The 56,809-nt window shown below is 56.8% G+C and carries 55 protein-coding genes and 1 tRNA gene (2 of these 56 only partly in view); 29 read left to right on the top strand and 27 right to left on the bottom strand.

The genetic code is table 11. The annotated features are described in order from the left end of the window. Positions 1–492 carry the 5' portion of a hypothetical protein gene (locus AACV31_RS06335; protein ID WP_105538262.1) on the bottom strand. Its footprint begins 219 nt before the window's first position, so the window shows 492 of its 711 coding nt (coding positions 1–492); it begins with the start codon at positions 490–492; the stop codon falls past the left edge of the window. Positions 493–796: 304 nt separating this feature from the next. Then, positions 797–1,774, bottom strand: a complete 978-nt coding sequence (epmA, locus tag AACV31_RS06330; protein ID WP_075198902.1) for an elongation factor P--(R)-beta-lysine ligase — start codon at positions 1,772–1,774, stop codon at positions 797–799. Between the two features lie 302 nt (positions 1,775–2,076). On the opposite strand from epmA, the gene frdA reads away from it, so the two are divergent. The 5 genes from frdA to AACV31_RS06305 all read left to right on the top strand — a co-directional run bounded on the left by frdA (position 2,077) and on the right by AACV31_RS06305 (position 6,026). Continuing rightward, on the top strand, positions 2,077–3,867 hold the full coding sequence (gene frdA, locus AACV31_RS06325) for a fumarate reductase (quinol) flavoprotein subunit (protein WP_105538261.1): 1,791 nt from the start codon (positions 2,077–2,079) through the stop codon (positions 3,865–3,867). Further along, complete coding sequence (locus AACV31_RS06320) at positions 3,860–4,606, top strand: succinate dehydrogenase/fumarate reductase iron-sulfur subunit (RefSeq protein WP_165156581.1); 747 nt, start codon at positions 3,860–3,862, stop codon at positions 4,604–4,606. Before frdA ends, AACV31_RS06320 begins: the two co-directional genes overlap by 8 nt. Then, positions 4,606–5,001: a fumarate reductase subunit FrdC gene (gene frdC, locus AACV31_RS06315; RefSeq protein WP_161589528.1), complete on the top strand. Its 396-nt coding sequence runs from the start codon at positions 4,606–4,608 to the stop codon at positions 4,999–5,001. Before AACV31_RS06320 ends, frdC begins: the two co-directional genes overlap by 1 nt. 10 nt (positions 5,002–5,011) lie before the next feature. After that, the gene (frdD, locus tag AACV31_RS06310; RefSeq protein WP_075198906.1) at positions 5,012–5,371 is read left to right on the top strand and encodes a fumarate reductase subunit FrdD; all 360 of its coding nucleotides are present in this window, start codon (positions 5,012–5,014) and stop codon (positions 5,369–5,371) included. A gap of 121 nt (positions 5,372–5,492) precedes the next feature. Next, positions 5,493–6,026 (top strand): lipocalin family protein, encoded by a 534-nt coding sequence (locus AACV31_RS06305; RefSeq protein WP_032805693.1) that lies wholly within the window; start codon positions 5,493–5,495, stop codon positions 6,024–6,026. Here the strand turns inward: AACV31_RS06305 and sugE are convergent. Then, positions 6,023–6,340: a quaternary ammonium compound efflux SMR transporter SugE gene (sugE, locus tag AACV31_RS06300; RefSeq protein ID WP_007702160.1), complete on the bottom strand. Its 318-nt coding sequence runs from the start codon at positions 6,338–6,340 to the stop codon at positions 6,023–6,025. The two genes, AACV31_RS06305 and sugE, sit on opposite strands and share 4 nt — an antisense overlap. A 276-nt stretch (positions 6,341–6,616) precedes the next feature. On the opposite strand from sugE, the gene AACV31_RS06295 reads away from it, so the two are divergent. Next, on the top strand, positions 6,617–7,222 hold the full coding sequence (locus AACV31_RS06295) for a response regulator transcription factor (RefSeq protein WP_007764504.1): 606 nt from the start codon (positions 6,617–6,619) through the stop codon (positions 7,220–7,222). A gap of 40 nt (positions 7,223–7,262) precedes the next feature. Here the strand turns inward: AACV31_RS06295 and ecnB are convergent, their stop codons facing one another. From ecnB to efp, 3 genes are all read right to left on the bottom strand, one after another. Then, complete coding sequence (gene ecnB, locus AACV31_RS06290) at positions 7,263–7,409, bottom strand: lipoprotein toxin entericidin B (RefSeq protein WP_007678873.1); 147 nt, start codon at positions 7,407–7,409, stop codon at positions 7,263–7,265. Between the two features lie 102 nt (positions 7,410–7,511). Next, on the bottom strand, positions 7,512–7,643 hold the full coding sequence (locus AACV31_RS06285; RefSeq protein ID WP_007764507.1) for an entericidin A/B family lipoprotein: 132 nt from the start codon (positions 7,641–7,643) through the stop codon (positions 7,512–7,514). A 58-nt stretch (positions 7,644–7,701) separates the two neighbouring features. Beyond that, entirely contained in the window at positions 7,702–8,268 is a 567-nt protein-coding gene (gene efp / locus AACV31_RS06280; protein ID WP_004386068.1) for an elongation factor P, read from the bottom strand. 40 nt (positions 8,269–8,308) lie between these two features. On the opposite strand from efp, the gene epmB reads away from it, so the two are divergent. Further along, positions 8,309–9,337 (top strand): EF-P beta-lysylation protein EpmB, encoded by a 1,029-nt coding sequence (epmB, locus tag AACV31_RS06275; RefSeq protein WP_165156579.1) that lies wholly within the window; start codon positions 8,309–8,311, stop codon positions 9,335–9,337. A 150-nt stretch (positions 9,338–9,487) separates the two neighbouring features. On the opposite strand, the gene AACV31_RS06270 is transcribed toward epmB, so the two are convergent. The 4 genes from AACV31_RS06270 to AACV31_RS06255 form a co-directional block, all read right to left on the bottom strand. Next, positions 9,488–9,841, bottom strand: coding sequence for a DUF4156 domain-containing protein (locus AACV31_RS06270; RefSeq protein WP_007702174.1), 354 nt, complete (start codon positions 9,839–9,841; stop codon positions 9,488–9,490). 241 nt (positions 9,842–10,082) lie between these two features. After that, complete coding sequence (gene groL / locus AACV31_RS06265) at positions 10,083–11,726, bottom strand: chaperonin GroEL (protein WP_007764515.1); 1,644 nt, start codon at positions 11,724–11,726, stop codon at positions 10,083–10,085. 49 nt (positions 11,727–11,775) lie between these two features. Then, the gene (locus AACV31_RS06260; protein WP_004387018.1) at positions 11,776–12,069 is read right to left on the bottom strand and encodes a co-chaperone GroES; all 294 of its coding nucleotides are present in this window, start codon (positions 12,067–12,069) and stop codon (positions 11,776–11,778) included. 135 nt (positions 12,070–12,204) lie between these two features. Continuing rightward, positions 12,205–12,681: an FxsA family protein gene (locus tag AACV31_RS06255; protein ID WP_075198909.1), complete on the bottom strand. Its 477-nt coding sequence runs from the start codon at positions 12,679–12,681 to the stop codon at positions 12,205–12,207. Between the two features lie 337 nt (positions 12,682–13,018). On the opposite strand from AACV31_RS06255, the gene aspA reads away from it, so the two are divergent. From aspA to yghU, 8 genes are all read left to right on the top strand, one after another. After that, positions 13,019–14,455: an aspartate ammonia-lyase gene (gene aspA / locus AACV31_RS06250; RefSeq protein WP_075198910.1), complete on the top strand. Its 1,437-nt coding sequence runs from the start codon at positions 13,019–13,021 to the stop codon at positions 14,453–14,455. A gap of 112 nt (positions 14,456–14,567) precedes the next feature. After that, positions 14,568–15,869 carry an anaerobic C4-dicarboxylate transporter gene (locus AACV31_RS06245; protein WP_075198911.1) on the top strand — a complete coding sequence of 434 codons (1,302 nt, stop codon included), beginning with the start codon at positions 14,568–14,570 and terminating at the stop codon, positions 15,867–15,869. A 123-nt stretch (positions 15,870–15,992) separates the two neighbouring features. Next, positions 15,993–16,340 (top strand): divalent cation tolerance protein CutA, encoded by a 348-nt coding sequence (gene cutA, locus AACV31_RS06240; protein WP_007764525.1) that lies wholly within the window; start codon positions 15,993–15,995, stop codon positions 16,338–16,340. After that, positions 16,316–18,040 carry a protein-disulfide reductase DsbD gene (locus AACV31_RS06235; protein WP_165156577.1) on the top strand — a complete coding sequence of 575 codons (1,725 nt, stop codon included), beginning with the start codon at positions 16,316–16,318 and terminating at the stop codon, positions 18,038–18,040. The genes cutA and AACV31_RS06235 overlap by 25 nt, the downstream gene beginning before the upstream one ends. A gap of 50 nt (positions 18,041–18,090) precedes the next feature. Further along, complete coding sequence (locus tag AACV31_RS06230; RefSeq protein WP_165156575.1) at positions 18,091–18,666, top strand: transcriptional regulator; 576 nt, start codon at positions 18,091–18,093, stop codon at positions 18,664–18,666. A 116-nt stretch (positions 18,667–18,782) separates the two neighbouring features. Next, positions 18,783–18,858 (top strand) — tRNA-Phe (locus AACV31_RS06225). 499 nt (positions 18,859–19,357) lie between these two features. Beyond that, positions 19,358–20,320 carry a nickel/cobalt transporter gene (locus tag AACV31_RS06220; RefSeq protein WP_165156573.1) on the top strand — a complete coding sequence of 321 codons (963 nt, stop codon included), beginning with the start codon at positions 19,358–19,360 and terminating at the stop codon, positions 20,318–20,320. A 110-nt stretch (positions 20,321–20,430) separates the two neighbouring features. Further along, positions 20,431–21,297 (top strand): glutathione-dependent disulfide-bond oxidoreductase, encoded by an 867-nt coding sequence (gene yghU / locus AACV31_RS06215; RefSeq protein ID WP_105582425.1) that lies wholly within the window; start codon positions 20,431–20,433, stop codon positions 21,295–21,297. 50 nt (positions 21,298–21,347) lie between these two features. On the opposite strand, the gene kduI is transcribed toward yghU, so the two are convergent. After that, on the bottom strand, positions 21,348–22,184 hold the full coding sequence (gene kduI / locus AACV31_RS06210) for a 5-dehydro-4-deoxy-D-glucuronate isomerase (protein WP_075198916.1): 837 nt from the start codon (positions 22,182–22,184) through the stop codon (positions 21,348–21,350). A 394-nt stretch (positions 22,185–22,578) separates the two neighbouring features. On the opposite strand from kduI, the gene kdgT reads away from it, so the two are divergent. Continuing rightward, a complete protein-coding gene (gene kdgT, locus AACV31_RS06205; RefSeq protein ID WP_165156571.1) occupies positions 22,579–23,580 on the top strand; it encodes a 2-keto-3-deoxygluconate transporter in 1,002 nt (333 codons plus the stop codon). Between the two features lie 50 nt (positions 23,581–23,630). On the opposite strand, the gene AACV31_RS06200 is transcribed toward kdgT, so the two are convergent. Next, positions 23,631–24,482, bottom strand: a complete 852-nt coding sequence (locus AACV31_RS06200) for a diguanylate cyclase regulator RdcB family protein (RefSeq protein ID WP_165156569.1) — start codon at positions 24,480–24,482, stop codon at positions 23,631–23,633. 5 nt (positions 24,483–24,487) lie between these two features. Then, on the bottom strand, positions 24,488–26,851 hold the full coding sequence (gene crfC, locus AACV31_RS06195; protein ID WP_165156567.1) for a clamp-binding protein CrfC: 2,364 nt from the start codon (positions 26,849–26,851) through the stop codon (positions 24,488–24,490). A gap of 564 nt (positions 26,852–27,415) precedes the next feature. On the opposite strand from crfC, the gene AACV31_RS06190 reads away from it, so the two are divergent. Next, a complete protein-coding gene (locus AACV31_RS06190; RefSeq protein WP_007764533.1) occupies positions 27,416–27,751 on the top strand; it encodes a zinc ribbon domain-containing protein YjdM in 336 nt (111 codons plus the stop codon). Between the two features lie 710 nt (positions 27,752–28,461). Further along, positions 28,462–29,058, top strand: coding sequence for a phosphonate C-P lyase system protein PhnH (gene phnH, locus AACV31_RS06185; RefSeq protein ID WP_165156565.1), 597 nt, complete (start codon positions 28,462–28,464; stop codon positions 29,056–29,058). On the opposite strand, the gene yjdP is transcribed toward phnH, so the two are convergent. The 3 genes from yjdP to AACV31_RS06170 all read right to left on the bottom strand — a co-directional run bounded on the left by yjdP (position 29,055) and on the right by AACV31_RS06170 (position 33,668). Further along, complete coding sequence (gene yjdP / locus AACV31_RS06180; RefSeq protein ID WP_165156563.1) at positions 29,055–29,381, bottom strand: DDRRRQL repeat protein YjdP; 327 nt, start codon at positions 29,379–29,381, stop codon at positions 29,055–29,057. The two genes, phnH and yjdP, sit on opposite strands and share 4 nt — an antisense overlap. A 115-nt stretch (positions 29,382–29,496) precedes the next feature. Beyond that, the gene (locus tag AACV31_RS06175; protein ID WP_165156561.1) at positions 29,497–31,812 is read right to left on the bottom strand and encodes a hypothetical protein; all 2,316 of its coding nucleotides are present in this window, start codon (positions 31,810–31,812) and stop codon (positions 29,497–29,499) included. Continuing rightward, positions 31,812–33,668 (bottom strand): ATP-binding protein, encoded by a 1,857-nt coding sequence (locus AACV31_RS06170; protein WP_165156559.1) that lies wholly within the window; start codon positions 33,666–33,668, stop codon positions 31,812–31,814. The genes AACV31_RS06175 and AACV31_RS06170 overlap by 1 nt, the downstream gene beginning before the upstream one ends. 536 nt (positions 33,669–34,204) lie before the next feature. On the opposite strand from AACV31_RS06170, the gene AACV31_RS06165 reads away from it, so the two are divergent. Continuing rightward, a complete protein-coding gene (locus tag AACV31_RS06165) occupies positions 34,205–34,357 on the top strand; it encodes a Hok/Gef family protein (RefSeq protein ID WP_015742630.1) in 153 nt (50 codons plus the stop codon). Positions 34,358–34,728: 371 nt separating this feature from the next. Further along, the gene (locus AACV31_RS06160) at positions 34,729–34,881 is read left to right on the top strand and encodes a Hok/Gef family protein (RefSeq protein WP_015742631.1); all 153 of its coding nucleotides are present in this window, start codon (positions 34,729–34,731) and stop codon (positions 34,879–34,881) included. A 151-nt stretch (positions 34,882–35,032) separates the two neighbouring features. Here AACV31_RS06160 and gltP read toward each other — a convergent pair whose 3' ends face one another. Then, positions 35,033–36,346 (bottom strand): glutamate/aspartate:proton symporter GltP, encoded by a 1,314-nt coding sequence (gene gltP, locus AACV31_RS06155; protein ID WP_165156557.1) that lies wholly within the window; start codon positions 36,344–36,346, stop codon positions 35,033–35,035. Between the two features lie 424 nt (positions 36,347–36,770). Here gltP and acs point away from each other — a divergent pair, with 424 nt between their 5' ends. From acs to AACV31_RS06135, 4 genes are all read left to right on the top strand, one after another. Beyond that, positions 36,771–38,729 carry an acetate--CoA ligase gene (gene acs / locus AACV31_RS06150; RefSeq protein ID WP_165156555.1) on the top strand — a complete coding sequence of 653 codons (1,959 nt, stop codon included), beginning with the start codon at positions 36,771–36,773 and terminating at the stop codon, positions 38,727–38,729. Between the two features lie 92 nt (positions 38,730–38,821). Beyond that, positions 38,822–39,136 (top strand): DUF485 domain-containing protein, encoded by a 315-nt coding sequence (locus AACV31_RS06145; RefSeq protein WP_032807540.1) that lies wholly within the window; start codon positions 38,822–38,824, stop codon positions 39,134–39,136. Further along, positions 39,133–40,779 (top strand): cation/acetate symporter ActP, encoded by a 1,647-nt coding sequence (gene actP / locus AACV31_RS06140; RefSeq protein WP_007764555.1) that lies wholly within the window; start codon positions 39,133–39,135, stop codon positions 40,777–40,779. The genes AACV31_RS06145 and actP overlap by 4 nt, the downstream gene beginning before the upstream one ends. A gap of 147 nt (positions 40,780–40,926) precedes the next feature. Further along, entirely contained in the window at positions 40,927–42,222 is a 1,296-nt protein-coding gene (locus tag AACV31_RS06135) for a Gfo/Idh/MocA family protein (protein ID WP_041923971.1), read from the top strand. A gap of 32 nt (positions 42,223–42,254) precedes the next feature. On the opposite strand, the gene AACV31_RS06130 is transcribed toward AACV31_RS06135, so the two are convergent. The 4 genes from AACV31_RS06130 to soxR all read right to left on the bottom strand — a co-directional run bounded on the left by AACV31_RS06130 (position 42,255) and on the right by soxR (position 46,908). Next, positions 42,255–43,901: a Na+/H+ antiporter gene (locus AACV31_RS06130; RefSeq protein ID WP_075198925.1), complete on the bottom strand. Its 1,647-nt coding sequence runs from the start codon at positions 43,899–43,901 to the stop codon at positions 42,255–42,257. A 139-nt stretch (positions 43,902–44,040) separates the two neighbouring features. Then, positions 44,041–45,390 carry a guanine/hypoxanthine transporter GhxP gene (ghxP, locus tag AACV31_RS06125; protein WP_165156553.1) on the bottom strand — a complete coding sequence of 450 codons (1,350 nt, stop codon included), beginning with the start codon at positions 45,388–45,390 and terminating at the stop codon, positions 44,041–44,043. Between the two features lie 313 nt (positions 45,391–45,703). After that, the gene (locus AACV31_RS06120) at positions 45,704–46,372 is read right to left on the bottom strand and encodes a glutathione S-transferase family protein (protein WP_105538246.1); all 669 of its coding nucleotides are present in this window, start codon (positions 46,370–46,372) and stop codon (positions 45,704–45,706) included. A 77-nt stretch (positions 46,373–46,449) separates the two neighbouring features. Then, a complete protein-coding gene (gene soxR / locus AACV31_RS06115) occupies positions 46,450–46,908 on the bottom strand; it encodes a redox-sensitive transcriptional activator SoxR (RefSeq protein WP_004386207.1) in 459 nt (152 codons plus the stop codon). A gap of 86 nt (positions 46,909–46,994) precedes the next feature. On the opposite strand from soxR, the gene soxS reads away from it, so the two are divergent. Further along, positions 46,995–47,318 carry a superoxide response transcriptional regulator SoxS gene (soxS, locus tag AACV31_RS06110; RefSeq protein ID WP_004386206.1) on the top strand — a complete coding sequence of 108 codons (324 nt, stop codon included), beginning with the start codon at positions 46,995–46,997 and terminating at the stop codon, positions 47,316–47,318. Here the strand turns inward: soxS and AACV31_RS06105 are convergent. Further along, positions 47,306–48,913 carry an EAL domain-containing protein gene (locus AACV31_RS06105; RefSeq protein ID WP_152412356.1) on the bottom strand — a complete coding sequence of 536 codons (1,608 nt, stop codon included), beginning with the start codon at positions 48,911–48,913 and terminating at the stop codon, positions 47,306–47,308. The genes soxS and AACV31_RS06105 overlap by 13 nt on opposite strands. A gap of 589 nt (positions 48,914–49,502) precedes the next feature. Between AACV31_RS06105 and AACV31_RS06100 the strand changes: the two genes are divergently transcribed. Next, positions 49,503–49,781: a YjcB family protein gene (locus AACV31_RS06100; RefSeq protein ID WP_007764568.1), complete on the top strand. Its 279-nt coding sequence runs from the start codon at positions 49,503–49,505 to the stop codon at positions 49,779–49,781. A 62-nt stretch (positions 49,782–49,843) separates the two neighbouring features. Here the strand turns inward: AACV31_RS06100 and AACV31_RS06095 are convergent, their stop codons facing one another. The 3 genes from AACV31_RS06095 to ssb1 form a co-directional block, all read right to left on the bottom strand. Beyond that, positions 49,844–50,188 carry a hypothetical protein gene (locus tag AACV31_RS06095; RefSeq protein WP_015742641.1) on the bottom strand — a complete coding sequence of 115 codons (345 nt, stop codon included), beginning with the start codon at positions 50,186–50,188 and terminating at the stop codon, positions 49,844–49,846. Positions 50,189–50,363: 175 nt separating this feature from the next. Further along, positions 50,364–51,410: a GGDEF domain-containing protein gene (locus tag AACV31_RS06090; RefSeq protein ID WP_007764574.1), complete on the bottom strand. Its 1,047-nt coding sequence runs from the start codon at positions 51,408–51,410 to the stop codon at positions 50,364–50,366. Between the two features lie 352 nt (positions 51,411–51,762). Beyond that, positions 51,763–52,305: a single-stranded DNA-binding protein SSB1 gene (gene ssb1, locus AACV31_RS06085; RefSeq protein ID WP_007764581.1), complete on the bottom strand. Its 543-nt coding sequence runs from the start codon at positions 52,303–52,305 to the stop codon at positions 51,763–51,765. Positions 52,306–52,535: 230 nt separating this feature from the next. Here ssb1 and uvrA point away from each other — a divergent pair, with 230 nt between their 5' ends. From uvrA to AACV31_RS06070, 3 genes are all read left to right on the top strand, one after another. Further along, on the top strand, positions 52,536–55,361 hold the full coding sequence (gene uvrA / locus AACV31_RS06080; protein ID WP_032807547.1) for an excinuclease ABC subunit UvrA: 2,826 nt from the start codon (positions 52,536–52,538) through the stop codon (positions 55,359–55,361). 91 nt (positions 55,362–55,452) lie between these two features. Further along, the gene (locus AACV31_RS06075; RefSeq protein ID WP_165156551.1) at positions 55,453–55,965 is read left to right on the top strand and encodes a hypothetical protein; all 513 of its coding nucleotides are present in this window, start codon (positions 55,453–55,455) and stop codon (positions 55,963–55,965) included. A gap of 12 nt (positions 55,966–55,977) precedes the next feature. After that, on the top strand, positions 55,978–56,325 hold the full coding sequence (locus tag AACV31_RS06070) for a hypothetical protein (protein ID WP_165156549.1): 348 nt from the start codon (positions 55,978–55,980) through the stop codon (positions 56,323–56,325). Between the two features lie 34 nt (positions 56,326–56,359). Here AACV31_RS06070 and AACV31_RS06065 read toward each other — a convergent pair whose 3' ends face one another. Both AACV31_RS06065 and AACV31_RS06060 read right to left on the bottom strand, forming a co-directional pair. Further along, complete coding sequence (locus AACV31_RS06065; RefSeq protein WP_007764587.1) at positions 56,360–56,713, bottom strand: MmcQ/YjbR family DNA-binding protein; 354 nt, start codon at positions 56,711–56,713, stop codon at positions 56,360–56,362. After that, positions 56,710–56,809, bottom strand: partial view of a secondary thiamine-phosphate synthase enzyme YjbQ gene (locus tag AACV31_RS06060; RefSeq protein ID WP_007764589.1) — the end only. 323 nt of this gene lie beyond the right edge of the window; the window shows 100 of its 423 coding nt (coding positions 324–423); its start codon lies beyond the right edge, outside the window; it ends in the stop codon at positions 56,710–56,712. Before AACV31_RS06060 ends, AACV31_RS06065 begins: the two co-directional genes overlap by 4 nt.

The following is a 56,809-nucleotide window of genomic DNA, read 5'->3' as shown; positions in this document are numbered from 1 at the left end:
CAAATCATGCAAATGAAAAGCAACGACACGGATATTAAATTCATTATTTAATAAACACTGAGCAAGCCTGAATTGTTGAAAATGATCTAATTCATTAGGGTCAATACCTAACGTTTCAGCGGCAACGCCTAACTGAATGGCGATAGAGCCTACCGATGTTTGATTAGAGTATTTGTTTTTTTGTTGGGTGATTTCATCGAATACTTGCTTAGCCTGTAGTACACCTATTCCCTTAAATACCTCAGGCGTTCCTCCGACCTCAGCCACGGCCACTCCAGCCAATAACAACTCAGGAACTTCCGCTTCTTTTGCATATTTCTTAATAAGCTCGCGATAATATACTAGCCAGGATGTTTTATAGAGCCATAGATATGCGTTGCCTGTCATGTAATGCCAGTTTGTAGGCATTGCATACCACCGAAAAAGGTCGAGACCGTTCCAGTGAGGAAAGCCATATTCATCAACCTCACAAAATAACAGTAAATCATTCATTATAAAAATAACCTCCTTGTTAATTCAGCACAGTTCATACCATCTTAAGCAAAGAGGAACAAATAAACATGTTTTACGCAATAAATGTTGAAGAGTTTGAGATTTATATAAATATGAAGCCGTACAGAAGTACGTAAGAGGTGGGTGTGCTTCGCTTACCCACCCTACAAAGGCGAATTAAGCCTTATCGAACACCGTAGGGCGGGTAAGCGCAGCGCACCCACCCTACAAGGGGAATTAAGCTTTATCTAACATCGTAGGGCGGGTAAGCGCAGCGCACCCGCCACAGGTAAGTATTCAGCCGTTACGCCCGATCAACCGTAAAGGCGATCACGTCCGCCAGGCTCTCCGCGCCCAGCGCCAGCATAATCAGGCGATCCACGCCCAGCGCCACGCCGGAACAATCCGGCAGGCCCGCTTTTAGCGCTTCCAGCAAGTTGTAGTCCACCGGTTGCTGCGGCAGACCGCGCTGGAGGCGCTTGCGATTATCCTGCTCGAAACGCTGCTGCTGTTCGCGCGCGTCGGTCAGCTCATGGAAACCATTCGCCAGCTCAATGCCTTTGTAATAGACCTCGAAACGCTCCGCCACACGGTGATCTTCGGTGCTGATTTGCGCGAGCGCCGCCTGGCTTGCCGGGAAATGATAAACAAACACCGGGCGATCTTTACCGATATGCGGCTCAACGCCCATGGAGAACAGCAGTTGCAGCAACGTATCGCGATCTTCTTCGGTATCCGCGATATTGCTCAGATCAAGCTTCGCCGCCACCTCACGCAACTGGGTTTTATCCGCCGACAGCGGATCTATCTCCAGATGACGCTGGAAGGCCTGCTGGTAGGAGATCGTCTCGGCGGGCTGGCAGTCCAGCACCTGTTGCAGGAGATCGTCCACCTCGTTCATCAGGCGGTACATATCATAATGCGGGCGATACCACTCCAGCATGGTGAATTCCGGGTTGTGGTGACGTCCCATCTCTTCATTGCGAAAACTGCGGCACAGTTGGTACACCGGCCCACACCCTGCCGCCAGCAGGCGCTTCATATGGTATTCCGGGCTGGTCATCAGATAGAGATTGATCCCCTGGGAATGGCCGGGGCCGACGAAACGCGTTTCGAACGGGAACAGGTGAATATCGGTTACCGTCGCCTGGCTCATGCAGGGGGTTTCCACCTCCAGAACGCCGCGGTCCGCGAAAAAGCGGCGGATTTCCGCCATGATGGCGGCGCGTTTTAACAGGTTGGGGATGGATGCGCTCGGCTGCCAGGTGGCCGTCTCGCTCATGGTACTTTCTCCGTCGTCAAACAAGGGCACGAAGTCTACTCGTATCCCGTTCGCCAGACAAATTTTGCGCACATTCTCCCTCCCGCGCACCGGCTTTGCATTTTGTGAGCCACTTCAATTAACCCACAGGGTAAAAGGCGCCGTAACGCCCCAAAAAATCGAACACATCAAATTTCCCCTTTGGGGCTAAGGTTATACTCAGCTACCCAAAAAGGAGCAGGGGAACGCTTTACCCCCGCGCAGCCCCGAGTTTTCACCTTTGTTACCGCGCGGTGGGAATAACTAAAACCCGGAGGAATGTCGTGCATACTTTTCAAGCCGATCTCGCCATTATCGGTGCCGGCGGCGCGGGACTGCGGGCAGCCATTGCGGCGGCCGAGCGTAATCCCAACGCTAAAATCGCACTGATTTCAAAAGTCTATCCCATGCGCAGCCATACCGTCGCCGCTGAAGGCGGTTCGGCGGCCGTCGCGCAGGATCATGACAGTTTTGAGTATCACTTCCACGACACCGTCGCCGGCGGCGACTGGCTGTGCGAGCAAGACGTGGTGGACTATTTCGTTAAGCACTGCCCGCGCGAAATGACTCAGCTTGAGCAGTGGGGTTGCCCGTGGAGCCGCCGCCCGGACGGCTCGGTTAACGTCAGACGCTTTGGCGGCATGAAAATCGAGCGCACCTGGTTTGCCGCCGATAAAACCGGCTTCCATATGCTCCACACCCTGTTCCAGACCTCCCTGCAATTCCCGCAAATCCAGCGCTTCGACGAACATTTTGTTCTCGATATTCTGGTGGACGACGGCCAGGCCCGCGGCCTGGTGGCGATGAACATGATGGAAGGCACGCTCGTGCAGATCCGCGCGAACGCGGTGGTGATGGCGACCGGCGGCGCGGGGCGCGTCTATCGCTACAACACCAACGGCGGCATCGTCACCGGCGACGGTATGGGCATGGCGCTGGCGCACGGCGTGCCGCTGCGCGATATGGAATTCGTGCAGTACCACCCGACCGGCCTGCCGGGCTCCGGCATCCTGATGACGGAAGGCTGTCGCGGCGAAGGCGGCATCCTGGTGAATAAAAACGGCTACCGCTACCTGCAGGATTACGGCATGGGGCCGGAAACGCCGCTCGGCGAGCCGAAGAACAAATATATGGAGCTTGGGCCGCGCGATAAAGTGTCGCAGGCCTTCTGGCACGAGTGGCGCAAAGGCAACACCATCTCCACGCCACGCGGCGATGTGGTGTATCTCGATCTGCGCCACCTCGGCGAGAAAAAACTGCTGGAACGGTTGCCGTTCATTTGCGAGCTGGCGAAAGCCTACGTGGGCGTCGACCCGGTAAAAGAGCCGATCCCGGTACGCCCGACGGCGCATTACACCATGGGTGGCATCGAAACCAATCAGCAGTGCGAAACCCGCATCAAAGGGCTGTTTGCCGTCGGTGAATGCTCATCCGTGGGGCTGCATGGCGCTAACCGCCTCGGCTCGAACTCGCTGGCGGAGCTGGTAGTGTTTGGTCAACTGGCGGGTACGCAGGCGATGGATCGCGCAATGGAAACGACATCCGCCCGCGACGACGCGCTGAACGCGCAGGCCGCGGATGTCGAAGCGCGCCTGCATACGCTGGTTCACCAGGAAGGCAATGAAAGCTGGGCGAAAATCCGCGACGAAATGGGCCTGTCGATGGAAGAAGGCTGCGGCATTTACCGCACGCCGGAGCTGATGCAGAAAACCATCGATAAGCTGGCGGAGCTGCAGGAGCGCTTTAAGCGCGTGCGCATCAGCGATACCTCCAGCGTCTTCAATACCGATTTGCTCTACACCATTGAGCTTGGTCACGGCCTGAATGTCGCTGAATGTATGGCGCACTCCGCGATGGCGCGTAAAGAGTCGCGCGGCGCGCATCAGCGCCTTGATGACGGCTGCACCGAGCGCGACGACGTTAACTTTTTGCGTCATACCCTCGCCTTCCGCGACGCTGACGGTACGACTCGCCTCGATTACAGCGACGTGAAGATTACCACCCTGCCTCCGGCGAAACGCGTGTATGGCGCGGAATCGGAAGCGGCCGATAAAAAGGAGACGGCGAATGGCTGAGATGAACACGCTACGCATTGAAGTGGTGCGTTATAACCCGGAAACCGATAACGCGCCGCACAGCGCGTTTTACGACGTGCCCTGGGATGAACAGACGTCGCTGCTGGACGCGCTCGGCTATATCAAAGACAACCTGGCGCCGGATTTAAGCTATCGCTGGTCATGCCGCATGGCTATCTGCGGCTCCTGCGGGATGATGGTCAACCGCGTGCCGAAACTCGCCTGCAAAACCTTCCTGCGCGACTACACCGCCGGCATGAAAGTCGAGGCGCTGGCGAATTTCCCGATCGAGCGTGATTTAGTGGTCGATATGACCCACTTTATCGAGAGCCTTGAGGCCATTAAACCCTATATCATCGGCAACCCGCGCACGCCGGACCAGGGGCCGAACACCCAGACGCCGGCGCAGATGGCGAAATACCATCAGTTCTCCGGCTGCATCAACTGCGGCCTGTGCTATGCCGCCTGCCCGCAGTTCGGCCTGAACCCGGAGTTTATCGGCCCGGCGGCGATTACGCTCGCGCACCGCTATAACCTCGACAATCGCGATAAGGGCCAGAAAGCGCGCATGCCGCAGCTCAACAGCCAGAACGGCGTCTGGACCTGTACGTTCGTCGGCTTCTGCTCGGAAGTCTGCCCGAAACATGTCGACCCGGCCGCGGCTATCCAGCAGAGCAAAGTGGAGAGCTCGAAGGATTTCTTAATCGCCATGCTGAAACCCGGCGCAAGGAGTGAATAATGACCTCGAAACGTAAGCCTTATGTACGGACGATGGAATCAGGCTGGTGGAAACAGCTGCCCTTCTACCGCTTTTACATGCTGCGCGAAGGCACCTCGGTGCCCGCCGTCTGGTTCAGCATGGTGCTGATTTACGGCCTGTTCGCGCTCAAGCATGGCCCGGAGAGCTGGGCCGGTTTTGTCGGTTTCCTGCAAAACCCTGTCGTGGTGTTACTGAACATCATCACGTTGCTGGCGGCGCTGCTGCATACCAAAACCTGGTTTGAACTGGCGCCGAAAGCCGCCATCGTCGTGGTGAAAGACGAAAAAATGGGGCCAGAGCCGGTGATCCGCGGGCTGTGGGGCGTGACGGCTATCGTCACGATTGTCGTGCTGTTTATCGCCCTGGCCTGGTAAGGAGGATATCGTGATTAATCAACACCCGAAACGTTCCGACGAACCGGTATTCTGGGGCCTGTTTGGCGCAGGCGGCATGTGGTGCGCGATTGTCGCGCCGGTAATCATCCTGCTGGTGGGGATTCTGCTGCCGCTCGGCATGGGGCCGGAAGGCGCGTTCAGCTATGAACGTGTGCTGGCTTTCGCCCAGAGCTGGGTGGGCCGGCTGTTTCTGTTCCTGATGATTGTGCTGCCGCTGTGGTGCGGATTGCACCGTATTCACCACGGCATGCACGACCTGAAAATCCATGTCCCGGCCGGGAAATGGGTTTTCTACGGCCTGGCGGCTATCCTGACGGTCGTGACGCTGATTGGCGTGATAACGCTCTGACATTTCTCGCCGCTTCTTCGGGAGCGGCGCTTTCCCGTCTCACTATTTCTTTTCCCTGCTATTACAAAAGCGCAACGGGCATCTACACTTAGCTGTAAAACAGAAGGATCCCGCCATGCGTATTCGACTACTCCCTGTTGTAGCTACCGTCGCGACCGCGGCACTGCTGGTCGCCTGCAGCACCCCTACTCCGCCGAGCGGTGTGAGGGTCGTGGAAGATTTTAACGTTAACCGCTATCTCGGTACGTGGTATGAAATCGCGCGCTTTGACCACCGCTTTGAGCGCGGCCTGGAGCAGGTCACCGCGACTTACAGCCTGCGTGGCGACGGCGGCCTGAACGTCATCAATCGCGGCTTTAACCCGGATCGCAATAAATGGCAGCAGAGCGAAGGTAAAGCGTACTTCACCGGCAATACCCGTCGCGCCGCGCTGAAGGTTTCGTTCTTCGGCCCGTTCTACGGCGGGTATAACATTATTGCGCTGGATAAAGATTACCAGCACGCGCTGATCTGCGGGCCGGATCGCAGCTATCTGTGGATCCTCTCCCGCACGCCGACGATCAGTAAGCAAGTGAAAGAGGATCTGCTGGATTCCGCCACCCGTCAGGGCTTCCCGGTGGAAAAACTGATTTGGGTAAACCAGCGCGCCCGCTAGTGGGTGCTGAGCTTCAGGCCAATTATCCCCGCGACGATAAGCCCCAGGCTTATCAGCCTCGCGGGGCTTGCCGATTCACCTAATAGCAGAATGCCGGTGATGGCAGCGCCCACCGCCCCGATCCCCGTCCAGACGGCGTAGGCCGTGCCGGTTGGCAGGCTTTTCATCGCCCATGAGAGCAGCACAATGCTGACGATCATCGCCGAAACGGTGATGAGGCTTGGCACAACACGTGTAAACCCGTGGGTGTATTTCAGGCCGACGGCCCAGACCACTTCCAGAAGACCGGCGATAAACAGAACGAACCAGGACATATTCAGCTCCAGGTTTTTGGGGCCGTCCCCGTTCAACATGACGCGCTTGCAGGTCGTCCCGCAAGGCCAGGTGATTAAACAGCGCGATCATCCCTTCTCTCTGCGCGTTTTGCAACCGTGTTTTGTCTAAACCAACGGATTCTCGTGAGTTAAGCCAGGAAATAGCCGCGATTGTGCGCGTACATCACGGGTTCAGTTAGCAATAAATCTCCCTATGATGAAACACTTTCCTGCTGGCTTCAGCAGGGCCTTCTTCTCTCCATAATGAATCCGAGCATGTATAAAATTTTACTGGTTGACCGCTGTCATTTCAGCCGTACCGGGCTCGAAAGCTGGCTCAATCACGCTGAAGATTTCGCTGCGCCGTTCCATGTGACGGCAACCGATCATTTGCTGCGCGCGCGCGAACTTCTTATTCAGTGGCAGCCCAATATGGTGATTGCCGATCTTCACGGATTTATGGGAGATGTTCACCACGTAAATCAGTTCTCCTCGATTTTTGCCGCTTGCGGCAACACCACGCGTCTTATTCTGCTGCAAAGCGGCCACTCAGACGTGCTGGATGATTATTGCTCGCAACAAATTACCTGGCGCATTGTGAATAAAAATATTCCGCTGCGTGAGCTGGGCCAGATGATTGGCAAAGCGCTGATGTCCCGCCCGCCATTCGGTGAGCCTAAAACGGTGACGCCGCTGCTGACGCTGCGTGAAGAGCGCATTCTGGAGTGGTGGAGCGTAGGAATGAGTAATGAGGAGATTGCGCGCAAAATGGGGATCGCCGTAAAAACGGTTTACACTTATAAACGCAATATTCGTATGAAACTGGGCGCCGATAACCGCTTTTCGCTGTTCGTGCCGCTGCCGGAGATGTGCGCGCGATAACGGTACGACGCCTGAAGGAGCCGTACCGTCGTCGCAAAGATTACTGCGATGCGCGCGTTGCGGCGCCAGAAATCGCGTTGCCGCCGTCCTGAATGTCTTCGCCCACGCCACGAGTGGTGTTACAGGCCGTCAACAGTGAAGAAAGGACCAGTGCTGAAAAGAGCGCCGCAATTGTTTTCTTAACCATAATCTCTTCCTTTTATTGCCTAAGTTATTTGTGTATAGCTATTTAAGCATAGACAAAAACTGACACGCTGGCGGAAGGAAACGATTTTTAGGAACAGAAGAACTATTTTGCCGCGCGCTCAATCGCGCCGCCGAGATGCTGAATATCTTCGCCAAAGCCGCGGGCCGTATTACAGGCGCTCGTAAGCGAACAAAGCAGCAGAATTAAAAGGGAACGTAACAGCGGGGTTTTCATGGGGCGGTCTCTGCAAATATGCGGCGTGGCGACACCACGCCGCAGATAACAGTCGAAATTATTTTACGCGGGAAACGTATTCACCAGAGCGGGTATCCACTTTGATGACTTCGCCGATCTGTACGAACAGCGGTACTTTTACCACAGCGCCGGTAGACAGGGTCGCCGGTTTGCCGCCGGTGCCCGCGGTATCGCCTTTCAGGCCCGGATCGGTATCAACGATTTCCAGCTCTACGAAGTTCGGCGGAGTCACGGAGATCGGCTGGCCGTTCCACAGGGTCACGATGCACTCAGCCTGGTCCAGCAGCCATTTAGCGTTGTCGCCAACCGCTTTCGCGTCCGCGGCCAGCTGTTCGAAGGTTTCGTTGTTCATGAAGTGCCAGAACTCACCGTCGTTGTAGAGGTAAGTCAGGTTCATATCCACAACGTCAGCGCCTTCGGCGGAGTCGGTGGATTTAAAGGTTTTCTCAACGCGGGAACCGGTCAGCAGACGGCGCAGCTTAACGCGCGCAAACGCCTGACCTTTACCCGGCTTAACGAATTCGCTGGATTCAACGGCGTACGGTTCGCCGTCCATCATGATTTTAAGACCGGCACGAAAATCGTTGCTAGAATAAGTCGCCATAAGGCCCTCTGAAATTGTTAACTGGTAGCTAAGCCACAAAATGGCGCATATTGTAACCCTAAAAACCCCATCCCGAGAAGATTGGTTATCGCAACTTGCCGATGTTATCACCGATCCCGACGAGCTCCTGCACCTTCTCAATATAGACGCCAGTGAAGAATTGCTGGCAGGCCGCGACGCGCGCCGGTTATTTGCGCTGCGCGTACCGCGGGCATTCGCCGCGCGGATGGAAAAAGGCAACCCGCAGGATCCGCTGCTGCGCCAGGTATTGACCTCGCGCGAGGAGTTTGTCGCGGCGCCCGGTTTTACCACCGATCCGCTTGAAGAGCAAAACAGTGTGGTGCCTGGCCTTTTGCATAAATACCACAACCGCGCGCTGCTGCTGGTGAAAGGCGGCTGCGCGGTGAACTGCCGCTACTGCTTCCGCCGTCATTTTCCGTATGCGGATAACCAGGGGAATAAGCGCAACTGGCAGGCCGCGCTGGATTACATTGCCACGCACCCGGAGCTGGATGAAATTATTTTCTCCGGCGGCGACCCGCTGATGGCGAAAGATCACGAGCTGGAATGGCTGGTGGCGAATATTGAGTCGATCCCTCACATTAAGCGCCTGCGTATCCACAGCCGTCTGCCGATCGTGATCCCGGCGCGTATTACCGATGCGCTGGTCCGGCTGCTCGGCGAGACGCGGTTACAGGTGCTCCTAGTGAACCATATCAACCATGCGCAGGAAATTGACGACGCGTTTCGCGCGGGAATGACGAAACTGCGCGCGGCAGGCGTTACGCTGCTCAACCAGAGCGTGCTGCTGAAAGGCGTAAACGATAACGCCGCGACGCTGGCGGCGCTGAGTAATGCGTTATTTGATGCAGGCGTGATGCCTTATTACCTGCATGTGCTGGATAAAGTGCAAGGCGCAGCGCATTTTATGGTGAGCGACGACGAAGCCCGGGCAATTATGCGCGAGCTGTTGTCGCAGGTATCGGGTTATCTGGTGCCGAAGCTCGCGCGTGAAATCGGCGGCGAGCCGAGCAAAACACCGCTGGATTTGCAGTTGCGGCAACGTTGATGTTTTTACCTTCGATGACGGCTGGCGGGTGCGCTGACGCTTACCCACCCTACAAAGAAAAAGCGACAGCGATAATATCTGTAGGGCGGGTAAGCGAAGCGCACCCGCCTTTTTTATCCTGAAATACCCGTTAACGCGTAAAAGTCACCCTCAGTTCGGGCACTTATACACCTGGCCGACCATTTTGCTGGACGTCGGGACAAAGCTTGAAAGCAGGTTCTGGGTCGGGCTGCTTACGCCATAAAGCACGTTGCCGCCCATGGCTGCGGCCTGGTTACGCAAATCATTTGCCGCGCCGCGCATAGAGCCGCCCTCTTCGCCGTGCTGTCCGGAAAGCCAGTTGCTCTGCTCGCCGGTCGCGGTGCCCAGTAAGCGGCACTCTTTACCTGGCTGCTCTTCAACAAAACGCACGCTCTGACCCGCGGTCGAGAGTGAGTTACCGTTGCTGCATCCTGCCAGCAGCAGCGCTGCGACAACCATTCCTGTAGTGACTTTCAAGCGCATGTTGTTCCCCATTATGAATAGCTGGTGATAGCCTGGGCTGCGTATGCCCGCTAAGACCTTATACTAAAAGAAGACCAAAAGAAAAACCCCGGCCATTTCTGACCGGGGTTTTCTGTTTTTAATCGAATAATTCAAGTTGCAGGCAGACGGCAAGTTCATGAATCCCGGTCGCTTACATCAGTAAATGACTGGGGTGAATGCATGCAGCAGGGCCCCTGCGGCTTGAAGTATGAAGATTAAATTACATCATACCGCCCATGCCGCCCATGCCGCCCATACCTGCAGCGCCTAAGTCGGCTTTATCTTCTTTCGGCAGATCGGTAACCATGCACTCGGTGGTGATCATCAGGCCAGCCACAGAAGATGCGTACTGCAGCGCAGAACGGGTTACTTTGGTCGGATCCAGGATACCCATGTCGATCATGTTGCCGTATTCTTCGGTCGCCGCGTTGTAACCGTAGTTACCGTCGCCCGATTTAACGGTGTTCGCAACTACTGACGGCTCTTCGCCGCAGTTCAGCACGATCTGACGCAGCGGCGCTTCCATTGCACGCAGTGCAACTTTGATACCGACGTTCTGATCTTCGTTCGCGCCACGCAGGTCGCTCAGTTTGCTTGCTGCGCGGATCAGCGCAACACCACCGCCAGCAACCACGCCTTCTTCCACCGCAGCACGGGTCGCGTGCAGGGCGTCTTCAACGCGTGCTTTCTTCTCTTTCATTTCCACTTCGGTGGCTGCGCCAACTTTGATAACCGCAACGCCGCCAGCCAGTTTAGCTACGCGCTCCTGCAGTTTTTCGCGGTCGTAGTCAGAGGTCGCTTCTTCGATCTGCTGACGGATCTGACCAACACGGCCCTGAATAGCGGACTCTTCGCCCACGCCATCAATGATGGTGGTCGCATCTTTGTTGATAACAACGCGTTTAGCCTGACCCAGATCTTCCAGGGTCGCTTTTTCCAGCTCCATACCGATCTCTTCAGAGATAACGGTACCGCCGGTCAGGATCGCGATATCCTGCAGCATAGCTTTACGACGGTCGCCGAAGCCCGGTGCTTTCACCGCAGCGACTTTCACGATGCCGCGCATGGTGTTAACGACCAGGGTCGCCAGCGCTTCGCCTTCAACATCTTCAGCGATGATCAGCAGCGGTTTGCCTGCTTTCGCAACGGCTTCGAGAACCGGCAGCATTTCGCGAATGTTGGAGATTTTTTTGTCAGCCAGCAGGATGAACGGGCTTTCCAGTTCAACAGCGCCCGTTTCCGGCTTGTTGATGAAGTACGGAGAGAGGTAACCGCGGTCGAACTGCATACCTTCAACCACATCCAGCTCGTCCTGCAGACCGGTGCCTTCTTCAACGGTGATAACGCCTTCTTTACCCACTTTCTCCATCGCTTCGGCAATCAGTTTGCCTACGGTTTCGTCGGAGTTAGCGGAGATGGTGCCCACCTGAGCGATAGCTTTGGAGTCAGAGCACGGTACGGAGAGCGCTTTCAGCTCTTCAACTGCGGCGATAACCGCTTTATCGATACCGCGTTTCAGGTCCATCGGGTTCATGCCTGCCGCAACAGCTTTCAGGCCTTCGGTGATGATAGCCTGCGCCAGTACGGTTGCGGTGGTGGTGCCGTCGCCTGCCGCGTCGTTCGCTTTGGAGGCCACTTCTTTCACCATCTGGGCGCCCATGTTTTCGAACTTGTCTTCCAGCTCGATTTCACGTGCTACGGACACGCCGTCTTTGGTGATGGTCGGCGCACCGAAAGATTTATCCAGCACCACGTTACGGCCTTTCGGGCCCAGGGTGACTTTCACTGCGTCTGCCAGTACGTTTACGCCGCGGAGCATTTTCACACGAGCGTCGTTACCGAATTTTACGTCTTTAGCTGCCATATCGTTATTTCCCTTGAATTCGTACGTTCAGTTTTGTTCGCGCGTGAGATTACGCTTCAACAATTGCCAGAATGTCGCTCTCAGACATGATCAGCACTTCCTGATCGTCCAGCTTCTCGGTTTTCACACCATAGCCATCGTTAAAAATGACGATGTCGCCTACTTTCACATCCAGCGGCTTCACTTCGCCATTTTCAAGGATGCGGCCATTGCCAACAGCCAGCACTTCGCCACGCGTGGATTTACCCGCAGCGGAGCCGGTCAGAACGATGCCGCCAGCAGATTTAGATTCAATTTCTTTACGCTTGACGATCACGCGATCATGCAATGGACGAATATTCATTGATAGCTCTCCTTTGAGAAAGTCCGTATCAGTTAGGGATTGAGCCGGTCCATGAAGGTTTCCGGCTGGTGCCCAGAGAGATGGGGTTGGGGTTTTCCCCCTTCAAGGGGGGAAAAGAAAAAATTTTTGGTTTTTTTATCGCGAATCGCGATCCTGGTCTTCGAGGCGCTTAGGGCCGTCGTCTTTGCGCTGGTACTCGCCGTCAAAGGTATTTCCGCCCTGCGACGAGGCGCCAAAACCGCCGCCCGGCATCCGGCCAAAGCGCAAATGCGGCATCAGGCGCAGGGTAATGAGTTTTTGTACCGGCGGCAGCAACAGCAGCAGGCCTAAGAAATCGGTAAAGAAGCCCGGCAGCAGCAACAACAGACCGGCAATGATCAGCGACACGCTCTTCAGCATCTCCGCCGCCGGGCTCTCGCCCGCTTCCATTTTCTGCTGCATCAGCATCAGGTTTTTAAAGCCCTGGTTGCGTACCAGCGACATCCCAATGACCGAGGTGAAAATCACCAGCAGTAAGGTCAGAAAAACGCCGAAAACATGCGCCACCTGAATAAAGATGGAAATTTCAATGTAGATGTAAAGAAAGAAGGCGATAAAGGGTATCCAGCGCACCGGGTTCTCCTGTAAAAAGCAGGCGCCTTCAGGCGCCTTAGAAATAGATGTGCAAACGCATATACACTGAGATGGAGGCGCCTTAGTCAAAGTTCAATCACTTTGCACGGACATTTTTTCTGGAAATTTTTAAGCGGTGACCCATTTCACAGTTTAATAATTGTCGTCAGGCGCGGCCGGGAATAAGTGATCCAGGTTACTGCTTTTCGCTATCATCAGCATATGATCGTGGGCACCAGACCGATTAAGGACATAAATGTCGGTCATTTTACTTCCATAACCACATATATCCTGTGCGTTTGGTGCATTCTTAGTCAGCTTAAGTAAGAAGGTTCACATGTTAAACAACATTCGTATCGAAGAAGATTTGTTGGGTACAAGGGAAGTTCCAGCGGATGCCTATTACGGTGTTCATACTCTGCGAGCGATTGAAAACTTTTACATCAGCAACAGCAAAATCAGCGATATCCCTGAATTTGTTCGCGGCATGGTGATGGTGAAAAAGGCGGCGGCGCTGGCCAACAAAGAGTTGCAGACCATTCCGCGCAAAGTCGCCGACACGATTATCGCCGCCTGCGATGAAGTGCTGAATAACGGAAAATGCATGGATCAGTTCCCGGTAGATGTCTACCAGGGCGGCGCGGGCACTTCCGTTAACATGAACACCAACGAAGTGCTGGCGAACATTGGCCTTGAGCTGATGGGGCATCAGAAAGGGGAATACCAGTTCCTCAATCCCAACGATCATGTGAACAAATGCCAGTCCACGAACGACGCCTACCCGACCGGTTTCCGCATCGCGGTTTACGCCTCTATCGTGAAACTGATCGACGCCATCAAAGAGCTGGGCGAAGGCTTCCAGCGCAAGGCGGTAGAATTTGAAAACATCCTGAAAATGGGCCGTACCCAGCTTCAGGACGCCGTGCCGATGACCCTCGGCCAGGAGTTCCACGCATTCAACGTGCTGCTGAACGAAGAGACCAAAAACCTGCTGCGTACTGCGGAACTGCTGCTGGAAGTGAACCTTGGCGCGACCGCTATCGGCACCCGTCTTAATACGCCTGACGGCTACCAGCAGCTGGCGGTGCAGAAACTTGCGGAAGTCAGCAACCTGCCGGTCGTTCCGGCGGAAGACCTGATCGAAGCGACCTCCGACTGCGGCGCTTACGTCATGGTGCACAGCTCGCTCAAACGTCTGGCCGTGAAACTCTCCAAGATCTGTAACGACCTGCGTCTGCTCTCGTCGGGTCCGCGCGCGGGCTTAAATGAAATCAACCTGCCGGAGCTGCAGGCGGGTTCCTCCATCATGCCTGCCAAAGTGAACCCGGTCGTGCCGGAAGTCGTGAATCAGGTCTGCTTTAAAGTCATCGGCAACGACACCACCGTGACCATGGCCTCTGAAGCCGGTCAGCTGCAGCTGAACGTGATGGAGCCGGTGATCGGCCAGGCGATGTTTGAGTCGATTCATATTCTGACCAACGCCTGCTACAACCTGCTGGAAAAATGCGTCAACGGCATTACCGCCAATAAAGAAGTGTGCGAAGGCTACGTCTACAACTCTATCGGTATCGTCACCTATCTCAACCCGTTTATCGGCCACCACAATGGCGATATCGTCGGGAAGATTTGCGCCGAAACCGGCAAGAGCGTGCGTGAAGTCGTGCTGGAGCGCGGTCTGCTGACCGAAGCAGAGCTGGACGATATCTTCTCCGTCCAGAACCTGATGCATCCGGCTTACAAAGCAAAACGCTATACCGATGAAAGCGAACAGTAATCCCCTTTCGCGGTACACTAAAAAGGCACGTCTTCGGACGTGCCTTTTTCGTTTAATGGATACCAAATTATAACTTTTAATTATCCAATAATTAACCATCAAGGAAGCCATCATGATAGTTGTCGAACTTATCATCGTTTTACTGGCCATTTTTCTTGGCGCCAGGCTTGGGGGCATCGGCATCGGGTACGCTGGCGGGCTGGGAGTACTGGTCCTCGCCGCGATTGGGGTGAAACCCGGTAATATTCCTTTTGACGTTATCTCCATCATCATGGCGGTGATCGCCGCCATCTCCGCCATGCAGGTCGCGGGCGGGCTCGATTTCCTGGTCAATCAGACGGAAAAGCTGCTGCGCAAAAACCCTAAATACATCACGATACTGGCGCCGATCGTCACCTACTTTCTGACGATTTTCGCCGGTACCGGGAATATCTCGCTCGCCACGCTGCCAGTTATCGCCGAAGTGGCAAAGGAACAGGGCGTGAAGCCCTGCCGTCCGCTCTCTACCGCGGTGGTCGCCGCGCAGATAGCCATTACCGCGTCGCCTATCTCCGCGGCCGTGGTGTATATGTCCTCGGTGATGGAAGGCCACGGCGTCAGCTACATTCATCTGCTGATGGTGGTGATGCCGTCCACGCTCGCGGCCGTACTGGTGATGTCATTTCTGGTTTCCGTACTGTTTAACTCGAAGCTTTCCGACGATCCGGTTTATCTCAAACGTCTGGAGGAAGGGTTAATCGAACTGCGCGGCGATAAGCAAATCGACATCAAACCGCGCGCCAAAACCTCCGTGTGGCTGTTCCTGCTGGGTGTTATCTGCGTCGTGGCGTATGCGATTATCAACAGCCCGAGCCTGGGCCTGGTGGCGAAACCGCTGATGAACACCACCAGTGCGATCCTTATCATCATGCTGAGCGTCGCGACGCTCATTACGCTTATCTGCCGCGTGGAAACCGACACCATCCTGAACTCCAGCACCTTTAAAGCCGGGATGAGCGCCTGTATCTGTATCCTCGGCGTGGCATGGCTTGGCGACACCTTCGTTTCCGCCAATATCGACTGGATCAAAGCGACGGCGGGCAGCGTGATTCAGGGCCATCCGTGGCTGCTGGCGCTGATTTTCTTTATCGCCTCCGCGCTGCTTTACTCCCAGGCGGCGACCGCAAAAGCGCTGATGCCGATGGCGCTGGCGCTGAACGTCTCCCCGCTGACGGCAGTCGCCTCTTTTGCCGCCGTTTCCGGCCTGTTTATTCTGCCGACCTACCCGACGCTGGTCGCCGCCGTGCAGATGGACGATACCGGCACCACGCGCATTGGCCGCTTCGTCTTTAACCATCCGTTCTTTATTCCGGGCACGCTCGGCGTCGTGCTCTCCGTCTGCTTTGGTTTCCTGCTGGGCAGCGTGATGCTGTGATCCTTCCGGGGCGCTGCGGCGCCCCTTTTTACTTCGCGGTATCCCACGCCTGCGCGCATCGCTAACGCGCGCTTCTCTGCCGTTGTATAGTAGCCGTTCACATTTTTCAGGCAGGAGGGCTTTATGCTGGATGAAAACACCGTTACTCACGCCGCGCCGGACGCGGTCGTTGTGCTCTGCACCGCGCCGGACGAAGCTACCGCGCAGGATCTGGCGGCCAAAGCGCTGGCGGAAAACCTCGCCGCCTGCGTGACGCTGCTGCCGGGCGCCACGTCGCTCTATTACTGGGAAGGGAAACTGGAGCAAGAGTACGAAGTGCAGATGGTGTTAAAAAGCGATACCACGCGCCAGCAGGCGCTGCTGACGTGTCTTAAAACGCATCACCCTTATCAGACGCCCGAACTGCTGGTGATCCCTGTCATTCATGGAGATAAAGACTACCTCTCATGGCTCAACGCATCCTTACGCTGATCCTGCTGTTTTGCAGCGCCCATGCTTCTGGCTCGCTGTTCGGCCAGCAGAACGCCTCGCAGTTCGTGCCGGCAGACCAGGCCTTCGCTTTTGATTTTCAACAGCAGCAAAACCAGCTGACGCTGAACTGGCAGATTAAGCCCGGCTACTATCTTTATCGCCAGCAAATTCACGTGACGCCCGCCAACGCGAGCGTGTCGCCGCCTGCGCTCCCCACCGGGGAGCCGCATGAAGATGAGTTTTTCGGCAAAAGCGAAATCTACCGCGACGCGCTCAGCGTGCCGGTTACGGTGGAACAGGCCTTACCCGGCGCGACGCTAACGGTGACGTACCAGGGCTGCGCCGCCGCCGGTTTCTGCTATCCGCCGGAAACCCGTACGGTGCCGCTGAGCGTGGTCGAACAGAAAAATAGCGTGAAACCCGCAGCCGCTCAGCCTTCGCCCGTAACCGGCGAGCAGACCAGCGTCAGCGGCGATGCGCCGACAGCCACGCTACCGTTCTCGGCGCTCTGGGCGCTGCTCATCGGCATCGGCGTCGCTTTCACGCCCTGCGTGCTGCCGATGTACCCGCTTATCTCCGGCATCGTACTGGGCGGCGAAAAACGCCTTTCCACCCGGCGCGCGCTGCTGCTGGCATTTGTCTACGTACAGGGCATGGCGCTCACTTACACCGCGCTGGGGCTGATTGTCGCCGCCGCGGGCCTGCAATTCCAGGCGGCGCTGCAAAGCCCGTGGGTGCTGGTGGCGCTCTCCGTGGTCTTTATTCTTCTGGCGCTCTCGATGTTCGGGCTCTTTACGCTGCAACTGCCCGCATCGCTGCAAACGCGCCTTACGCTGATGAGCAACCGCCAGCGCGGCGGTTCGCCGGGCGGCGTTTTTGCGATGGGCGCGATTGCCGGGCTTATCTGCTCGCCCTGCACCACCGCGCCGCTCAGCGCCATTCTGCTCTATATCGCCCAGAGCGGTAATCTGTGGCTTGGCGGCGGCACGCTGTATCTCTACGCGCTGGGCATGGGCCTGCCGTTAATCCTGGTCACCGTTTTCGGCAACCGGCTGTTGCCCAAAAGCGGCCCGTGGATGGAGCAGGTCAAAACCGCGTTCGGCTTTGTTATCCTGGCGTTGCCGGTGTTTCTGCTGGAGCGAATAGTGGGCGAACCGTGGGGATTGCGGCTCTGGAGCGCGCTTGGCATCGCGTTCTTCGGCTGGGCGTTTATCGTAAGCCTGAACGCCAGCAGACCCTGGATGCGCGCGGTACAGATCGTTTTGCTGGGCGCCGCGTTAATTTGCGCCCGCCCGTTGCAGGACTGGGCTTTCGGCGCACCGGCGACAGAATCCCAGGCGCATCTGGCTTTCACCCGTATCGCCACGGTGGACGATCTCGATCGCGCGCTGGCGCAGGCCAAAGGCAAGCCGGTGATGCTCGATCTCTATGCCGACTGGTGCGTCGCCTGTAAAGAGTTTGAGAAATACACGTTCAGCGCGCCAGACGTGCAGCGCGCGCTCGACGGCACCGTGCTGTTGCAGGCAGACGTTACCGCCAATAGCGCAGCCGATGTGGCTTTGCTGAAACGCCTTAACGTGCTCGGATTGCCCACAATTATTTTCTTTGATGCGCAGGGCAACGAGATCCCGAACGGCCGCGTCACCGGTTTTATGGACGCCCCCGCGTTTGCAACGCATTTGCACAATCGCCTGCGGTAAACAACACTTGGGTGGGAGAAACCGTTGGGCTAAACGGAGAGGAGTAGACCGTGCAACGTGAAGAAGTGCTTGAGCAGGCCCTGCATGTCCTTGAACAGGAAGGGATTGCTAATACCACGCCGGAAATGGTGGCTGCCGCGGTACAGTGTCCGACGGAAGAGATCCATCGCTACTGGCCGGATCGCGAAGCGCTGTTGTATGACGCGCTGCGCTATTTAAGCCAGCGTGTGGATACCTGGCGTCGCCAGTTGATTTACAACGAGGAGCTGAGCGCGGAGCAAAAACTGATGGCGCGCTATCAGGCGCTGACGGATTGCGTCAGTCAGGATCGCTATCCCGGCTGTCTGTTTATCGCCGCCTGCTCGTTTTATCCGGAAGCGTCGCACCCTATTCATCAGTTAGCGGATCAGCAAAAACGCGCGGCGTACCACTATACGCACGAACTGCTGACGCAGCTTGAGGTGGACGATCCAGCGATGGTCGCCGAGCAGATGGAGCTGGTGCTGGAAGGCTGCCTGAGCCGTCTGCTGGTAAAACGCAGCCAGGCGGACGTGGATACCGCGCGCCGTCTCGCCGAAGATATCCTGCGTTTCGCCCAGTGTCGCCAGGGCGGCGCGCTGACCTGACAACCCCTTAACGGGCGCATTTTTGACTGAAAATCAGCCAGTCAGCACAGATTGACCGATTTTTTATGACAAAGCCGTTGACGCCTTCGGGCCTTTACGGTTTAATGCGCCCCGTTGCCCGGATAGCTCAGTCGGTAGAGCAGGGGATTGAAAATCCCCGTGTCCTTGGTTCGATTCCGAGTCCGGGCACCACTTATTTAAAGAAACCAGCCTACGGGCTGGTTTTTTGCTTTTGGCGAGCCGGACTCTTCATCGAACTGCGTTCGATTCACTCGTCGCATCCCTGCGACTTGCCCTGTGGGCAGCGCGGTGCGCTGTGCAAAAACGCTCCCGGCGTTTTTGTCCGGTCCGGGCACCACTTATTTAAAGAACCCGCCCACAAGGCGGGTTTTTGCGTTTGGCGAGCCGGACTCTCCATCGAACGGCGTTCGATTCACTCGTCGCATCCCTGCGACTCGCCCTGTGGGCAGCGCGGTGCGCTGTGCAAAAACGCTCCCGGCGTTTTTGTCCGGTCCGGGCACCACTAATTTAAAGAACCCGCCCACAAGGCGGGTTTTTACTTTTGGCGAGTCGGACTCTCCATCGAACGGCGTTCGATGATTCGCACTCCTCACGCCACCCTCTCCTTTCCCGCTGCTCTCAGATGCTTTCATCGTTATACTTGCTGGATGCTCATTCACAGGATAACTGCATGTCGACTGCCATCCTGAACCGCCGCTGGCAACGCCCTGGCGCGCTGCTGTTAACGCTCTGCGCGCTGGGCGTGGCGTTTTTCCTCTACAGCCACTGGAGCGCCTTCGTACAAGGGGTGTTTAACCTCCAAATCGCGCTGCACCGTTATCTGGTGCTCTATCTTTTACAGCTCAATAACCACCAGTATACCGGCGGCGTCTGGCTTATCAGCGGCGCGTTTATTTACGGCGTGCTGCACGCCATCGGGCCGGGTCACGGCAAATTTATCGTCAGCGCGTATATCGCCACCAACCGCGAAAGCCTCTTCGCGGCAAGACTGGTGCCGCTCGCGGGCAGCCTGATGCAGGGCGTCAGCGCCATTGCGTTTGTCTTTATCCTGGCGGTGGGCTTTAACCTGGCCTCCGGCGATCTCAGCCAGAGCCGCTGGTATCTTGAAAAGGCGAGCGCGCTGCTTATCGGCGCGTTTGGACTGTTTCTTATTCTGCGCGCCGCAAAAAGCCTGCGCGCGCCGCGCCTGAAAATTCATACGTTAACACCCGCGCCACCACACCCGGAAAACTGCGGCTGCGGCCATCACGGCGTCGGCAGGGAAACCCATGAGAGCGACTGGCGCGCCCGGCTTGGCGTTATCGCCGCCATCGGCGCGCGGCCCTGTAGCGGCGCGATCATGATTATGCTGTTTGCCAATGCGCTGGGCATGGCGAGCTGGGGAGTGGCCGCGGTGATGTCGATGGCGATCGGCACGGCGCTCTCCATTATGGCGCTGTCGCTCGGCGTACAGTATGCCCGCCGCACCACCACACGGCTCTTCGGCGCGCAAACCACGGCGGGCCAGGCGCAGCGGATCGCCGCTCTGCTGCGAATCGCAGGCGGGCTGGCGCTGCTGCTGTTCGCCGCCGTCCTGTTCATGACGGTGATCCCCGTCAGCCCGAACGGTGATTACATCGCCGCAGGCTGCTGAGTGCCGTAATGCCACAACCGGATAACAGGCGAGTACGCCCTCGCCTGCTACACTCGAAAACGCGAACCGGAAGGCCGGTTTATTACTTACTCATCGCGCGGGATAACATTATGTCTCAAAACGAATATCAGCCACCTGAAGTCTGGACCTGGGAACCGCAAACTGGCGGCGCCTTTGCAAACATCAACCGTCCTGTTGCGGGGCCGACGCATGAGAAGGCCCTGCCGGTCGGCAAACATCCGTTGCAGCTCTATTCGCTCGGCACGCCGAACGGCCAGAAAGTGACTATCCTGCTGGAAGAGCTGCTGGCGCTCGGCATCAGCGGCGCGGAATATGACGCGCACCTGATTCGCATTAATGAAGGCGATCAGTTCTCCAGCGGTTTCGTTGAGGTTAACCCCAATTCCAAGATCCCGGCGCTGCTGGACCGCTCCGTCACGCCCGCGGTGCGCGTGTTTGAATCCGGCGCGATCCTGCTTTATCTCGCCGATAAGTTCGGGCAGTTCCTGCCGGAAGATTACGCCGGACGCGCCGAAGCGCTGAACTGGCTGTTCTGGTTGCAGGGCTCAGCGCCTTATCTCGGCGGCGGTTTCGGCCACTTCTATCACTATGCGCCGCAGAAAATCGAATACGCGATTAACCGCTTCACCATGGAAGCAAAACGCCAGCTTGATGTGCTCGATCGTCAGCTCGCGCAGCACCGCTTTATCGCAGGCGATGCTTATTCGATTGCCGATATCGCCATCTGGCCGTGGTACGGCAACCTGATTATCGGTGGGCTGTATGAGGCGAGTAAATTCCTGCAAGTTAATGAATATAAAAATGTGAAACGCTGGGCGGAAGAGGTCGCGCAGCGTCCGGCTGTCCAGCGTGGGCGCATCGTTAACCGCACCTGGGGCCCGCTCAACGAGCAGCTTCATGAGCGCCACGACGCCTCCGATTTCGAGCTGCAAACCGAAGACAAACGTAGCGCGTAAGCCACAAAAAAGCCTCGTCGCTGACGAGGCTTTTTTTATGCGCATGACGGTTAGCGCAGATCTTTGACCGCGACGTGATCCATATCGTCAAACACCTGATTCTCGCCCACCATTCCCCAGATAAAGGTATACGCGCGCGTTCCCACGCCAGAGTGAATCGACCAGCTCGGCGAAATCACCGCCTGCTCGTTTTGCACCACGATATGCCGCGTCTCCTGCGGCTGGCCCATCATGTGAAAGACGCAGCTGTTCTCTTCCAGACCAAAATAGAAGTAAACCTCCATGCGACGCTCGTGCGTGTGGCACGGCATTGTATTCCACAGATTCCCCGGCGCCAGCTCGGTCAGGCCCATGCTGAGCTGGCAGGTCTCCAGCACGTCAGGTATAAAATATTTATTGATGGTGCGACGGTTGCTGGTCACGTCCTCGCCGAGATGCACCGGGGAGACATCCGCCGGCGTCACGCGCCGGGTCGGGAATGTCGTGTGGGCCGGCGCGCAGTTATAGTAAAAACGGGCCGGGTTCCCCGCCTCCACGCTCTCAAACACCACTTCTTTCGCGCCCTTGCCGACATACAAGCCGTCGCGGCTGTTCATTTCATAGCGCGTGCCGTCTACGGTGATAAGCCCCGGCCCGCCGATATTGATCACGCCCAGCTCGCGGCGCTCCAGAAAATAGCTGACGCCCAGTTGTTTACCCACTTCGCTGCCCACGCTCACCGTGCGGTTTACCGGCATCACGCCGCCCACAATGATGCGGTCGATATGGCTGTATGTCATCGTGTACTCATCAGCCACAAAAATCTTCTCAATTAAGAACTCGTTGCGAAGCCCGGCGGTATCCAGGGTTTTCGCGTGCTCGCTATGAATGCTTTGACGAACGTCCATTCTGACTCCTCGTGACGTTGCGGGGAACCGTGCCCCGGTATCAGATAAGCGTAAAAAACCCAATTAAATAACAATGGATTTACATAAGTTTTCGCTGCGTTTGATGCTATCAAACATGTGAATCAATAATGTGATCGAGATAACCAAAACAGCGTTTCATTTCTATTGAATCATTATTCCACAAGAGAGATAGTAGCACCAGTTACTTCAATAACGGGATAAGTCGCCAACAGACCAGTCTCCATTCTTATAAAGATGATGATAGCCGCCGCTGCCTCGCCACGGCTGCCCTACGCAAAAAACCAAACTAAGTCGATGAAAATAAATAATTTTTGTCGAGGGATACTTTTGACCTTAATTCAGCCAGGGCTGAATAAAACCGCTGAGGTTTATCATGAAGATTAAAGCTACGATGGAACGCATCCCGGGGGGGATGATGCTTATCCCGCTGTTACTGGGGGCTATTTTAAATACGCTGGCGCCGCAAACCGGCAATTATTTCGGTTCGTTTACTAAAGGAATGATTAGCGGAACGGTGCCTATTCTCGCCGTCTGGTTTTTCTGTATTGGCGCCTCTATTGATTTACGCGCAACCGGAACGGTATTGCGTAAATCCGGCACGCTGGTGCTGACTAAAATCGCCGTGGCCTGGGTGGTGGCGATGATTGCGGCGTCTTTTATTCCGGATACCGGTATCCAGACCGGCTTTTTCGCCGGGCTGTCGGTACTGGCTATCGTCTCCGCGATGGATATGACCAACGGCGGTCTTTACGCCAGCCTGATGAACCAGTACGGCACGAAGGAAGAGTCCGGCGCGTTTGTGCTGATGTCGCTGGAATCGGGCCCGCTGATGACCATGGTGATTCTGGGCTCCGCCGGTCTCGCCTCTTTCGAGCCGCATCACTTCATCGGCGCGGTGCTGCCGTTTCTGATTGGCTTCGCGCTTGGCAACCTTGACCACGATCTGCGTGCGTTCTTCAGTAAAGCCACGCCCGTGCTGATCCCATTCTTCGGCTTCGCGCTGGGCAATACCATCAATCTGCGCGTGATTATGGAAACGGGTCTCCTGGGCATTGTGCTGGGCGTGGGAGTAATCATTATCACCGGCATTCCGTTGATTATGGCGGATAAATTCCTGGGCGGCGGCAACGGTACGGCAGGCGTGGCGGCCTCTTCGGCAGCGGGCGCGGCGGTCGCGAACCCGGTCATCATCGCGCAAATCAACCCGGCATTTGAACCGGTCGCTGCCTCAGCCACGGCGCTGGTGGCCGCGAGCGTCATCGTGACGGCGATTCTGGTGCCCATCATCACCGCGCTTTATTCCCGGCATGTGGCGAAACAGGCGCCTGCGGCGCCGCATACGGAAAGTGCCAGCACGACCACCCTGCACCGGTAAAGACAGATACCCGTAATAAAAAACCCCGCTGACGCGGGGTTTTTTAGCGGTCAAAGCAGGAAAATCTCTTCCATCAGCGCATTGACCAGCCGTCTTGCGGAGCAGATCCGCGGCATCCCCAGCGACACGCTCTGCCAGGTTTGCGTCACCGACCAGCTGACCGGCTGGCGCTCCCCGTCATGCTCCGCGCCCAGCCAGCAGAGCATATCTTTATGCTCCAGCAGGCCCGGCTGCGGCGGCGTGTGCAGCCATTGCTGATAGAAATGCCGCGTGTGGGGCGATGCATTAACACTGCGCGCCAGCCGGAGCGTCGTTTCGTCATACACTGGCTGCAACAGCGCGTCTTTTTCATCCGGTTCGCCTAAGCGCAAGGCGTCGCCAAACGCGCCCCAGCGCAACTCCTCCAGCGCCACGTAACAGCGCCCGGCGGGCGACCAGCCGTTAAACTCGCCGCTTTTCCAGCGCGTCATGACTTCGCCCACGTGCCGCTGCGCCGCCGCCGCTAAATCATGCTGGCGCAACTGCGCCTCCAGTCGCGCGGCGCTGTGTTGATAGTGCCCGGCCGTCACTTCAAGCGCCTGTGCGAAAGGCGCTGAAACGCCCTTCTCACTTAGACGCTGGCTGCGGCGCACCAGGGCCTGCGCCGTCAGGCTTAACGCCAGATGTCCGGGCGGGCTCTGGCGCGAAAGCGATTCCAGCCTGTGCAGCGCCGCCATCTCCGGCGGGGCCACCGCAGGCCCGGCGGGGACCAGCGACTTTTGCAGCCGTTCACGCACCTTTTGATGCTGCGGATGCGAACGGCCGTAGCGCTCTTCTTCTTCGCCCTTGGCCAGGTCCACCATCAATCGCCCGCGCAATGCACGCAAATGTCGGCCCGGCCCTTCCACCAGTGACCCGTTCATGGCGTTCAGTGCTCCACGGAAAACAGCGTCTGGATATCATCACGCAGCGCACGCGCGTCCTCGTTAATGTCACGCGCAGTGCGGGCGCACTGTTGTAGCTTCTCACGCAGCGCGTTGCGCGCCGTTTCGCTCTGCTGGCGCGCCGCAAGGCTCTGCTGAAGATTCGCTTCAATCGCCGCCATCGCCATCTGGAACTCGGCGAAAAACGTCGCCATGCCCGCCGTCACGGAGATATCCACCTGAGCATTCATCGCCTGGCGGATCTGCGCGCAGAAGCGGCTAACGTAACGGCTGAGCGTCTGCTTCAGTTCCTGCAGGTTGATCACGTAGCGCGAACGCATGGCGGTACAGTCATCCCATCCCAGATCCTTGCTGGTGATCCAGCGCGCCACGGTACCGCGCACGCCGTTATTACGCGACGCGCTGGCGACCGGCACACTCTCTTCTTCAATGACATCGTTAAAGAGCTGATGCGCGTTGAAGTTAAGCTGGCTGCGCTGAAAAACCGGCAGCGTGATATGCGCGCGAAAGCCGGTACGGCGCAGCCCTTCAGTCACGCGCAGTTCCAGCGGCGTCAGGGCGGCGCGCAGGATATCCCCAAGCGCCGTCTCGAGATCGCTGAAGTGGGCGGCGAGATCGCGGGTCAGATTCTCCTGCACCGACAGCAGGATCAGCTCGCAGGAGGCGCGAATTTTATGCAACAGCATCCGCGCGTCGCTCTCCTGATCCAGGATCAGCTGTTCGCTGCCCGCGTCGAAATCGCTTCCCCATGTCACCGCGCGCCGCACCGGGCTGCTGAGCGAAAGCGACGGCACCTTGCCCGTCTCAAAATAGCTGGCGATATCCGCCAGTACCTTCTGTTCATGACCCGCAATAGTTTCCGACGCGCGCCCCAGCGCCTGAACAACCTGTTCCTGAATGGCTTTGCTGGCGTCTGCCTGGCAACGTTTTAGCTGTGCGATGTCATTATTCATTTGAGAGATACTCTCCACCAGTTGGTCATTTGCGATATCGAGCCCCTGACAACGAAAATCCAGGTAGTCTCGGGTGCATTGCGCAGAGTGAATTAATTTTGCGCAGGCCGAACGCAGCGCGTAGAGCGAAGCGTGAGCGTGCGCGGTGTGCAGAATCGCCCGGATGGGCGCTTCGAAAAGGGAGTCTTCCCACAGCAGATCGGCGGCGTGGCGCAGGTGCGCGGCGTCGGTGAAGTCGGCATGACGCCAGCGGCGGCCCAGTGCCGCTTCGGCGAAATCCTGTACCCAGCGCTGCTCGTCATACGGCGGCAGCGTGCCGTGCGCGGCAAGCTCCTGACGCGCGCGATTGGCCAGATAGCCCCACATAGAAGAAACCGGAAAAATATGCGCGGGATCGATGGCGCCTTTCATCAGCGTCCCGGCGACCAACGCCCGCACCTGATCTTCATCGTCGCTGTTGCGATCCAGTTGATCGAATTTATTCACCAGCGCGTAGAGCGGCACCGATTCCCCCACCGCCGCGAGCGCCATGCGCACCTCTTCATCGGAAGTGGATTTCAGCTGGGTGTAATCCATCACCGCCAGTACGGCGGAGGCGCGGGCGATCTGCTCCTGTAACATTTTTTGCAGGTGCGGCTGTCCGGCTTCGTTCGGGCCGGGCGTGTCCAGCAGCGTCAGTTGGCCAAGCCCTCGTTCCATACCTGCAAGGTGAGTAAACTCCACCTCTATCACCGGGATATGTTCGATGGCCGCATACGCGCGAAACGGGAACGGCACGTCAAGCACGGCCGAGAGCCGCACCAGATCGTTTAAGCTTTTCAGGCAGTGGAAAATCGGCTGGGCGCCGAGATAGTGTTTTTCAAACGAGGTGCCGTTAAGGATGCGCGCCAGCAGAGCGTCCATGTCGCGGTCGATTTCAAGACGCAGCGCCAGGGTGTCGCGCGAGGCGTTTTGTAAGCGCGCGCGTAGCGCCTGCATCAGGGTTTCTATAGGCCCGGCGTGCGAGAAATGCAGCACGGGCTCTGTCTGGCCTGGCGTGTGGCGAATCAGCGTCGGGAGCGCCGTCATGGGGCGATTGCGATTCGGCAGGACTTCTTTGCCGACAATCGCGTTGATAGTGGTCGATTTGCCCGCCTTCATGGTGCCGACAATCGCGAGCACCATCTCCTGCTGGGTCGTTTTTCGCAGCTCAGCCTGCAGCATCTCCTGCTGCGCCTCCAGCCCGCGTAACGAAAAATGAAGGGGATGCACGGCGGCGCGTTGTTGGCTGGTAACGTTCCCACGATCGCTCTGCACCGCCAGCGGCATTTGTTTCAGGGCGCTGAGGTTATACAACGCCAGCTGAAGCAGCCGTTCCGCTTCCTGATTCATTTCAAATACAGTCTGTGTGTGCATGAAAAATCTTTCCTTAACACAAATTAAATGACCTTTTGCCTTATCTTTTTATTAGCTCAATGCGGCTTTTATAATTACGTGTGGAAAATATCCTGCGCGTCACAACGCTACCTGACGAAAACGTGGCGTAAAAAAATGCCATACCATCGTTGTGGTAAAATATGCATGGGACGATGGGAAAGGTTTCAAACCTTCATCTTCGTCAGGAAACCTAATAATCACTCTGTAAGACCAGTGGGCTGATCGATTTTTCAGAGCGAAAGAATATATCCTCACATCGGCCATTTGACAAAAATGTTCCGACTTCAGGGGATGGATTTAATAATTCAAACCAACATTAACCGCTCCAGAATAACACCGCCTGGCAATAAATCACGATATATGTTTTATCACTGCCAGTAAAAATGCCATCCCGCTTCAGACACCTGCGCGTTCGGGCCGCAGACAGGCCCGTAAAACGTAAGGGTTTAGGGTATAATCCCGCCTTTCATGCGCGCCGCGTAAACGGCCGCTTCTTGCGCAGCCCTCTTTTGCTGCCCCGTTGGTTCATTTTGAGGAGAAACCATGTCATTACCAGCCTGCCCGCAATGCGGTTCTGAATATACTTATCTGGATAATAATCTTTACGTCTGCCCGGAGTGCGCCCACGAGTGGCGCGAAGGCGAAACCAGCGCAGAGAGCGACGCGCTGGTGGTCAAAGATGCCAACGGCAACCTGTTGGCCGATGGCGACAGCGTCACAATTGTTAAGGATCTCAAGGTTAAAGGCAGTTCATCGATGCTCAAGATTGGCACCAAAGTCAAAAACATCCGTCTGGTGGAAGGCGATCACAACATCGACTGTAAAATCGACGGCTTCGGTCCGATGAAGCTCAAATCTGAGTTCGTCAAAAAAAGCTGACGGCGCCTCAGGCCGCATTTTACCTGGGCTGGCAGCCTTCGCTGCCAGCTTCAGGCCGCTTAGCCGCGCATCAACTGGACGGAGCTCTGCTCAGAATAAAATAGCGTGCTCGCCCGATTTATCCCCGTGTTTCTTATGGACGGCTTCCTCCCCCTGACGCGCCGTTAACGTGATTCCACGCTTATTTTCACGTACCTTTTCAAAAAATAATAAAAGAAATCAGAAAAGAAGCGTAAAATACAAACCAGATAATCCCCTTCTGTAAATACCCTTTAAAATCAATAAAATAAATAACAACTACACTTAAATGAAGCACCGCTTAACTTTTCACCAATTTCTTTTAGGAATATTATTAGTAGCAGCGATTTAAAATAGTAAATTTCGTCGCCAAATATAATTAGAAAATAATCACAGGAAATATAAGCCCGGAAACTAACATCGTTAAAAACATCTTTTGCGGCGTCACAAATATACTTTAAGAAAAATAATGTTCTTTTTTCTTACCTGACTTAAGCCGAATATTAACATCTCTCATCGATGATTCCGTTAAAGGCAGGGCGATCTTCTCCTCCCTTTATTGCCTCACAATTCATCTGGCTGTCATGTTTGTTTAACAGTAGGGTCATATTAGGTCGTCAGGATGTGCGGCAACCTGCTTCCGGCGGCGTCCAGGACGTACCGCCGCGTAGCGCAGCAGTATGGAGATTCTGATGACGTTAAATACCGCCTTTGATTCACCGGTGCATGATGCACAGCAGTGCTTTCGCCGCCTGCTAAAGGCCATGAGCGAGCCCGGCGTGATTGTGTCCTTACAGTTGCTTCGCCACGGCTGGCAGCCGCTCGGCGTGGCCACCACCAGCGTGCTGCTCACGCTTGTCGATAGCGATACCCCTGTCTGGCTTTCGCCGTCGCTGGCCAATGATATTGTGCGCTCTAACCTGCGCTTTCATACCGGCACGCGGATTGCCGATACGCCGGACGAGGCGGTTTTTGCTATTGCCGATGAAAACCTGAACCCGTTTCTGCCCGATCGCCTCGCCCACGGCAGCGTTATCGCGCCGGAACACAGCGTCACGCTGGTGTTGCAGGTAAACAGCCTGAGCGGCGGACGTATGCTGCGCCTGACCGGCGCCGGTATCGCGGAAGAGCGCATGATCGCGCCGCAGTTGCCGGAGTGCCTGATTGAGCAACTTTCCGATCGCCTGCATGCCGGCTCGCTCGGCATCGATCTGCTGCTGACCTGCGGCGATCGTCTGCTGGCTATTCCGCGCACCACGCATGTGGAAATCGCCGACAGCGGCCGTTAGCGGTCATCATCCTCATCCAGCCGTTGCTCTTCTTCTTCCAGGCGACGGCGCTCTTCATCCAGACGACGCTGGCGCTCATCAAGCTGCCGGTGGCGTTCTTCAAGACGTCTGCGCCGCTCGTCGTAGCGCGTACGGCTGTCATCGTCATACTGACGGTTTTCCGACGCATCACGGTCATCCGTCTCCGGATGGTAAGCCTCATTGATGGCCTGGGTTACTGAGTTAATGGTGTCGTTAAAGACCGCATCCAGACCGTCCGCCAGCGCATGAGTGCTGGGAAGAGAGAGTGTGGCGAAAAGCAAAACGCGAAGATGTGATTTCATAAAGCCAGCCCTGTGTTTGACTGGTCTTAAAGTAAAGAGGGCAAAGGAAGGCAGACAGCGGAGGATTCTCAAATCGGAAATCGGGCGGCGAGGACCGCCGCCCGTCATACAAGGACTACAGCTGATAGCGCTCCATCACCTGACGGTGGCGCGTTTCATCAAGACCGCCCGTCATCGCGACATCCAGCCAGTGGATTGGATGCGTCCACCCTTGGGTGAGTTCACGCAGCATCGCGTCCACTTCCAGCGGCGAGACCGACTGCGGCATCGCCAGCATAAAATAGATGCCAGGCAGCGTTTCACCGCTTTCGCTGTCGGTGACCTGATAATCCGATTCGCAATGCACCCAGATGGCGCCGCCGCGCTGGCGCACGCCGTTCACAAACGCGTTGAACGTCTCTTCGCCCGGATCGACGCCGTCGATAAACCAGCTCGGCGCGTACTCGCTCTGCTCAAGGGTTTTCACCACGTTATGCACCGGGATGAAATTCTCGCGCTCTTTTTCATCTTCCGGCGGGGTATTCAGCAGATTGGCGTCAAACACTACCGACTCGTTCATATGTTGCGGCGCTTTACGCCATGACGGCTGGAAGACGCGCGCCGTCACCGGGCCGGTACGCTGGGCAAAATAGTAATGCTCGTCGTGATTCTCGAAGAAACGCAGACGAACGGTGCCCCACTGCTCCTCGACCGGGCCGTCGTCGGCGCTGAACTGCATGCCGAGACGCGCGCCAGCTTCACGCACGGTCGTCCAGTCTTCACTGGCGCTGGCGGCCGTCAGCAGATCCCACAGAACATTGCTGGCGTCCTCTTCGCGCGCGTCCAGCATCGTCACCGCCTCTTTCAGGTACGCCGTGGCGCGGTCATAGGCTTGCTGACGCATCGCCGCCTGGCCCGCCAGCATCAGCGGCGCGATTTTCTGCTGGCCCTGCGGCGTGGCGCGCAGCGCCTGGCTTACGGACTCCAGTTTTTCCCAGTCTTCCTGCGCCTGCGCCACCTGGGCTTCAAACCACAGCGCCACGTGCGGCAGCGCATCGCGATAGCCTTCGGCGAGCGCAAAGATGTCGTCATAACGGCGCGCGTTCAGAAGTGAAGAGAGCAGATGGAACAGCGGCGAGGCCTCTTCCTGCGGATGGCGTTTCTGCCAGCCGAGCAGGAGATCCGTCGCTTCGCCCTGCGCCTGGCACGCTTCCAGCGCGGCCGCCGCCAGCATCAAGAGTTCTTCATCGTCCGGACGCTGTGCGGACGCGAGCAGCAACCACTGGGCCTCCTGCTCAGGATCGCGCGTCACGCCTTCCTGCTGACCGCGCTCTTCAAGCCACGCCATCAGCGATTCGGCAGGCACCGGCAGCTCCACCTGCGTTTCCATGCCCGCAACCTGGCTTGCAAACGCCGCCAGCGCGGCGTCTTCATCGTGCGGGTTACGCAGTTTTGCGGCGCACTGCTGCGCCAGCATCAGAGCACGACGGGCGACCCAGGTCGCGCCGCGCGCCAGCGCCAGGCTGATATGGGTTTTCGCGACGATAACCGCTTCGCGCCACGCCTGCGCTTCCAGGCGCTGCTCCAGAATCAGCTGCAGCGCGCTACCGGTCTGCCAGTTGTTGTAAGCCGGGTTGAGGCGAACCAGTTGCTCCACCACGCGCACCCAGCGCATGCGGTTATAGGCAGTGAGTCGGTCCCACGGCAGCAGCCATTCGCGGGCGTCTTCTTCACGGCCCATCAGCGCCAGCACTTCCGCCTTCATCATCATCATGACCTGGCGGGTCTGCTCGCTGCTGTTTTCCATCTCGTCTTCATGGAGTTTATCAATGATCGCCAGCGCTTCGTCATAACGGCCCAGCAACATCAGCGCCTGCGCTTCGTTCTCTTTCAGCCCGTTAACGTCCTCTTCGCCCGCCGCGCGGCGCTTTTCCATCTGTTGCTGCACAAACGCCAGCGCTTCTTCAATCTGGCCTTTATCGACCATCGCGAAGAACTGCTCCTCAGAAAGACACAGGAAGCAGCTGCGCAGCGGGGTGATTTTTGAGAGCGTCTCCTGGCAAACGGCGATACGCTCGTCCGCCCAGCCGGGGCCGTCCACGTTGCTGTAGCAGGCGCTGAGATCCTGGGTGACGCAAATCGACTGCGGACACTCAGCGGCATCGGCCTGATGAGCGCGCTCAAACAGCGCGACGACATCGCCCAGCGCTTTTTCGCCTTCGCCAAGATTGCCGATGCGATGACGCATCTCCCAGTGGCCCACCATAACTTCAATCCATGGATTGCCCGCGGTCTTTTTCAGCGCGCGCGCTTCCGGCAGCAGCGCTTCCGTTTTACCGGTCTGAACTTCAACAATGGATTCGATCAGCTTATCGACATGCTGCGTGATCCAGGGTTTGCCGGCTTCTTCCAGGTCCCGCTGATATTGCTCATACCATGCCCAGATATCCATTAGTTGCTTCCTTCTGTTGTCGGTGTAATAAGTTGCGCCGTGATGCAACTGAATGTCTCCAGCGCCTGGCGAAAGTCGTACTCACGGGAGTCGCCCGTGGCCAGAGCAAGAATAATTTTGAGGCTTTTCAGCAGTTGCGTGGCGCCAGGCGCGATGGGCCGCCCGGCACGCCAGGCCTGTGATAACGCTTTTACCGCAGGATTATTAAAGTTGATGTAGAGGCGCACCGGCGCCTGCTGCTCGATTTTGCTGGCAAACTGGCGCGCCAGCATCAGCGCGGCAGTGCTCATACGGCGATCGGCGTCGTCCTGCTCAAGGCGCGCCTTAAGTTCGGCATCGCGGTTGACTACCATCACCAGCGGCAGCGTCGCGGGTTCAAACGAAGACATCACGCACTCTTCGTCGTCGCGCAGTTGCTCGCTCCACCAGGCTTCTTCTTCCGCGCTGACGTCATGCAGCGCAAAGAGCTGTTCGTTGCCCGCCGAGGTGCCCACTTCCACCAGACGCGCGCCGTAGAGCGTCGCCCAGCGGCGCAGGAACGGCACGACCGCGTAACGATAGCCCAGCGCGACGGGACGCCCGGAAAGCCGAAACAGCATCTCTTCAAAACCGCCCTCTTCGCTGAGCATCACATTCAGCGTGTTGTTCTGGCGCAGCGATTTAACCGGCAGATCGCCCTGAGACGTCGGGATCAACAGTTCGTCTTTCAGCAGATCGAAGAGACGATCGTCGCAGATGGCCGCGCCGAGCAGCGCTTCGTTATGGCGCACCAGCACGCGCCGCCAGACGGCGGGCTGCTGCTTCGCGAGATCGGCCAGGCCGTTAATCAGCGCCTCGGTGAGCGCCGCCTGCGTGGCGTACCAGGTAACATCGCGCTGCAAATCTTCGCGGCTGGCCGTCGGCGTGAGACGGTTAGATTCGATAACGCCGCCGACAAACCCGGCCCACGGAGGCAGCAGCTCACGCGCCTGGTCATCCAGCAGCATGCCGCGCAGAAACAGCGACAGGTTGCGGTTGTCGCTGGTGCCGTAGGTCGCGCCATCCTGAAGCCACAACATGCCCACCGCGTCGCTGTCGCCGTATGGCTCCACCAGCAAAGTGCACAGCGGCGTAAACGCGCGCTCGAAGCGGCTGGCGAATTCGATATTCTGCTTCTGACGCAGCGCCGGATGCAGCGCGACGCCGTCCTGCGACGCGGCGCGCCACGGCGGCGACAGATGATTTACCGCGGTCTGCTCTTCACCGACGAACAGCGGCTCTTTCATTAATATGCAGTAACGGCCCAGCACATCGCCAAGCAGCTTGTTGTTAGCGAGATATAAAAACTCGTCTTTGAGGTGCAGCGTAACGGTCGCTCCCGGCTCGCGTGGCGTTGCAGGCGTGACGCTGTACGTTTCGCCGCTGGCGGACGCGTAAAGCCAGCCTTCCTGCGGCGTTTTCCAGGAAGTGGTATGCACCGTCACCCGCTCCGCCAGCACAAAGGCGGAAAGAAAGCCCAGGCCAAACATGCCGATAAGCCCGGTGTCGTCATCCTGCTGGCGCAGATGGCGGGTGTAGCCGACGCCGACGGTCGCCAGGAAATCGTGGATCTCCTGCTCCGTGAGCCCTGAGCCGGTATCGTGAATAACGATAGTCCGGTTTTGCGAATCGCCCGTGACGCGAATTTCCGCAAGCCGGTCCGCAGCGCCCTCTTCCAGTCGACGTCTGACAATCGCGTCGTGCGCGTTTTGCACCAGCTCACGGATGGCGACCATCGGTGTGGAGTAAAGGTGTTTGCTGAGCACCTGCATCAACCCCGGCAGGTTCACCGGCGTCTCGTGTTGTCCTGTTAATGGCGCGCTAATGAGGTTATCCACTGTGACTCTCTTTATATTCCGGCTGTGGTTGTCGGTAGCCTGGCCGGGCGGCGCATGACGCGCGCCTTCGCGCAGGCATAAGGGAGAGATGATAAGGGTGTACGGCGGCCGGGTATACTATCATTCCCGATAGTTTTCAGCCGTAACCGGCACAGCGCCACGCTTTCTCTCTGTATCAGGATACACAACGCGGGCGTTGCTGCGTGCGCAGGCAGAAAAAAGACACGCTCAATAAAAGATTAACGGGAACCGTTATATTGTCCCGTTACGTTTTGCGGTATTTAGTGGCAAAGATTTGCGAGGCTGATTCCATTTAATATGCAAAAAGCATTAATAAATTACATCAGGCTTTTTATTTAATTTTCCAACAGAAGGATTATTATAAGCGCGGGTGCTTAAGGCTTTCTGTCTTAAGCAAACGTGAGGGACAGAAAGAAGAAAGCCCCGGGCAATATTTCTATTAACCCGAGGCTATCCCTCAACTCCGACAAGTTGAGATTAGCCTCTTACTCTTCAGAATGCAAGGAGTAAAAGGCATGAAGCCACTGCGTTATTTACTGGCCTGTTTATTCATGGTCTGCATCACTATTTTGATTTTTGCGTTAATGAATCAGGGTACGTTATGCGAACTTACCATCCGAAGCGGCAGTCAGGAGGTGGCGGCTAAGCTTGCCTGTACAGGCAGGTAAGGCTCTACCGGGCGAGGGTTCCTCGCCCGGCTTGCCAGGAGCGGAGGCCTTAATGCACCCAATCCTTTTACGCGTTATTGTATTTATTCCCGATGGCATTTTAATATTCACATGATGCCTCGAAACCATTTACTTTATAAACCAAACCAATGCAACAAACCCACTATAAATTACATCGGGATTTCAGTTTGAATTTAACAGGAAGGACATTATGATGAGCGCCGGGTGCTTAAGACTTTCTGTCTTAAGCCGACGCGAGGGACAGAAAGAAGAAAGCCCCGGGCAATATTCCTATTAACCCGAGGCTATCCCTCAACTCCACACAAGTTGAGATTAGCCGCTTACTCGCCGAAAGGCAAGGAGTAAAAGGCATGAAGCCACTCAAATATCTTTTCGCATGTTTCGTTGTATTTTGCGTCACGATATTAATTTTCGCTTTAATTAACCACGGGACGTTATGTGAGTTAACGATAAAGCAAGGAAATAAGGAGGTGGCGGCACGGCTTTCCTGCTCTGACCGGTAATACTCTCCGGGCGGGGTTCGCTCCGCCCGACTTGCTGGCGTTGAATGCTTAACGCACCCGTTTTTTTACCGCTTACAGCGCCTTCTCCGCGCTGCCGCCATAAAAAACCCCGCCAGAGGCGGGGCTTGCAGAAACGCAGACGTGCGGATGATTAATTGTTGGCGGTACTGTCGAACCGGCCCAGCATTTCCCGCTCGTAAGCCTCCGCTTTTTTGCGGTCGAACTTATGTTCCCACTTGGCGATAACCAGTACCGCCAGCGCATTGCCGACTACGTTCAGCGCGGTGCGCGCCATGTCGAGGATACGGTCAACGCCCGCGATAAACGCCAGACCTTCCAGCGGAATACCCACGCTGCCCAGTGTCGCCAGCAGCACCACGAACGACACGCCAGGCACGCCCGCGATCCCTTTCGAGGTCACCATCAGCGTCAGCACCAGGATAATCTCCTGACCCAGCGACAGTTCGATGCCGTAGAGCTGGGCGATAAAAATAGCCGCGATACTTTGATAGAGCGTGGAGCCGTCAAGGTTAAAGGAGTAGCCGGTCGGCACCACGAAGCTCGTGATAGACGCAGGCGCCCCGTAGGCTTCCATTTTCTCGATAATACGCGGCAGCACGCTCTCAGAGCTTGCCGTGGAGTACGCCAGAATCAGCTCGTCTTTAAGAATGAGGATCAGCGTCCAGACGCGCAGCCCACACATCCGCGCGACCGCGCCCAGTACGATCAGCGCGAAGAACAGGATAGCCACGTAAACCAGGATCACCAGTTTGGCGAGCGGCCACAGGGACGCAAAACCAAAGTTCGCCACCGTTACGGAGATCAACGCAAACACCCCCACTGGTGCATAGCGCATCACCATATGGGTGACTTTAAACATGGTTTCGGAAACGGAGCGGAAGACCGTCACCAGCGGTTCACGGTGCGCGGCGGGCAGCGAAGAGAGCCCCAGACCAAACAGCACCGAGAAGAAGATAATCGGCAGCATCTCGCCTTTCGCCATCGAGGCGAAAATGTTGGTCGGCACCAGCGACAGGATAGTTCCCATCAGACCGTGTGCATGGCTCTGCACCTCTTCGGTCGTGTGCTGATATTTTGAAATATCCACAGCGGCCAGCTGTGACATATCAATGCCGCTACCTGGCTGGAACACGTTCGCAAGCGTAATGCCAAGGATGATGGCGACGGTCGTGATCACTTCAAAATAGAGGATGGTCTTCGCGCCGATGCGTCCGAGCTGTTTAGCGTCGCCGACACCGGCAATGCCCACCACCAGCGTGGAGATAACAATCGGCACCACGATCATTTTAATCAAATGAATAAAAATGTCGCCAGCGGGCGAAAGGAGATTGGTCACCAGCCATTCGCGGCTATCCGTCTGATAATGGAGAAAACTGCCCAGAAGAATACCCAGCACCAGGGCCAGCAGGATCTGCCAGGCCAGGCTGATTTTACTGTTTTTCATAACGACTTTACTTCCTAAATTACAGCGCCATTCCCACGCGTGCTCGAATGAGAACGACGCAAGCTGAAAGGGGTATGACAAACGTTGGGTGATATTGTGGGGTTTTTTAACGCGTTTAATCAGTACCACTTGCACGGCATCCTGCGCAACCCTTTAAGAACAGGCATATTCACTGAAAATTGGCTTAATAACCCTAATTTATCGCGTTAATCATTTATAAGTTAATGTTATTTAAGAGGTTATAAAATCGATCCAGCAAATAATACTTAACAGCAATTATTTTCCTTGAAAGATTCGTTTGATGAATTTTCATGCAGTTTCGGCAATGCGTGATCTGCCGCCCAAAAAGTAAACAAAGCTATTCGCAAGTCTGTTCTTAACTTTTGCGTGACATATCATTAACATCTAAAAGGAGAAAAAAGCCATGAGCCAAATCCATAAACACCCTATTCCCGCGGCTATCGCGGAACTCTGCCTGATTACGCCGGAACAATATGATGCGAAATATCAGCAGTCCGTGCATGACCCTGACGCGTTCTGGGGCGAGCAGGGTAAAATCCTTGACTGGATCACGCCCTACCAGAAGGTAAAAAACACCTCTTTCGCGCCCGGCAATGTCTCGATTAAATGGTATGAAGACGGCACGCTGAACCTCGCGGCGAACTGCCTTGACCGACACCTCAACGAGCGCGGCGATCAGACCGCCATCATCTGGGAAGGCGACGACGCCACCCAAAGCAAACACATTAGCTACCGCGAACTTCACCGCGATGTCTGCCGCTTCGCGAACACCCTGACCTCTCTCGGCATTAAGAAAGGCGACGTGGTCGCTATCTATATGCCGATGGTGCCGGAAGCCGCCGTCGCGATGCTTGCCTGCGCCCGTATCGGCGCGGTGCACTCGGTTATTTTCGGCGGCTTTTCGCCGGAGGCCGTCGCCGGGCGCATTATCGATTCCAGCGCGCGTCTCGTTATCACCGCCGATGAAGGCGTGCGCGCCGGCCGTACGATTCCGCTTAAGAAAAATGTCGATGACGCGCTGAAAAATCCGGGCGTCACCAGCGTGGAACATGTGGTGGTGTTTAAACGCACCGGCGGGAATACCGAATGGCATGAAGGGCGCGATCTCTGGTGGAACGAACTGGTCGAAAAAGCCAGCGCGCATCATCAACCGGTGGAGATGAACGCCGAAGATCCGCTGTTTATCCTCTATACCTCCGGCTCGACCGGTAAACCGAAAGGCGTGCTGCACACCACTGGCGGTTATCTGGTCTATGCGGCCACCACGTTCCTGTACGCCTTCGACTACCATCCGGGCGATATCTACTGGTGCACGGCGGATGTGGGCTGGGTGACCGGCCACAGCTATCTGCTGTACGGGCCGCTCGCCTGCGGCGCCACCACGCTGATGTTTGAAGGCGTGCCGAACTGGCCCTCCGCCAACCGTATGGCGCAGGTGGTGGACAAGCACAAGGTCAATATTCTCTATACCGCGCCGACGGCCATTCGCGCGCTGATGGCGGAAGGCGATAAGGCTATCGACGGGACTGACCGTTCGTCGCTGCGCATTCTTGGTTCCGTCGGCGAGCCGATCAACCCGGAGGCGTGGGAGTGGTACTGGAAGAAAATCGGCAATGAAAAATGCCCGGTCATCGACACCTGGTGGCAGACCGAAACCGGCGGCTTCATGATTACGCCGCTGCCCGGCGCGACCGAACTGAAAGCCGGTTCCGCCACGCGTCCGTTCTTCGGCGTGCAGCCTGCGCTGGTGGATAACGAAGGCAATCCGCAACAGGGCGCGACAGAGGGCAACCTGGTCATTACCGATTCCTGGCCGGGCCAGGCGCGCACGCTGTTTGGCGATCACGAACGTTTCGAGCAGACCTATTTCTCGACGTTTAAAAACATGTACTTCAGCGGCGACGGCGCGCGCCGTGACGAAGACGGTTACTACTGGATAACCGGGCGCGTAGACGACGTGCTGAACGTATCGGGGCACCGTCTCGGCACCGCTGAAATTGAGTCCGCGCTGGTCTCACATCCGAAAATCGCCGAAGCCGCAGTGGTGGGCATTCCACACAGCATTAAAGGCCAGGCGATCTATGCTTACGTGACGCTGAACCACGGCGAGGAGCCGTCGGCGGAACTCTATAGCGAAGTGCGCAACTGGGTGCGTAAAGAGATTGGCCCGCTGGCGACGCCGGATGTGCTGCACTGGACCGACTCGCTGCCGAAAACCCGCTCCGGCAAAATCATGCGTCGTATTTTGCGCAAAATCGCGGCGGGCGATACCAGCAACCTCGGCGATACCTCAACGCTTGCCGATCCGGGCGTGGTGGAAAAACTGCTCGAAGAGAAGCAGTCCATCGCGATGCCGTCGTAACAACGCTTTCCGTTTACCTTTCGACCTAACCCTCTCCCCACAAGGGAGAGGGAATAATAACAACCCCTACCTTACTTCTGGAGACTGCGATGATGAATAACGATATTTGTCAGCAGATAGAGAACAGTGCGCCTTACAGGGAGTTAATTCATAAGCGGCAACGGTTTGCCTTCACCCTTTCCATCATCATGCTGATTATCTATGTCGGCTTTATCCTGCTTATCGCGTTTGCGCCGGGCTGGCTTGGCACGCCGCTTTCGCCGGGCAGCAGCGTGACGCGCGGCATCCCTATCGGCATCGGCGTGATCCTTATTTCGTTTATTCTCACGGGCGTCTATGTCTGGCGCGCCAATACGGAATTTGACCGGCTGAATAACGCCGTGCTGAAAGAGGTGCAGTCATCATGAAAAAGGTCCTTTTCCCGCTGCTGACTCTGCTTTCGCCTGCCGCCCTGGCCGATGCGCTGACCGGCGATGTCCAGCGCCAGCCGACCAACTGGCAGGCCATCATTATGTTCCTCATCTTCGTGGCGCTGACGCTTGGCATCACGTACTGGGCCTCTAAACGCACCCGCTCGCGCAGCGATTACTACACCGCGGGCGGCAATATAACCGGCTTCCAGAACGGGCTGGCCATCGCGGGCGATTTTATGTCCGCCGCGTCCTTCCTCGGTATCTCCGCGCTGGTATTCACCTCCGGCTACGACGGGCTTATCTACTCACTCGGTTTTCTCGTCGGCTGGCCGATCATCCTGTTCCTGATCGCGGAGCGGCTGCGCAACCTCGGACGCTACACCTTCGCCGACGTCGCCTCGTATCGCCTGAAGCAGGGGCCGATTCGCGTGCTCGCCGCCTGCGGCTCGCTGGTGGTGGTGGCGCTTTATCTCATCGCGCAGATGGTTGGCGCGGGCAAGCTTATCCAGCTGTTGTTCGGCCTGAACTATCACATCGCCGTGGTGCTGGTGGGCGTGCTGATGGTGATGTATGTACTCTTCGGCGGCATGCTGGCCACCACCTGGGTGCAGATAATCAAAGCCGTCCTGCTGCTCTTCGGCGCAAGCTTTATGGCCTTTATGGTGATGAAGCATGTGGGCTTTAGCTTCAACAACCTGTTCTCGGAAGCGATGGCGGTCCACCCGAAAGGCAGCGCCATCATGAGTCCCGGCGGTCTGGTGAAAGATCCGGTTTCTGCGCTGTCGCTCGGCCTCGGCCTGATGTTCGGCACCGCCGGTCTGCCGCATATTCTGATGCGTTTCTTTACCGTGAGCGACGCCCGCGAGGCGCGTAAAAGCGTCTTCTACGCCACCGGTTTTATGGGTTACTTCTACATCCTGACCTTTATCATCGGCTTCGGCGCCATCATGCTGGTGGGCGCGAACCCGGCGTTTAAAGATGCCACCGGCGCGCTGATTGGCGGCAACAACATGGCGGCGGTTCATCTGGCCGATGCCGTGGGCGGCAACTTGTTCTTAGGCTTTATCTCGGCGGTCGCCTTCGCCACGATTCTGGCGGTTGTCGCGGGCCTGACGCTCGCAGGCGCGTCGGCGGTGTCGCACGATCTCTATGCCAACGTGTTCCGTAAAGGCGCGACCGAGCGCGATGAGTTGCGCGTCTCCAAAATCACCGTGCTGGTGCTGGGTGTGGTGGCTATCCTGCTCGGCATTCTGTTCGAGAAACAGAATATCGCGTTCATGGTGGGCCTGGCGTTCTCGATTGCGGCGAGCTGTAACTTCCCGATCATTTTGCTCTCGATGTACTGGTCGAAGCTCACCACTCGCGGCGCAATGATTGGCGGCTGGCTCGGTCTGCTGACCGCCGTGGTGCTGATGATCCTCGGTCCGACCGTCTGGGTACAGGTGCTTGGCCACGCCGCGCCGGTCTTCCCGTATGAATATCCGGCGCTGTTCTCCATCGCCGTGGCGTTTATCGGGATTTGGGTCTTCTCGGCAACCGACAACAGCCCGCAGGGCAAGCTGGAGCGTGAACAGTTCCGCGCGCAGTTTATCCGTTCACAAACCGGCCTGGGCATCGAACAGGGCCGCGCGCACTAAACTTTCTGCCCCGGCCATTCTGGCCGGGGATCACACTTTTCCCCTTCCGCCCTGTTCCGAGTCTCTGGCCGCGCTACATTAGAAAAATGAAACGTTGTTTTTATTTTACCTATACAACATGTCATTTTGGCTGAGAGGAGCATGGCTATGAAAAAATACGCCCTGGTGGGAACCGGCGGGCGCGCCGGGATGTATATCGAAGCTATCGGCAAGACGTTTCGCGACAGCGCGCAGATGGTCGCTTTCTGCGACACCAACCAGACCCGTATGCGCTACGCCTGCCGCCTGCTGGAGAACGCCGGCGCCCAGGCGGTGCCCTGTTTTGTCGCCGCGCAGTTTGAAGAGATGATCCGCGAAACGCAGCCCGATATCATCATCGTCACCACCATGGACCGCACCCATGACGACTACATCGTGCGCGCGCTTTATGCGGGTTGCGATGTCATCACCGAGAAGCCGATGACCATCGACGAAGCCCGTGCGCTGCGTATTCTTAACGCCATTGAAGAGACGGGCCGCGAGGTGCGCGTCACGTTCAACTACCGCTACGCGCCGCACCACAGCAAAGTGCGCGAGCTGCTGATGAATGGCACCATCGGCGAGGTCTTTTCGGTCCACTTTGAATGGCTGCTGAATACCGAACATGGCGCGGACTATTTTCGCCGCTGGCACCGGGAGAAACGTAACAGCGGCGGCCTGCTGGTGCACAAATCGACCCACCATTTCGACTTAATGAATTTCTGGCTCGGCAGCTACCCGGCGCGCGTCTACGCCGAGGGCGCGCTGCGTTTTTATGGCCGTGAAAATGCCGAGAAGCGCGGCGTCTCGCAATTTTACCCGCGCGCCCACGGCTATCCGGCGGCGAAGAACGATCCTTTCGCGCTGCACATGGAGGAGAGCGCGCAGCTCAAAGCGCTCTATCTGGATGCCGAACATGAGGACAGCTACTTTCGCGATCAGAGCGTGTTCAGCGACGGCATCACCATTGAGGATACGCTGTCGGTGCTGGTGAAATATCAGAACCAGACGCAGCTCACCTATTCGCTTAATGCTTATCTGCCCCAGGAAGGGCTCAATGTGGTGTTCAACGGCAGCCGCGGACGGCTTGAAATGAAGCTGGTGGAGAACTCCTACGTCAACGGCGGCGGGCTGCGTGAAGCCGAAGGCAGCCTCGACCGCTGCGACATCACGGTGTACCCGATGTTCGCGGCGCCCTGGAAAGCGGATTTTACGCTCGGCGAAGGGGGCCACGGCGGTGGCGACAACGCGATGCTGGCGGATCTGTTTGGCGAGCCGGGCGACGACCCGCTGCAACGCGCCGCCGATCACCGTGCGGGCGCGATGTCTGTCCTGACGGGCATTGCCGGGAATCTCTCAATGCAGCAGCAGCGACCGGTGAATTTTAGCGAGTTTGAACTGGTGCGGCGGCTGGCGGGGCGGTAAAAAAAAACGCCGGAAAGATCCGGCGGTTTTGGTTATTTGCGCTCCATCAGCAGCGCTTCGAGCAGGTCCATATCGTGCAGTATCTTTTGCAGCGTCTCGTTGCTGATCTGCCGCGTGGCGCGCAGATGGTACAGCTCGGCGCGCTCCGCACGCAGCGCGGTCAGGCGGAAACGGCGCTCAAGATTTTCCTCAAGCTCGCTGTTTTCCACATCGTTACGCCCGTCGGCGCGGCGACGCAGGTTCCCCACCACGCGCGCGGACACCTCTTTCAGCAGCTGATCGTCGATGTTCTCTTCGGTATTGGCGGCCAGACGCTCTTCCATTTTCTGGATGGCGGTAATCGCCACTTCCGCCGTCGCCGAGCGCGCCATGCGCTCCTCTTTGTGCGCCAGGCCGTGATCTGGCGTCTCGACCTGTTGCAGCAGAATCGGCAGCAGGATCACGCCGACAAACAGCGAGAAAAGGATCACGCCCGCGGCCAGGAACACCAGCTCATAGCGCGCCGGGAAGGGTGAACCGTCCGGCAGCAGCAGCGGAATGGAGAGCACACCCGCAAGCGTGATGGCCCCGCGCACCCCGGCGAATGACGCCACCAGTAATTCGCGCGTGGAGTACTCGCCAAAGCTGAGCGGCTTTTTCTTCAGAAAACGCAGGCTAAAGCGCTTCATGATCCACAGCCACAGGAAACGCACGCCAATCAGCGCCACGTAGATCAGCACGATGTCCATGAACAGCATCCAGGTTTCAACGTTCGGATCCAGTTCGGCGGCGGCCAGCGAGGTTTCCATAATGCCCGGCAGTTGCAGACCGAGCATCAGGAAGACCATGCCGTTAAACACAAACTCCAGCATCGACCAGACGCTGTTGGCGCGCAGGCGCATCGCCAGCGGCGCGGTGCGCATCACGCCGGAGCGGGTAATGGTCATCCCGGCGGCTACTGCGGCCAGAATGCCGGAGAAGCCGATATGTTCGGCAATCAGATAAGAGGCGAACGGCAGCAGGAACAACAGCACGATCTGTGTGGCGGGCTCATCGCCGCCCCAGCGGCTCAGCAGGCGCAGCGAGCGACCATACAGCCAGCTTACCGCGATGCCGGCGAGCAGGCCGCCAATCGCCACTTTTAAAAATTCCAGCGACGCGCCGCCTACGGTAAAGACCATCGTCCCCATCGCGACCGCTACGGCGAATTTCAGCGACACCAGGCCGGAGGCGTCATTCATCAGCGCCTCGCCCTGCAAAATCCCCATGATTTTTTTCGGGATGCGGCCTTCGCCGACAATACCGGAAAGCGCCACCGCATCGGTTGGCGACAACACCGCCGCGAGCGCGAAAGCGGGGATCAGCGGAATGCCCGGCACCATCCAGTAGATAAGAAAACCAATACCCACGACGGTTATCACCACCAGCGCCAGCGCGAGGCCGATAATTTCACGGCCGTGATCGAGGAATTCGCGGGTCGGGGTTTTCCAGCCGTCGGCAAACAGCAGCGGCGGAATAAACAGGACCAGGAACAGCTCCGGGTTAAAGTCGACGTGCAGACCGAACGTAGGCCAGGCGAGCAGCGCCCCGATGGCTATCTGCATCAGCGGCAGCGGGATCTGGAATGGCAGCATACGGGTGACGACCCCGGAGAGCGATACCATGAGGGTCATGATGAGGATGGTAAAAAAGATTTCCATGCGGTCTGAGCGGCTCCTTATTATCTGTGATGTAAGACTCACCTTTGATAATAGAACATTGACGCGCCGGAAAAGGAATCAGGTTGTGCCCTGAAAGCCGGAAAAAAGCGGGCCGTAGCCCGCTTTGTTAAAGAAAGGTTTAGATTGCCCAGCCGCCCGCGTAGAAAGCGACCAGCGCGATGGCGATAACCACGGTGCCGATATTAAGCTTGCGGAACTCGCCAGAGACGATGCGGCCAATTACCAGCGACGCAAAACCGATCATGATGCCGGTCACGATGTTGCACGTCAGCACGATAAACACCGCGGTGATAAGCCCCGCCATGGCGTCAACGAAATCAGCGAAATCGATTTTCGCCACGTTGCTGAGCATCAGCAGACCGACATACATCAGCGCAGGCGCGGTGGCGTACGCGGGTACCAGATAAGAGAGCGGCGAGAGGAACAGGATAAGCAGGAACAGTACGCCGACGGTAATCGCCGTCAGGCCCGTTTTACCGCCCGCGGCGGTGCCAGCGGCAGATTCGATATAAACCGCAGCCGGCGCCGCGCCCACCAGGCCTGAGAAGACGCTGGAGAGGGAATCGGTGGTCAGTGCTTTGCCGCCGTCGATGAGCTGGCCGTCTTTATCCAGCAGATTCGCCTGGCCTGCAACCGCGCGAATGGTGCCGGTGGCGTCGAATACCGCGGTCATCACCAGCGCCAGCACGCTTGGAATAACGACAGGATCGAGCGCGCCCATGATGTCGAGGCTGCCGATCAGCGAATTGCCGTTTTCATCGCTCAGCGACGGCATGGCGAACAGGCCGGTGAATTTCACCGTCGGGTCGAAAATCAGGCCGACAATCGAAATGCCAATAATGGTCAGCAGGATGCCGCCCGGCACTTTCAGTTTCTCAAGACCGATAATCACCGCCAGACCAATCAGCGACATGATAACCGGGAAGCTCGCGAAATGACCGAGCGCCACCGGCAGGCCGTCGAGCGGGTTTTTAATGACCAGGCCCACGCCGTTGGCGGCAATCAGCAGCAGGAACAGACCGATGCCGATGCCAGTGCCGTGCGCCACGCCCTGCGGCAGGTTGCGCAGGATCCAGCTACGAATGCCGGTTGCAGAGATAACGGTAAAGAGCACGCCCATCAGGAAGACCGCGCCGAGCGCGACGGGTACGCTGATGTGCTGCCCGAGCACCAGACTAAACGCCGTAAAGGCGGTCAGCGAAATGGCGCAGCCGATAGCCAGCGGCAGATTCGCCCACAGCCCCATCACGATGGAACCGACGCCAGCCACCAGGCAGGTGGCGACGAACACGGCGGCAGGTGAGAAACCGGCTTTGCCAAGCATCCCCGGCACGACAATCACGGAATAGACCATCGCGAGGAAAGTGGTGAGACCGGCAACAATCTCCTGGCGCACGTTACTGCCGCGCGCGGAAATTTTAAAAAAGGCGTCGAGTGAACCGCCGTTACGCGCAGAAGGCGTAGACATAATGAGACATCCCCTGAAAGTGATAGTTTTTAAAGCTCGCGCGTGGCAAACAACCCGCTGCGGATCAAACGTTAACTCCCTGCGTTCTGTTTGTGGTTTTGGAGGGGCCACAAAAAGCAAACGTTTAACTCCACGCGCAAAAAACGACAAAATTTTTAGGCAAACGATTATCCAGCCTTAGGACGGGGATTTTCAACTGAACTTTATGGCTTTTGGCAAAAAGTTACGTCGGCTGATGAATAATTCAGCGCAGGCTGCGCAAACGATATCGTTGATGCGCAAAAAACAGGCCTTCGGGTGAAGGCCTGCGTAATTAACTGCCGGGGATCTCCAGCGGGCCGCCTTTTTCAATTGCGCGCTGCCAGGCCGGTCGCGCCTGAAGATTGGTGAGCCAGGCGCGAAGCTGACGGAACTCGCCGGATTCGCTGCGCGCCAGCAGGGCGATAATCGGGAAGCTCATCTGAATATCCGCCATGCTGAACGTCTGCCCGGCAAACCACGGATGCAGCGTCAGGTGATCTTCCATAAAGCGCGTGTGGGTGGCTATCTGCTTATTGAGCCAGGCTTTCTGCACGCCCTGCCCGAGCGCTTTGCCAATGGTGCGAAGCCCGAGCGGGACAGGCTTTTTGCCGAGGCTGCCAAACACCAGCTTCATCAACAGCAGCGGCATCAAAGACCCTTCGGCGTAATGGAGCCAGATGCGGTACTGGATTTTCTCTTCCGCGCTCAGCGGCTTCAGCCGCTGTTCGGTGTCGTAGGTTTCCTGGAGATATTCCAGAATCGCGCCGGACTCAATAATTTTCTGGCCGTTATCCTCCAGCACCGGCGACTTACCGAGCGGATGCACTTTCTTTAGCGCAGGCGGCGCCAGCATGGTGGGCTCGCGCTGATAACGCACCAGTTCGTAGGGCAGACCGAGCTCTTCAAGCGCAAAAAGAATGCGCTGCGAGCGGGAATTATTCAGATGGTGGACCGTCAGCATGGCGTTTTCCTTTCGCTTTTCATTGCATTAACTATAGAGAATCCACCGATGACGCACAGAATTTGTTTGCGCGCCGCTTATTCGTCTTCCAGCAGACGCGCCCCGCTGCCCTGCGCGCCCAGACGGTCCTCGGGGTTGCGGAGCGGGCAATCGCGGTGCGACAGACAGCCGCAGCCGATACAGCCGTCGAGATCGTCGCGCAGCGCGGTCAGCGTTTTAATGCGCCTGTCCAGCTCCTCACGCCACTGGGTGGAGAGCTGCTTCCAGGCCTTCGGGCTCAGGTTATGTCCTTCCGGCAACACGCCGATAGCCTCGCCAATCGTCGCCAGCGGAATGCCGATGCGCTGGGCGATTTTAATGATCGCCACCTGACGCAGCACGTCGCGCCGGTAACGACGTTGATTGCCGCTGTTACGGGTGCTTTTAATCAGTCCTTTGCTTTCATAGAAGTGCAGCGCGGAGACCGCAACGCCGCTGCGCTTCGCGACTTCGCCCGGCGTCAGCAGCGATTTGATTCTGGGTGCTTTCTTTTCCATCAGGGGCTTTACCTCAAGTTAACTTGAGGAATTATACTCGCTGACCATAAGAACGGCGAACCCAATACAGAGGAAGAGGACGGCTTATGTCACATCAGGAAATTATCCACGCACTGACGCAATGGATTGATGAGCATATTGACCAGCCACTGAATATTGATGTGGTGGCAAAGAAGTCGGGCTATTCGAAATGGTATTTACAGCGGATGTTTCGTACCGTCATGCATCAGACGCTGGGTGAGTATATTCGCAAGCGTCGCCTGCAACTGGCGGCGCAGGAGTTACGCACGACCCGGCGGCCGATTTTTGATATCGCAATGGATTATGGCTATGTGTCGCAACAGACGTTCTCGCGAATTTTCCGTCGTCAGTTCGACCGCACGCCGAGTGATTATCGTCAGAGCGCCTGACGATTAACGGTGCAGCTCTGCCAGCCCGGTATTCCCCGGGCGTCATCCTGTTGCAGCCAGGCGACAAACTCCTGACGCGGCAGCGCTTTTGAGAAATGCCAGCCCTGGCAATACTGCACGCCACGCTTTAGCAGCCAGCCCACCTGTTCGGCGGTTTCCACGCCCTCGGCGATAATTTTCAGCCGCAGACTCTGGGCCATATCGATAATATGCTCCGCAATCAAATGGCTGGTGCTGTTCGTGGTTAAGGTATCAATAAACGATTTATCAATTTTCAGAATATCGACATTCAGCGAATAGAGATTATGAAGGTTGGAATATCCGGTGCCGAAATCGTCGATAGCAATCTCAAAGCCCGACTGGCGAAACGCCTGAATAACCGGCGTGGTGCGCGGCACGTCAATAAAGCCCCGCTCGGTCACTTCAATCTTGATTTGCTGCGCCCGCACCCCATGCTGGCTATTTTTCCCTTCGATTAACGCAATCAGGCGCGACGAATGGAAATCCGAGGCGGAAAGGTTAATGGAAATATAAATTTGCGGGTGGGTCGCCAGGAAATGGCCTAAGTCATTAAACAACTCTTCTACTACATAATCAGTCACCTGCGCGATCATCCCGGTTTTTTCCGCGAGCGGTATAAACTCCGCCGGGCTCATCACCTGACCGTTATAGCCAGGCCAGCGCAGCAGCGCCTCCGCCCCGACGCACATGCCGTGTTTGATATCCATAATCGGCTGATAATGCAGGCGCAGCGCCCGCTTCTGCAACGCGCGCTGGAGCTGGCGGCTCGGCGAGTTGAAACGGTTGCGGGTACGCGAGCCGAGAAAAACCAGCAAACCGCCCATGATAAGCCCGAGCGGCAGCATAACCGACATCTGACGGCGCCACGCCTGCCAGAACCAGGCGTCGCTTGTTGAGACGGCAACGGCAATCGGGCGCTTACCGGACAGCACGATTGACCAGAAACGACCATCCTTCTGGAAATCGGCGTTTTGCGAACGCGCAAAAGGCGCAAATGTGCGAGCGTCGGCTTTTTCACTTACCGAAAAGAATTCACGGGTAACGGTGTCATACACGCCATAAGAAATGGTGGCGTCGCTGGATAATATTTCGCTAAAGGAAAGTGGGTTAACCACAGCGACATAATTTCCCTTGCGCAAATAAATCATCTTATGGCCGGAAAAGAACGGCGTATCACGATAATAGTAATAAGCAATATCTGGCGTGCGGGTGTAATTAGCGGGAGACAGAATAAAAGGCTGATCGAACAAGGTCGAACATAATAACTCGTCGCCTTGCGCGTAAATTAAATCTTCAATAAATATTTGTCCGCGAGAAATATCCAGCATATTTCGTTGATGCGCTGAGGAGCATATTTCGCCCTGATATTTTTCGGCTTCGTTACGGGCTTCTTCGACGTGGCTTAACACCAGTTCAGTACGGTTAAGAACCAGTTGCGCGAAGGTATCCAGATGTGCACGCGTCTCGTTGACCGCCCGGTGATGGGCGATCCAAAGCGCAAGCATCACAGGCAGTAAGACCACCATGATTATGCCTGAGATTCGCAACGCCTGACGTCGTGCCCTGAAATTCATTATGGCCTCATATCCCTGCTTTCTGTGTCACATTAATCGCGTGATGAGACACATCGCAAACAGGTGTTTACGTTGCATCAATCAGCACGCATTGGCAATAGCCATTTCCAGTTATCCGTCCACTATTTCGCGTGAAACATTAAAATTTGCCATAAGGAAAATAGAGAATGGCTAATTAATTTTTCTTAAGTGAAATATTGGCGTTGATGTCGGGGCTAAAAATTCATCAACCACTTCAGAAAGCGTTTTAAGTTAAATTACTCGCAGCTGCCGAAAAAATGTACGGGCCGCGTTTTTTTGTGTCGAAATGAAAATTTATGCATCGGGAAAATCCGGCAAGGATTTTTTTAGCGCGTTCTTTTTGACCATTTTTTTATTCCGCACGGTCATCGGTCAGCACATTAATCGTGCGTTTTTTTCATCAAAGCGCACCCGCCAGACTGGCGAATAAAACAACAAATGTGATACAGTTCACACTTAGTGTGCAAGTTTACATACTTGCCGTCACGTTAAATTTTAGCGCCGCGCCAGGCCAGTGCTGTCTCTCCCCGGCCCTCCGCGCGGCAGATTGTTTTTGAGGACAGGTTTCATGGCTACGCTTACCGCCAGCATGGTACTGATGCGCTGGCAACTTCTGGGTGCGGTTTTAATGTTTCTTGCCAGCACGCTTAATATTCAGTTTCGTAAATCCGACTACCAGGCGCTGGCAGTGATCAGCAGCGGGCTGGGTATCGTCGCTTCCTGCGTATTCGCGACCGGGCTGCTCGGCGTCAGCCTCGACTTTCACGCTATGTGGCACAATATAAAAGACGTGATGGTGGAAGTGATGAGCCACACGCCGCCGGAATGGCCGATGGTGGTGACCTGATATCGCCGCCGCCTTTCCTTTAAGCCCCTGCATCAGGGGCTTTTTTGTTTCCTGCAACGCCCTTACATACAGCCCGCGCAACTGGTGCAGCGCCAGTCCGCTTTATTCACCGCCCGCCAGAAGGCGCGGTAGTAGCGCTCCTCCAGCGGAATGTCATTATCGAAAAACCAGTCGGTCAGCCATTCGACGTTCTCGACAATCCACTCATCTTCTTCCAGCCCGTCGGCGAACGTCTCATCCTCGGGATCGATAATCGAGTAGATCCCCCAGGTGTTCATCGCCTTATCCTGCCAGTGTTGCGGCAGCGTCACCGGGCGCGCTTCAAACGTAATGATCCAGTGACCATGGCAGAGCAGATTGCCGTTACGGCTCCAGGCGGCGGTAAACGGATTATGTTCCTGTGTCATCGCTTGCATTCCCTGTGTGAAATTCACCTGCGGGCGGCAACTGGCGCGCACGTCAATAAACGCCGTCGCACAGGAAGGAATCGCAGAGCATGGCACTTCGACACCACCAGGAAAATGCTAACTAAGGAGTACCCAGGGGTTACTTTTTATCCGTTTTAATCTCTGAATCAGTATGTTAATCCGCTATCACCAGGCGGTTTCGCCCCTGCTGCTTACCGGCGTACAACATTTTGTCGGCGCGATTAAGCGCTTTTTCAAACGCCTCGTCCTTGCCAAAGGCGCTCAGAGCAAGCGTCGCGGTGACTTCACGTGGGTTTTTATCGGTCTGGCCGACCCATTCCTGAATCCGCGTCAGCAGCCGCTCCGCCACCCGTCTGGCGTCTGACAGCGACGTATCCGGCATCAGGACCAGAAACTCTTCGCCGCCCCAGCGCGCCACGATGTCGCTTTCGCGCACGTTGTCGGTAATCGCCCGCGCGATGCGCTGCAAAATCATATCTCCGTAACTGTGGCCGCAACTGTCGTTGATCGTTTTGAAATGGTCGATATCCAGCAGCAACAGCGCCACATTATGGGTGCCAGGTTGTTTTTCCAGCAGGGACACCTGATGCATAAAGTGGCGTCGGGTATACAGGTTCGTCAGGCTGTCGCGGCTTGCGGTGTTAAAAAGATCCAGTTTCATCGTGTGGGTGAATTCCACTGAACGCAGCGTGGTATACATTAAAAAGCTAATCGCCATCACCGCATTGGCGATGCCGATACCATTCAGCACCGACGGGCTTAACCCCGACGCCGTACCGGTGTGGTGGCGCAGTGCATAACCCACCGTTCCGAGCACCGCAATCGCCCCCAGGAACAGCGCGCGCCGCACCGGCACCTGCTGGAAGCTGAACGACACTATCGGTATCAGCGAAAAAACAAACAGATAAAAATTACTCTCCCAGCCCAGCAATACCGTCGTGGCAACGGCATGCGCCAGAATTTCCACGCTCATCAGGGTACCGACATACAGATACCGGTAGTGCTCTATCTCATTCAGGCAGTGGATATAAACCATCACGCTGAAGATGTTAAAAATAGCGAGCGTCGGAATGCTCATCGACAGAAACAGGAAAATCAGCCCGACGTGAATCATCAACGCCAGCCAGACGATCGGAATTATGTGTTGCCAGTACTGGTCGGTCGCCTGGCTAAGGAGTTGGTCGCGATCTCTTTCTGACATGGGCTAACCTGAACTGGGGGCATCCCTGCCGAAAACGTACGGAACGTATGAATACTTCATGAAACCTATATCGGCATTCGCCCGGTGAGATTTAGCGCCGCGCCGTGTAAAAGCGCCATGCCCTTCATTTGATGACAGTTTAATCGTGCCAGCCGGGGAGGCTATGAGGCGTGGTTTGCCATTATAAAGCGCGCCGCTACGGCAAGCGCTTGCAGGCAGACGTGCCTTACTCGTGCATTCAGGCAGAAAGCGCCGCCCAACCAGGCTGAAAAAGGGTAAAGAAAAAGCCCTGCCGGAGCAGAGCTTTTCAACGCTTTCTGAAGCAGGGCATTCCGGGCGGAACGCCGCGTTATCAGAACGGAATATCGTCATCGAAATCCATTGGCGGTTCATTAGAAGGCGCTGGCGCCTGCTGCTGCGGACGAGACTGTGCGCCGCCGCTGAACTGCGCGCCGCCACCCTGCTGCTGCGGCTGCTGAGGCTGGCCCCAACTACCCTGCTGCTGGCCGCCGCCCATATTGCCGCCTGCCGGTGCGCCGCCGCCCTGACGGCCGCCCAGCATCTGCATGGTGCCGCCGACGTTAACCACGACTTCGGTAGAGTAGCGATCCTGACCGCTTTGATCCTGCCACTTACGCGTACGCAGCTGACCTTCGATGTAGATCTGCGAGCCTTTGCGCAGGTATTCGCCCGCCACTTCCGCCAGCTTGCCGTACAGCACAACGCTGTGCCATTCGGTCACTTCTTTCATCTCACCGGTCTGCTTGTCGCGCCAGGATTCGGAAGTCGCCAGGCGCAGGTTCGCCACGGCCCCGCCGTTCGGCATGTAGCGTACTTCCGGGTCCTGCCCCAGATTACCGACGAGAATCACCTTGTTTACGCCTCTGCTGGCCATGATCGTGTCTCCTGAAAACATTTCTTAATAGTGTAAACATTCCATTCTACCACGTCAGCCTTCAATGTTGATAGCTGCGAGACGGCTTCAGGAAATGTTCACACAGTATACACGGTTGCACATAAATACTGGATATCCATTCAGGTTAAATTGTGTCATAATTAACCGTTTCTGGCCACCGGTTGTCCTTCAAACACCCAGGCATTAGCGTTCAAATCCAGGAAAGGTGAATGGATAAGATAGAAGTTCGGGGCGCCCGCACCCACAATCTCAAAAATATCAACCTCGTCATTCCGCGCGACAAACTCATCGTCGTGACCGGGCTGTCGGGTTCCGGCAAGTCTTCACTGGCTTTCGACACGCTCTACGCCGAAGGCCAGCGCCGTTATGTCGAGTCGCTTTCCGCCTACGCGCGTCAGTTCCTGTCGCTGATGGAAAAGCCGGATGTCGATCATATCGAAGGGCTGTCGCCTGCTATCTCCATCGAGCAGAAGTCGACCTCCCATAACCCACGCTCTACCGTGGGGACCATCACTGAAATTCACGACTACCTGCGTCTGCTGTATGCCCGCGTCGGCGAACCCCGCTGCCCGGATCATGACGTCACGCTGGCCGCGCAAACCGTCAGCCAGATGGTGGATAACGTGCTGGCGCTGCCGGAAGGCAAACGCCTGATGCTGCTGGCGCCCGTCATTAAAGAGCGCAAAGGCGAACACACCAAGACGCTGGAAAACCTGGCAAGCCAGGGCTATATCCGCGCCCGTATTGACGGCGAAGTGTGCGACCTTTCCGATCCGCCGAAGCTGGAATTGCAGAAGAAACACACCATCGAAGTGGTCGTGGACCGCTTCAAGGTGCGTGAAGATTTAGCGCAGCGCCTGGCCGAATCGTTTGAAACCGCCCTGGAGCTTTCCGGCGGTACGGCGGTAGTGGCGGATATGGATGACGAAAAAGCGGAAGAATTGCTGTTCTCCGCCAACTTCGCTTGCCCCATTTGCGGCTACAGTATGCGCGAGCTTGAACCGCGCCTCTTTTCGTTCAACAACCCGGCCGGCGCCTGCCCGACCTGCGACGGCCTTGGCGTGCAGCAATATTTCGATCCGGATCGCGTGGTGCAGAACGGCGAGCTGTCGCTTGCGGGCGGCGCCATTCGCGGCTGGGATCGTCGCAATTTTTACTATTTCCAGATGCTGCGCTCGCTTGCCGACCACTATAAGTTCGACGTCGAAGCGCCCTGGAATACGCTCAACGAAAAAGTGCAGCACGCGGTGCTGTTTGGCTCCGGTAAAGAAACCATCGAATTCAAATACATGAACGATCGCGGCGATACGTCCGTGCGTCGTCATCCGTTCGAAGGCGTGCTGCATAATATGGAGCGTCGCTACAAAGAGACCGAATCCAACGCGGTGCGCGAGGAGCTGGCGAAATTTATCAGCAACCGCCCCTGCGCCACCTGTGAAGGCACGCGCCTGCGTCGCGAAGCGCGCCACGTGTTTGTCGAAAACACGGCGCTGCCGACCATTTCCGATATGAGCATCGGTCACGCGATGGAGTTCTTCAATAACATGAAGCTCTCCGGCCAGCGCGCCAAAATCGCCGAAAAGGTGCTGAAAGAGATTGGCGATCGCCTGAAATTCCTGGTTAACGTCGGCCTGAACTACCTGACGCTCTCCCGTTCGGCGGAAACGCTTTCGGGCGGCGAGGCGCAGCGTATCCGTCTGGCAAGCCAGATTGGCGCGGGCCTGGTGGGCGTGATGTACGTGCTGGATGAGCCGTCCATCGGTCTGCATCAGCGCGATAACGAACGCCTGCTCGGCACGCTGATTCACCTGCGTAATCTCGGCAACACCGTAATTGTGGTGGAGCACGATGAAGACGCCATCCGCGCCGCCGACCACGTGATCGACATCGGCCCTGGCGCTGGCGTGCATGGCGGACAGGTGGTCGCGGAAGGCCCGCTTGACGCCATTATGGCGGTGCCGGAATCTCTGACCGGGCAGTTCATGAGCGGTAAGCGCAAGATTGAAGTGCCAAAGGAACGCGTAAAAGCCGACCCGGAAAAAGTGCTGAAGCTGACCGGCGCGCGCGGCAACAACCTGAAAGATGTGACCCTGACGCTGCCGGTAGGGCTCTTTACCTGCGTGACCGGGGTTTCCGGTTCAGGTAAATCGACGCTTATCAACGATACGCTGTTCCCGATTGCTCAGCGCCAGCTCAATGGCGCGACCATCGCCGAACCTGCGCCGTATCGCGATGTCCAGGGCATGGAGCATTTCGATAAAGTTATCGATATCGACCAGAGCCCGATTGGCCGTACGCCGCGCTCGAACCCGGCGACCTACACCGGCGTGTTTACGCCAGTGCGCGAGTTGTTCGCCGGCGTGCCGGAAGCGCGTTCGCGCGGCTATACGCCGGGCCGCTTTAGCTTTAACGTGCGCGGCGGGCGCTGTGAAGCCTGTCAGGGCGACGGGGTTATCAAGGTTGAGATGCACTTCCTGCCGGATATCTACGTGCCGTGCGACCAGTGCAAAGGCAAGCGTTATAACCGCGAAACGCTGGAGATCAAATACAAAGGCAAGACTATCCATGAAGTACTGGATATGACCATCGAAGAAGCGCGTGAGTTCTTCGACGCGGTGCCGGCGCTGGCGCGCAAGCTGCAAACGCTGATGGACGTCGGTCTGACCTATATCCGTCTCGGGCAGTCCGCCACCACGCTTTCGGGCGGCGAAGCCCAGCGTGTGAAGCTCGCCCGCGAGCTCTCAAAACGCGGCACCGGGCAGACGCTCTATATTCTCGATGAGCCGACGACCGGCCTGCACTTCGCGGATATCCAGCAACTGCTGGCGGTACTGCATCAGCTGCGCGATCAGGGCAACACGATCGTGGTGATTGAGCATAACCTGGATGTGATTAAAACCGCCGACTGGATCGTCGATCTGGGCCCGGAAGGCGGCAGCGGCGGCGGCGAAATCCTCGTCTCCGGCACGCCGGAAACCGTGGCGGAGTGCGAAGCCTCGCACACGGCGCGCTTCCTGAAACCGCTTCTGCAGTAACCCTCAGCGCGTCGGGTCATAGGGCCCGACGCGCCTCTCGTTTTTCCTCAATGCTTTTTGATGATGTTTTCTGTCACGCGCGTGAGCAGCGATGATTTGCGCGCGCCACTTTCTGATGCTGAATTTCACACAGAACGGGCAAACGCACGAGGACATCATGACCCACGTATCGACGCCAACGCTTTCCGGGCGAAGCTGGCTGCTGTTGCTGGCCGTTCTGCTTTCAGCCTGTAGCCTCATCGACCATTACCAGCCGCGGGCGCATGCGCAATTAACCGACCTGATGGCGGCACATTTGCAGTTTATCGACGATTTTACTGCCTCCTCTGGCGCGCTGGACACTTCCGCGCTTGCTAAAGAAGACCATCTTCTGCGGCTGCATTTTGCCGAAGCCATTACATATGCCGAAAGCCTGGGCGACCCGCTGCGTACCAATAATCTTCGCCTGTTGCAGGCAATTTACCGTGAAGAACATGCCCGGTTGCAGAGACAGAATCGCCCTTTTACCCCGGCGCAAGCCGCGCTCAGGCGTGACCAGGCACGGCTGGCTTATCTCGAAGCCGTCCGGGGCGAATGCAGCCGCCCCGCTTCACCATGTCAGTAAAGGAGATTTCCCATGAGTGCATTGCTTAGCGCCATCAGCCAGCTGCTGGCCTCCCCGTCGTTCCAGAAAAGCGCTGGAAAGATTGTCGCGGACGAATTTATGGGTCTGTTAAAGCAGGGCGTTGGGGATCGTGACGCGTTTATCAGAACCAGCGCGGAGATCGCCGCGCAGGCGCTGTTAGATCGGGCGCAGGGGTTGATCGATGAAGACGATCTGGCGGCAGTGTTAAACAAACAGAAAGCGATCGCGCAGATCCATGCGAATAGCAGCGAGATAGCGTTGCGGACGCGGATCCAGTCAGTGACGATGCGGCTGCTGGATCTCGCGACCGGCACGATCGCCAGTGCGTTAAAACCGTGACCGTCAGGCTCGCGCCCGGCGAGAGGGCTCCCGCTTACACCGACAGTTGCTGGCGGATCTGCTCCGGCAACTGACTCACAACCTGCTGGTACGACGCATCGACCAGATAGTAAATCTGCGAATCCGGCAGCTCGCCATCCAGATAGACCGTGCTCCAGTGCGCTTTATTAAGCTGTGCGCTGGGAATGACGTCTTTATGCTCCTGGCGCAGCAGCTCTGCCAGCTCCGGACTGGTTTTCAGCGAGACCGCGGGACGGTTTTTAACGTCATGCACCATCGCGAACATCACATCGCCGACTTTAATTTGCGCGGCTTTCCATTCCTGGTGCTCGCTCTGTTCAGCGCCCGGTTTGTTCATACAGTAATCCAGCAAATCAGAATTTGTCATAAAGCTTCTCCTTGTAGCGTCGCGACGATCCGGCGCGAGCCGCCATGATTGCGATGTTCGCCAAGCCAGATCCCCTGCCAGGTGCCGAGCAGCAGA

The sequence above is a fragment of the Cronobacter sp. EKM101R genome (assembly GCF_963888145.1).
Classification (GTDB): Bacteria; Pseudomonadota; Gammaproteobacteria; order Enterobacterales; family Enterobacteriaceae; genus Cronobacter; species Cronobacter turicensis.
Note: the sequence above shows the minus strand (reverse complement) of the source record. Positions and strands in the feature narration are given on the sequence as shown.

Excerpts from the sequence above, each read along its gene's own strand:
- epmA (WP_075198902.1), bottom strand. The coding sequence starts at position 1,774 with ATGAGCGAGACGGCCACCTGGCAGCCGAGCGCATCCATCCCCAACCTG.
- AACV31_RS06320 (WP_165156581.1), top strand. The coding sequence starts at position 3,860 with ATGGCTGAGATGAACACGCTACGCATTGAAGTGGTGCGTTATAACCCG.
- frdC (WP_161589528.1), top strand. The coding sequence starts at position 4,606 with ATGACCTCGAAACGTAAGCCTTATGTACGGACGATGGAATCAGGCTGG.
- sugE (WP_007702160.1), bottom strand. The coding sequence starts at position 6,340 with ATGTCCTGGTTCGTTCTGTTTATCGCCGGTCTTCTGGAAGTGGTCTGG.
- AACV31_RS06295 (WP_007764504.1), top strand. The coding sequence starts at position 6,617 with ATGTATAAAATTTTACTGGTTGACCGCTGTCATTTCAGCCGTACCGGG.
- ecnB (WP_007678873.1), bottom strand. The coding sequence starts at position 7,409 with ATGGTTAAGAAAACAATTGCGGCGCTCTTTTCAGCACTGGTCCTTTCT.
- AACV31_RS06285 (WP_007764507.1), bottom strand. The coding sequence starts at position 7,643 with ATGAAAACCCCGCTGTTACGTTCCCTTTTAATTCTGCTGCTTTGTTCG.
- efp (WP_004386068.1), bottom strand. The coding sequence starts at position 8,268 with ATGGCGACTTATTCTAGCAACGATTTTCGTGCCGGTCTTAAAATCATG.
- epmB (WP_165156579.1), top strand. The coding sequence starts at position 8,309 with ATGGCGCATATTGTAACCCTAAAAACCCCATCCCGAGAAGATTGGTTA.
- AACV31_RS06270 (WP_007702174.1), bottom strand. The coding sequence starts at position 9,841 with ATGCGCTTGAAAGTCACTACAGGAATGGTTGTCGCAGCGCTGCTGCTG.
- groL (WP_007764515.1), bottom strand. The coding sequence starts at position 11,726 with ATGGCAGCTAAAGACGTAAAATTCGGTAACGACGCTCGTGTGAAAATG.
- AACV31_RS06260 (WP_004387018.1), bottom strand. The coding sequence starts at position 12,069 with ATGAATATTCGTCCATTGCATGATCGCGTGATCGTCAAGCGTAAAGAA.
- aspA (WP_075198910.1), top strand. The coding sequence starts at position 13,019 with ATGTTAAACAACATTCGTATCGAAGAAGATTTGTTGGGTACAAGGGAA.
- AACV31_RS06245 (WP_075198911.1), top strand. The coding sequence starts at position 14,568 with ATGATAGTTGTCGAACTTATCATCGTTTTACTGGCCATTTTTCTTGGC.
- cutA (WP_007764525.1), top strand. The coding sequence starts at position 15,993 with ATGCTGGATGAAAACACCGTTACTCACGCCGCGCCGGACGCGGTCGTT.
- AACV31_RS06235 (WP_165156577.1), top strand. The coding sequence starts at position 16,316 with ATGGCTCAACGCATCCTTACGCTGATCCTGCTGTTTTGCAGCGCCCAT.
- AACV31_RS06220 (WP_165156573.1), top strand. The coding sequence starts at position 19,358 with ATGTCGACTGCCATCCTGAACCGCCGCTGGCAACGCCCTGGCGCGCTG.
- yghU (WP_105582425.1), top strand. The coding sequence starts at position 20,431 with ATGTCTCAAAACGAATATCAGCCACCTGAAGTCTGGACCTGGGAACCG.
- kduI (WP_075198916.1), bottom strand. The coding sequence starts at position 22,184 with ATGGACGTTCGTCAAAGCATTCATAGCGAGCACGCGAAAACCCTGGAT.
- kdgT (WP_165156571.1), top strand. The coding sequence starts at position 22,579 with ATGAAGATTAAAGCTACGATGGAACGCATCCCGGGGGGGATGATGCTT.
- AACV31_RS06200 (WP_165156569.1), bottom strand. The coding sequence starts at position 24,482 with ATGAACGGGTCACTGGTGGAAGGGCCGGGCCGACATTTGCGTGCATTG.
- crfC (WP_165156567.1), bottom strand. The coding sequence starts at position 26,851 with ATGCACACACAGACTGTATTTGAAATGAATCAGGAAGCGGAACGGCTG.
- AACV31_RS06190 (WP_007764533.1), top strand. The coding sequence starts at position 27,416 with ATGTCATTACCAGCCTGCCCGCAATGCGGTTCTGAATATACTTATCTG.
- phnH (WP_165156565.1), top strand. The coding sequence starts at position 28,462 with ATGACGTTAAATACCGCCTTTGATTCACCGGTGCATGATGCACAGCAG.
- yjdP (WP_165156563.1), bottom strand. The coding sequence starts at position 29,381 with ATGAAATCACATCTTCGCGTTTTGCTTTTCGCCACACTCTCTCTTCCC.
- AACV31_RS06175 (WP_165156561.1), bottom strand. The coding sequence starts at position 31,812 with ATGGATATCTGGGCATGGTATGAGCAATATCAGCGGGACCTGGAAGAA.
- AACV31_RS06165 (WP_015742630.1), top strand. The coding sequence starts at position 34,205 with ATGAAGCCACTGCGTTATTTACTGGCCTGTTTATTCATGGTCTGCATC.
- AACV31_RS06160 (WP_015742631.1), top strand. The coding sequence starts at position 34,729 with ATGAAGCCACTCAAATATCTTTTCGCATGTTTCGTTGTATTTTGCGTC.
- gltP (WP_165156557.1), bottom strand. The coding sequence starts at position 36,346 with ATGAAAAACAGTAAAATCAGCCTGGCCTGGCAGATCCTGCTGGCCCTG.
- acs (WP_165156555.1), top strand. The coding sequence starts at position 36,771 with ATGAGCCAAATCCATAAACACCCTATTCCCGCGGCTATCGCGGAACTC.
- AACV31_RS06145 (WP_032807540.1), top strand. The coding sequence starts at position 38,822 with ATGAATAACGATATTTGTCAGCAGATAGAGAACAGTGCGCCTTACAGG.
- actP (WP_007764555.1), top strand. The coding sequence starts at position 39,133 with ATGAAAAAGGTCCTTTTCCCGCTGCTGACTCTGCTTTCGCCTGCCGCC.
- AACV31_RS06135 (WP_041923971.1), top strand. The coding sequence starts at position 40,927 with ATGAAAAAATACGCCCTGGTGGGAACCGGCGGGCGCGCCGGGATGTAT.
- AACV31_RS06130 (WP_075198925.1), bottom strand. The coding sequence starts at position 43,901 with ATGGAAATCTTTTTTACCATCCTCATCATGACCCTCATGGTATCGCTC.
- ghxP (WP_165156553.1), bottom strand. The coding sequence starts at position 45,390 with ATGTCTACGCCTTCTGCGCGTAACGGCGGTTCACTCGACGCCTTTTTT.
- AACV31_RS06120 (WP_105538246.1), bottom strand. The coding sequence starts at position 46,372 with ATGCTGACGGTCCACCATCTGAATAATTCCCGCTCGCAGCGCATTCTT.
- soxR (WP_004386207.1), bottom strand. The coding sequence starts at position 46,908 with ATGGAAAAGAAAGCACCCAGAATCAAATCGCTGCTGACGCCGGGCGAA.
- soxS (WP_004386206.1), top strand. The coding sequence starts at position 46,995 with ATGTCACATCAGGAAATTATCCACGCACTGACGCAATGGATTGATGAG.
- AACV31_RS06105 (WP_152412356.1), bottom strand. The coding sequence starts at position 48,913 with ATGAATTTCAGGGCACGACGTCAGGCGTTGCGAATCTCAGGCATAATC.
- AACV31_RS06100 (WP_007764568.1), top strand. The coding sequence starts at position 49,503 with ATGGCTACGCTTACCGCCAGCATGGTACTGATGCGCTGGCAACTTCTG.
- AACV31_RS06095 (WP_015742641.1), bottom strand. The coding sequence starts at position 50,188 with ATGACACAGGAACATAATCCGTTTACCGCCGCCTGGAGCCGTAACGGC.
- AACV31_RS06090 (WP_007764574.1), bottom strand. The coding sequence starts at position 51,410 with ATGTCAGAAAGAGATCGCGACCAACTCCTTAGCCAGGCGACCGACCAG.
- ssb1 (WP_007764581.1), bottom strand. The coding sequence starts at position 52,305 with ATGGCCAGCAGAGGCGTAAACAAGGTGATTCTCGTCGGTAATCTGGGG.
- uvrA (WP_032807547.1), top strand. The coding sequence starts at position 52,536 with ATGGATAAGATAGAAGTTCGGGGCGCCCGCACCCACAATCTCAAAAAT.
- AACV31_RS06075 (WP_165156551.1), top strand. The coding sequence starts at position 55,453 with ATGATTTGCGCGCGCCACTTTCTGATGCTGAATTTCACACAGAACGGG.
- AACV31_RS06070 (WP_165156549.1), top strand. The coding sequence starts at position 55,978 with ATGAGTGCATTGCTTAGCGCCATCAGCCAGCTGCTGGCCTCCCCGTCG.
- AACV31_RS06065 (WP_007764587.1), bottom strand. The coding sequence starts at position 56,713 with ATGACAAATTCTGATTTGCTGGATTACTGTATGAACAAACCGGGCGCT.